Origin of the sequence: Pseudomonas sp. TAE6080 (assembly GCF_018732265.1) — a bacterium.
Taxonomy (GTDB): Bacteria; Pseudomonadota; Gammaproteobacteria; order Pseudomonadales; family Pseudomonadaceae; genus Aquipseudomonas; species Aquipseudomonas brenneri.
In genome coordinates, this window is sequence record NZ_JAHIDY010000042.1 from 1 (window position 1) to 52858 (window position 52858).

Annotated in this window: 48 protein-coding genes; 22 read left to right on the forward strand and 26 right to left on the reverse strand. The window is 60.6% G+C overall.

All coding sequences use genetic code 11. From position 1 onward, the window contains the following. Nucleotides 1–161: 161 nt before the first annotated feature. The 8 genes from KL786_RS24200 to KL786_RS24235 form a co-directional block, all read right to left on the reverse strand. Complete coding sequence (locus KL786_RS24200) at nucleotides 162–2606, reverse strand: TonB-dependent siderophore receptor (protein WP_215519216.1); 2445 nt, start codon at nucleotides 2604–2606, stop codon at nucleotides 162–164. 101 nt (nucleotides 2607–2707) lie between these two features. Continuing rightward, nucleotides 2708–3667, reverse strand: coding sequence for a FecR domain-containing protein (locus KL786_RS24205; RefSeq protein ID WP_215519217.1), 960 nt, complete (start codon nucleotides 3665–3667; stop codon nucleotides 2708–2710). After that, nucleotides 3664–4170, reverse strand: a complete 507-nt coding sequence (locus tag KL786_RS24210) for a sigma-70 family RNA polymerase sigma factor (RefSeq protein ID WP_032860969.1) — start codon at nucleotides 4168–4170, stop codon at nucleotides 3664–3666. The genes KL786_RS24205 and KL786_RS24210 overlap by 4 nt, the downstream gene beginning before the upstream one ends. Before the next feature lie 244 nt (nucleotides 4171–4414). Next, a complete protein-coding gene (locus KL786_RS24215; RefSeq protein ID WP_215519218.1) occupies nucleotides 4415–4774 on the reverse strand; it encodes a hypothetical protein in 360 nt (119 codons plus the stop codon). Between the two features lie 183 nt (nucleotides 4775–4957). Next, nucleotides 4958–5308 carry a DUF6124 family protein gene (locus tag KL786_RS24220; RefSeq protein ID WP_215519219.1) on the reverse strand — a complete coding sequence of 117 codons (351 nt, stop codon included), beginning with the start codon at nucleotides 5306–5308 and terminating at the stop codon, nucleotides 4958–4960. Nucleotides 5309–5609: 301 nt separating this feature from the next. Next, nucleotides 5610–6389, reverse strand: coding sequence for a methanethiol S-methyltransferase (mddA, locus tag KL786_RS24225; protein ID WP_215519220.1), 780 nt, complete (start codon nucleotides 6387–6389; stop codon nucleotides 5610–5612). A gap of 209 nt (nucleotides 6390–6598) precedes the next feature. Continuing rightward, on the reverse strand, nucleotides 6599–7843 hold the full coding sequence (locus tag KL786_RS24230; RefSeq protein ID WP_215519221.1) for a saccharopine dehydrogenase family protein: 1245 nt from the start codon (nucleotides 7841–7843) through the stop codon (nucleotides 6599–6601). 28 nt (nucleotides 7844–7871) lie between these two features. After that, nucleotides 7872–8969, reverse strand: coding sequence for a carboxynorspermidine decarboxylase (locus KL786_RS24235; protein ID WP_215519222.1), 1098 nt, complete (start codon nucleotides 8967–8969; stop codon nucleotides 7872–7874). A 301-nt stretch (nucleotides 8970–9270) separates the two neighbouring features. On the opposite strand from KL786_RS24235, the gene KL786_RS24240 reads away from it, so the two are divergent. Both KL786_RS24240 and metE read left to right on the forward strand, forming a co-directional pair. Then, nucleotides 9271–10044, forward strand: a complete 774-nt coding sequence (locus tag KL786_RS24240; RefSeq protein WP_215519223.1) for a M12 family metallopeptidase — start codon at nucleotides 9271–9273, stop codon at nucleotides 10042–10044. Between the two features lie 118 nt (nucleotides 10045–10162). Continuing rightward, nucleotides 10163–12451, forward strand: a complete 2289-nt coding sequence (gene metE / locus KL786_RS24245) for a 5-methyltetrahydropteroyltriglutamate--homocysteine S-methyltransferase (protein ID WP_215519224.1) — start codon at nucleotides 10163–10165, stop codon at nucleotides 12449–12451. A gap of 30 nt (nucleotides 12452–12481) precedes the next feature. On the opposite strand, the gene KL786_RS24250 is transcribed toward metE, so the two are convergent. Continuing rightward, nucleotides 12482–13639 carry an acetyltransferase domain-containing protein gene (locus tag KL786_RS24250; protein ID WP_215519225.1) on the reverse strand — a complete coding sequence of 386 codons (1158 nt, stop codon included), beginning with the start codon at nucleotides 13637–13639 and terminating at the stop codon, nucleotides 12482–12484. Between the two features lie 136 nt (nucleotides 13640–13775). On the opposite strand from KL786_RS24250, the gene KL786_RS24255 reads away from it, so the two are divergent. After that, nucleotides 13776–14321, forward strand: a complete 546-nt coding sequence (locus KL786_RS24255) for a DUF924 family protein (protein WP_215519226.1) — start codon at nucleotides 13776–13778, stop codon at nucleotides 14319–14321. On the opposite strand, the gene KL786_RS24260 is transcribed toward KL786_RS24255, so the two are convergent. Next, the gene (locus KL786_RS24260) at nucleotides 14296–15630 is read right to left on the reverse strand and encodes a hypothetical protein (RefSeq protein ID WP_215519227.1); all 1335 of its coding nucleotides are present in this window, start codon (nucleotides 15628–15630) and stop codon (nucleotides 14296–14298) included. The two genes, KL786_RS24255 and KL786_RS24260, sit on opposite strands and share 26 nt — an antisense overlap. A 227-nt stretch (nucleotides 15631–15857) precedes the next feature. Here KL786_RS24260 and yfcF point away from each other — a divergent pair, with 227 nt between their 5' ends. Next, a complete protein-coding gene (yfcF, locus tag KL786_RS24265; RefSeq protein ID WP_252193847.1) occupies nucleotides 15858–16475 on the forward strand; it encodes a glutathione transferase in 618 nt (205 codons plus the stop codon). On the opposite strand, the gene KL786_RS24270 is transcribed toward yfcF, so the two are convergent. From KL786_RS24270 to KL786_RS24280, 3 genes are read right to left on the reverse strand one after another with little or no spacing between them, the layout of a single operon-like run. Continuing rightward, nucleotides 16450–16725 carry a hypothetical protein gene (locus tag KL786_RS24270; RefSeq protein WP_215519229.1) on the reverse strand — a complete coding sequence of 92 codons (276 nt, stop codon included), beginning with the start codon at nucleotides 16723–16725 and terminating at the stop codon, nucleotides 16450–16452. The two genes, yfcF and KL786_RS24270, sit on opposite strands and share 26 nt — an antisense overlap. 48 nt (nucleotides 16726–16773) lie before the next feature. Next, nucleotides 16774–17523 (reverse strand): creatininase family protein, encoded by a 750-nt coding sequence (locus KL786_RS24275; RefSeq protein WP_215519230.1) that lies wholly within the window; start codon nucleotides 17521–17523, stop codon nucleotides 16774–16776. A gap of 44 nt (nucleotides 17524–17567) precedes the next feature. Continuing rightward, a complete protein-coding gene (locus KL786_RS24280) occupies nucleotides 17568–18266 on the reverse strand; it encodes a murein L,D-transpeptidase catalytic domain family protein (protein ID WP_215519231.1) in 699 nt (232 codons plus the stop codon). Nucleotides 18267–18303: 37 nt separating this feature from the next. On the opposite strand from KL786_RS24280, the gene KL786_RS24285 reads away from it, so the two are divergent. Beyond that, nucleotides 18304–19875, forward strand: coding sequence for a L,D-transpeptidase family protein (locus tag KL786_RS24285; protein ID WP_215519232.1), 1572 nt, complete (start codon nucleotides 18304–18306; stop codon nucleotides 19873–19875). Nucleotides 19876–20008: 133 nt separating this feature from the next. Further along, entirely contained in the window at nucleotides 20009–20392 is a 384-nt protein-coding gene (locus KL786_RS24290; protein WP_215519233.1) for a type 1 fimbrial protein, read from the forward strand. Between the two features lie 46 nt (nucleotides 20393–20438). Here the strand turns inward: KL786_RS24290 and KL786_RS24295 are convergent, their stop codons facing one another. The 4 genes from KL786_RS24295 to KL786_RS24310 form a co-directional block, all read right to left on the reverse strand. Beyond that, on the reverse strand, nucleotides 20439–21557 hold the full coding sequence (locus tag KL786_RS24295) for an acyl-CoA dehydrogenase family protein (protein ID WP_215519234.1): 1119 nt from the start codon (nucleotides 21555–21557) through the stop codon (nucleotides 20439–20441). 21 nt (nucleotides 21558–21578) lie between these two features. Next, nucleotides 21579–22367, reverse strand: a complete 789-nt coding sequence (locus KL786_RS24300) for a GNAT family N-acetyltransferase (RefSeq protein ID WP_252193842.1) — start codon at nucleotides 22365–22367, stop codon at nucleotides 21579–21581. Between the two features lie 197 nt (nucleotides 22368–22564). After that, on the reverse strand, nucleotides 22565–23731 hold the full coding sequence (locus KL786_RS24305; protein WP_215519235.1) for a PAS domain-containing sensor histidine kinase: 1167 nt from the start codon (nucleotides 23729–23731) through the stop codon (nucleotides 22565–22567). Then, complete coding sequence (locus tag KL786_RS24310) at nucleotides 23721–24536, reverse strand: alpha/beta fold hydrolase (protein WP_215519236.1); 816 nt, start codon at nucleotides 24534–24536, stop codon at nucleotides 23721–23723. The genes KL786_RS24305 and KL786_RS24310 overlap by 11 nt, the downstream gene beginning before the upstream one ends. A gap of 132 nt (nucleotides 24537–24668) precedes the next feature. Here KL786_RS24310 and KL786_RS24315 point away from each other — a divergent pair, with 132 nt between their 5' ends. Next, nucleotides 24669–25880, forward strand: a complete 1212-nt coding sequence (locus KL786_RS24315) for a TPM domain-containing protein (RefSeq protein ID WP_215519237.1) — start codon at nucleotides 24669–24671, stop codon at nucleotides 25878–25880. A gap of 14 nt (nucleotides 25881–25894) precedes the next feature. Here the strand turns inward: KL786_RS24315 and KL786_RS24320 are convergent, their stop codons facing one another. Continuing rightward, on the reverse strand, nucleotides 25895–26386 hold the full coding sequence (locus KL786_RS24320; RefSeq protein ID WP_215519238.1) for a GNAT family N-acetyltransferase: 492 nt from the start codon (nucleotides 26384–26386) through the stop codon (nucleotides 25895–25897). Between the two features lie 113 nt (nucleotides 26387–26499). After that, nucleotides 26500–27102 (reverse strand): LuxR C-terminal-related transcriptional regulator, encoded by a 603-nt coding sequence (locus KL786_RS24325; RefSeq protein ID WP_215519239.1) that lies wholly within the window; start codon nucleotides 27100–27102, stop codon nucleotides 26500–26502. Between the two features lie 113 nt (nucleotides 27103–27215). On the opposite strand from KL786_RS24325, the gene KL786_RS24330 reads away from it, so the two are divergent. Beyond that, nucleotides 27216–28829 carry an ATP-binding response regulator gene (locus KL786_RS24330; protein WP_215519240.1) on the forward strand — a complete coding sequence of 538 codons (1614 nt, stop codon included), beginning with the start codon at nucleotides 27216–27218 and terminating at the stop codon, nucleotides 28827–28829. On the opposite strand, the gene KL786_RS24335 is transcribed toward KL786_RS24330, so the two are convergent. Beyond that, nucleotides 28822–29154: a hypothetical protein gene (locus tag KL786_RS24335; RefSeq protein ID WP_032860946.1), complete on the reverse strand. Its 333-nt coding sequence runs from the start codon at nucleotides 29152–29154 to the stop codon at nucleotides 28822–28824. The two genes, KL786_RS24330 and KL786_RS24335, sit on opposite strands and share 8 nt — an antisense overlap. Nucleotides 29155–29346: 192 nt before the next feature. Between KL786_RS24335 and KL786_RS24340 the strand changes: the two genes are divergently transcribed. Further along, a complete protein-coding gene (locus tag KL786_RS24340; protein ID WP_215519241.1) occupies nucleotides 29347–29817 on the forward strand; it encodes a GNAT family N-acetyltransferase in 471 nt (156 codons plus the stop codon). Here the strand turns inward: KL786_RS24340 and KL786_RS24345 are convergent. The 3 genes from KL786_RS24345 to KL786_RS24355 all read right to left on the reverse strand — a co-directional run bounded on the left by KL786_RS24345 (nucleotide 29798) and on the right by KL786_RS24355 (nucleotide 31695). Continuing rightward, nucleotides 29798–30292, reverse strand: coding sequence for an HIT family protein (locus KL786_RS24345; protein WP_215519242.1), 495 nt, complete (start codon nucleotides 30290–30292; stop codon nucleotides 29798–29800). The two genes, KL786_RS24340 and KL786_RS24345, sit on opposite strands and share 20 nt — an antisense overlap. A gap of 327 nt (nucleotides 30293–30619) precedes the next feature. Beyond that, complete coding sequence (locus KL786_RS24350) at nucleotides 30620–31090, reverse strand: copper chaperone PCu(A)C (protein ID WP_215519243.1); 471 nt, start codon at nucleotides 31088–31090, stop codon at nucleotides 30620–30622. Next, nucleotides 31090–31695, reverse strand: a complete 606-nt coding sequence (locus KL786_RS24355; RefSeq protein WP_032860942.1) for an SCO family protein — start codon at nucleotides 31693–31695, stop codon at nucleotides 31090–31092. Before KL786_RS24355 ends, KL786_RS24350 begins: the two co-directional genes overlap by 1 nt. Before the next feature lie 328 nt (nucleotides 31696–32023). Between KL786_RS24355 and KL786_RS24360 the strand changes: the two genes are divergently transcribed. From KL786_RS24360 to hemN, 3 genes are all read left to right on the forward strand, one after another. Then, entirely contained in the window at nucleotides 32024–32467 is a 444-nt protein-coding gene (locus KL786_RS24360) for a CopD family copper resistance protein (protein WP_215519244.1), read from the forward strand. A gap of 82 nt (nucleotides 32468–32549) precedes the next feature. Then, nucleotides 32550–33875, forward strand: a complete 1326-nt coding sequence (locus KL786_RS24365) for an oxygen-independent coproporphyrinogen III oxidase (RefSeq protein WP_215519245.1) — start codon at nucleotides 32550–32552, stop codon at nucleotides 33873–33875. Then, nucleotides 33862–35247, forward strand: a complete 1386-nt coding sequence (gene hemN / locus KL786_RS24370; RefSeq protein WP_252193843.1) for an oxygen-independent coproporphyrinogen III oxidase — start codon at nucleotides 33862–33864, stop codon at nucleotides 35245–35247. The genes KL786_RS24365 and hemN overlap by 14 nt, the downstream gene beginning before the upstream one ends. A gap of 142 nt (nucleotides 35248–35389) precedes the next feature. Here hemN and KL786_RS24375 read toward each other — a convergent pair whose 3' ends face one another. From KL786_RS24375 to KL786_RS24385, 3 genes are read right to left on the reverse strand one after another with little or no spacing between them, the layout of a single operon-like run. Further along, nucleotides 35390–36229, reverse strand: coding sequence for a metal-dependent hydrolase (locus KL786_RS24375; RefSeq protein ID WP_215519247.1), 840 nt, complete (start codon nucleotides 36227–36229; stop codon nucleotides 35390–35392). Continuing rightward, nucleotides 36229–37125 (reverse strand): SDR family NAD(P)-dependent oxidoreductase, encoded by an 897-nt coding sequence (locus tag KL786_RS24380; protein WP_215519248.1) that lies wholly within the window; start codon nucleotides 37123–37125, stop codon nucleotides 36229–36231. The genes KL786_RS24375 and KL786_RS24380 overlap by 1 nt, the downstream gene beginning before the upstream one ends. Then, the gene (locus KL786_RS24385) at nucleotides 37122–38678 is read right to left on the reverse strand and encodes a flavin-containing monooxygenase (protein WP_215519249.1); all 1557 of its coding nucleotides are present in this window, start codon (nucleotides 38676–38678) and stop codon (nucleotides 37122–37124) included. Before KL786_RS24385 ends, KL786_RS24380 begins: the two co-directional genes overlap by 4 nt. 301 nt (nucleotides 38679–38979) lie before the next feature. On the opposite strand from KL786_RS24385, the gene KL786_RS24390 reads away from it, so the two are divergent. The 10 genes from KL786_RS24390 (at nucleotide 38980) to KL786_RS24435 (ending at nucleotide 52613) form a co-directional block, all read left to right on the forward strand. Then, the gene (locus KL786_RS24390; protein WP_252193844.1) at nucleotides 38980–39978 is read left to right on the forward strand and encodes an alpha/beta fold hydrolase; all 999 of its coding nucleotides are present in this window, start codon (nucleotides 38980–38982) and stop codon (nucleotides 39976–39978) included. A 326-nt stretch (nucleotides 39979–40304) separates the two neighbouring features. Continuing rightward, nucleotides 40305–41582: an alkane 1-monooxygenase gene (locus KL786_RS24395; RefSeq protein ID WP_215519251.1), complete on the forward strand. Its 1278-nt coding sequence runs from the start codon at nucleotides 40305–40307 to the stop codon at nucleotides 41580–41582. Between the two features lie 146 nt (nucleotides 41583–41728). Continuing rightward, nucleotides 41729–42223 carry an alkane oxidation protein activator PraA gene (gene praA, locus KL786_RS24400; protein WP_215519252.1) on the forward strand — a complete coding sequence of 165 codons (495 nt, stop codon included), beginning with the start codon at nucleotides 41729–41731 and terminating at the stop codon, nucleotides 42221–42223. Between the two features lie 129 nt (nucleotides 42224–42352). Then, on the forward strand, nucleotides 42353–42868 hold the full coding sequence (gene praB, locus KL786_RS24405; protein WP_215519253.1) for an alkane oxidation protein activator PraB: 516 nt from the start codon (nucleotides 42353–42355) through the stop codon (nucleotides 42866–42868). A gap of 125 nt (nucleotides 42869–42993) precedes the next feature. Next, a complete protein-coding gene (locus KL786_RS24410; protein WP_215519254.1) occupies nucleotides 42994–44436 on the forward strand; it encodes an outer membrane protein transport protein in 1443 nt (480 codons plus the stop codon). Between the two features lie 291 nt (nucleotides 44437–44727). Beyond that, on the forward strand, nucleotides 44728–47253 hold the full coding sequence (locus KL786_RS24415; protein ID WP_215519255.1) for an acyl-CoA dehydrogenase: 2526 nt from the start codon (nucleotides 44728–44730) through the stop codon (nucleotides 47251–47253). Nucleotides 47254–47335: 82 nt separating this feature from the next. Beyond that, nucleotides 47336–48679 (forward strand): 3-oxoacyl-ACP reductase, encoded by a 1344-nt coding sequence (locus KL786_RS24420; protein ID WP_215519256.1) that lies wholly within the window; start codon nucleotides 47336–47338, stop codon nucleotides 48677–48679. Nucleotides 48680–48681: 2 nt separating this feature from the next. Then, nucleotides 48682–49584 carry a MaoC/PaaZ C-terminal domain-containing protein gene (locus KL786_RS24425; RefSeq protein ID WP_215519257.1) on the forward strand — a complete coding sequence of 301 codons (903 nt, stop codon included), beginning with the start codon at nucleotides 48682–48684 and terminating at the stop codon, nucleotides 49582–49584. Next, nucleotides 49581–50879 carry an acetyl-CoA C-acetyltransferase gene (locus KL786_RS24430; RefSeq protein ID WP_215519258.1) on the forward strand — a complete coding sequence of 433 codons (1299 nt, stop codon included), beginning with the start codon at nucleotides 49581–49583 and terminating at the stop codon, nucleotides 50877–50879. The genes KL786_RS24425 and KL786_RS24430 overlap by 4 nt, the downstream gene beginning before the upstream one ends. Before the next feature lie 30 nt (nucleotides 50880–50909). Next, on the forward strand, nucleotides 50910–52613 hold the full coding sequence (locus KL786_RS24435; RefSeq protein ID WP_215519259.1) for an AMP-binding protein: 1704 nt from the start codon (nucleotides 50910–50912) through the stop codon (nucleotides 52611–52613). Nucleotides 52614–52858: the final 245 nt, after the last annotated feature.

Sequence of the window (52858 nt, forward strand, 5' to 3'; positions counted from 1 at the left end):
CATGTGAACACCCCAAGAAATTGGATTGGTGTCCAACTTCTTGGGGGCAGTCCACTTGATTTTTGTCGCGGCCAAAATCCCGGACCTGCCACCAATCCCTGTGGGAGCTGTCGAGCTTCAGCGAGGCTGCGATGGCGGCGGCACAGGCGCTAGAGATCGTGTCAGAACTGCGGGGTGTATTTGACGCTGAACATCACATTGCGCGGGTCACCGTAGAAGTTGTTGCCATTCAACTGGTTGTACCCGGATGCGTAGTAGGTCTTGTCGAACAGGTTGTTGGCATTGACTGCCAACCCCACTTCCGGGGTCATCTGGTAAGCCAGCCGGGCATTCCAGACGGTGTAGCCGGCCACGTCATAGGTGTATTCATACCCGAGGGTATGGCTCTGGGTGGTGAAGCCCAATCCGGCGCTGACCTTGCTCCAGTCGCCGCTGAACTGGTAGTCGCTCCACACCCGCAACATATGCTTGGGCGTCCACTGGCTGAACACTCGGCCTTTGTTGTCGCGATCCTCAAGGTACTTGGTGGTGTTGTAGGTATAGCCGGCAAACAGTTGCAGGCCGCTCAGCACTTCACCGCTGATCTCGGCTTCAAGGCCCTGGCTGCGGACCTTGCCAGAACCCGTTGCGCAGTAAGTGCCGCCGCAGATTTCGCCCAGGGAATAATCGGTGATCGCACGGTTTTCCTGGTCGTAGCGGAACAACGCCAGCGACGTATTGACCCGCCCGTCCAGCAATTCGCCCTTGAGGCCGATTTCGTAGTTGCTGCCAATCACCGGCTTGACCACCGAGCCACTGAGGTCGCGTTGGGTCTGCGGCTCGAACACATCGGTATAGCTGGCGTACACCGCCCACTCGCGGCTCAGGTCGTAGACGATCCCGGCGTAGGGTGTGACTTCGCCGGTTTCGTTGGTGGTGCTGGGCTTGTTGACGGTGGTGGCCTGGGTCATTGCCATGACGGTCGAGTACTTGTAGCTGTAGTCATACCAACTGGCACGGGCGCCGAGCACCAGGGTCAACGGATCGATCGGCTTGACGCGCCAGCTGCCATACAGGCCTTTCTGGCGGATGTCGTACTTGCTCGGCGTCGCCCGGCCGCCGGGCGTATTCATCAGGCTTTCGTAGGTGACTTCGGGGCGATGGTTATTGATGTCGAAGATGTTGTCGGCGCTGTCGTTGAACGTCCGCGCAATGATGTCGTTGGTGGTGTACTTGGAGTAGTTGCCGCCCAGGGTAATTTCCTGCGCCATGGACAGCGCCTCGAAACGCCCGGTGAGGTGGGTGTCCAGGCCGATCTTGGTGCCGTCGAAATCGGTGTACCAGTCGGCGTATGACACGCCGCTGCCGTCGGCTTCAATGCCTTCGTTGTTGGTTTGCACGCGCTGGTGGGTCGAGGTGTTTTCTTCTTTCATACGCACCGCGCCGACCTTGAACTTCCAGTCGTCGTTGAAGCGGTGCTCCAGGTCGGCATACAGGGTGGTGACGTCGATCTGCGAGTGGTTCCAGCGTGAGCCGGTGAAGGTCGAACGTGACAGGTCGATCGACTTGCCGCTGGCATAGCGTGGCAGGCCGCGCAGCATGGGCCGCGACTCGGCGTTGGTGCGGCTGACGGCCAGGCCCAGGGTGGTGTCTTCCTGCAGGTCGAAGTCCAGGGCGCCGTACAACGAGTGGGTCTTGCTCCATTCGTAGTCGATGAATGAATCGCTCTGGTCTTCATCCGCCACCATCCGCCCACGGACCGTGCCGCTCTGGTTCAGCGGGCCGCCGGCGTCCAGTTGCAGGCCGTAGTGGTCCCAACTGCCGGCCTTGGCGGTGAGGGCGACGGTGGGTGCCGCTTGCCCGCGCTTGCGCACCAGGTTGATCGCGCCACCCGGGCTGCCGGTGCCCTGCAGCAGGCCGGAGGCGCCGCGCAGCACTTCCAGGCGGTCGAAGAAAATCAGGTCCTGGGTCGCCCAGTTGCCCAGGGCATAGGTATTGCGCGGGATCGGCACGCCGTCGTATTGCCAGTCGTCGATCTGGAAGCCGCGGGAGGTGATGATCATGCCTTTGCCCACCCCTTGCACACCCACCAGGCCAGTGGTCTGGTTGACGGCGTCCTTGAGGTCGACCAGGCCCTGGTCATCCATTTGTTTGCGGGTCATCACCGTGATCGACTGGGGGATTTCCTTGAGGGTGTGGGTGCCCTTGCCGATAGTCACGGCCCGTGCGGCGTAGGAGCCGGAATCTTCAGTGATAGTGGGGTCGATGCTGTGGGCGGCAATGGACGTCACGCCCAGTTGCAGCGCGGCGCCGTTGTCGGCGGCAGGCTCGACGCTGAAATTACCTTGCCCGGTCACCCGCAACTGCAAGCCGCTGCCCGCCAGCGCACGGTCCATGGCCTGTTCGGCCGGCATCTGGCCAATCACTGCCTGGGCCTGTTTACCCTGCACCAACACCGGGTCCAGGGACACAATCCGCCCGCTCTGGCTGGCAATGGCGTTCAGCGTTTGGGCCAGCGGGCCGGCCGGCAGATTGAAAGACAGGCTTTGGGCCTGCACCAGGGCAGGGCTCGCCAGGGTTGCCAGGGCAACGGCGACAGAAAGGGCATGGGGCCAAGGGTTGAGCACAGCATTCTCCTGAAGGTGTGGACGTGTCAGGAGATAGGTGGGCCGAGAAATGAAAACCGGACACAAATAAGAGTGATTTGCATAAAAAACGTTGGTTCGGGTTATCGGGGGCGAATCAGGGTCAGCCATGGGCTGTAGTGATCGACCCGGATCGGCAGGGTTTCGGCCAGTGCATCGAGGGCGCGATGGGGGGCGTTGAGCGGGAATACACCTTGCACGCGCAATTGGCGAACCTGTGGATCGACCCGCACAAAACCCCGGTTATAGGGGCGCAGGGCGTTGACCACCTGTTCGAGGGAGTCGTCCAGTACGCTGAGGTGGCCGTCGAGCCAGTCGGCACGGTAGCGTTGGTCGCCCGCCACCGGCTCGATCCGCTCGGCGTAAAGCAATACCGACTGGCCTTGCTGTACGGTGCGCTGGGTGCCATTGGGCAGTGTTGCCAGCACCGAGTGTTCCAGCACCACCACGCGCGTGGCATCTGCTTGCTGAGTGACCAGGAACCGCGTGCCCAACGCCTGGATGCTGCCCTGGGCGGTGCGCACCCGCAACGGCCTTTGCGGATCGGCTGCCACCTGAATCACCAGCTCACCCTGGCGCAGGATGATCAGGCGCTGGTGCTCATTGAATTGCAGGTCCACCGCGCTGTCGGCATTGAGGTTCAACACACTGCCATCGAGCAGGGTGAACGTCTGGCGCTGGCCGCGCCCGGTGTGCAGATCGGCCAGCAGGTTGTCACCCAGCGGGCTGCGTGCCGCCAGCCACAGGCCGCCACCGAGCAGCCCCAGGCCCGCGATGGCGCGCAGCACTTCACGGCGTGAGCCCTGGGGTTGCAATAACACCTGGCGTGCTTCGCCGGGCAGGCGTTTATCGAGGCTGCGCAAGGTGTTCCACGATCCGCCCAGGCGTTCCTGCAAACGGGTCCAGGCCTGGGCATGGGCGGGGTCCATGCCCAGCCAGGCATTGAAACGCTCCTGTAGCAACGCATCCGGTTTACCGGCGCGCAGGCGCACCATCCAGTCGATGGCCTGTTCGCTGACCGGGTCCAGGCGGGTTTTGCTCATGGGGCCATCTCGGCCAGGTAGCACTGGCGCAGGGCCTGCTTCATGTAGCGGCTGACGGTGCGCTCGGACAATTGCAGCTTGCGCGCAATCGCCACGTAGCTCATGCCGTCGAGCTGGCTGTAAAGGAACGTGGCCTTGACGATCAGCGGCAAGCCATCGAGGGCACGGTCGATCGCCACCAGGGCCTGGATCAGTTGCAACTGGTCTTCGGGGGAGGGCGCCAAGGCTTCGGGCGCTGCGGCCAGGCGCTCCAGGTAAGCGGTTTCCAGGCGGCTGCGGCGGTAACGGTCAAAGATCAGCCGGCGGGCGATAGTCGAGAGATAGGCCCGTGGCTGCTCAATGCTGTCGGGGTCGACCCGGGCGGCGAGCATCTGGCAAAAGGTATCGGCGGCGGTATCTTCGGCGTCGGCGTGGTTACGCACGCGATGCTGGATATGTTGCAGCAGCCACCGGTGATGGTCGTTGAAAAAGAAGCCCAGCTTGCGGATTGGAGGTGATTGCACGGGTCGACTTTCTCAGGGTGGTATTGTGAATCGTTCTCAATACTACCGTTTGTGCAATGGGTGCTGCAATAACCGGTCACACTGAACAGACAAATCCTGTAGCAGTTGTCGAGTCCTGATGAGGCTGCGTTTGAGTACTAAGCGCTCGGCGTGGTGCACCAGGTATGCCACCGCGCATGCTTTTGCGACAGCTTCGCCGCCGAGCGCCGCTTCGCAGGGCTCGGCAGCTGCTACGGGTAAATGCTCAGGGCTGTTGAACGGGGGGAATCGTGATTTCTCCATCGGGGAGGTCGGGGGCATGTACAACCACATCAGTCGATAATGTGTTTTCAGTATCGGGACGGCCTTCGCGGTCAAATTTATACAGATCGACAACATAGGTACCTGGGTCTAATGGGCCTATGGGAAATGCGAATTCGTGATTCCTATTGATTACCCCTGAACCAACAAGCTTTCCTCGAACTCCATTTTCGTTCAAATAAGCTCCAAGTACAGGGATTGATACATCAGAGTAGATGACTCTCCATGCCCCCTGAAGAAGTGTGATAACCCCTCTTTGAGCAAGTGGCTTGGATAGATACATTTGCAGTACTAAGCCTGTCATGGTGAGAACTCCTGTTGGGAATATACAAGTTGGTCGCTGACTCACACACCCGAAAGGTTAGGGAAGTAGTCACGCAGAGGAACCTGTTAGCTCTGACAGTTTTTTAGATTGTTTAGCGATAGATAACAATTGAGGGCAACACAGTGCGCATCCCCTGCGCACCGTGTCGTGATGCTCGGTGCTTCAGGTCGTTACCCGGCAGGACGTAGTCAATGCCTCATCGACAAGCAACTGCACGCCTTCAACCATCCGGCAGATACCCAGGGCGACGTTGCGTTGTGAACCGTCGATATCGAATGCCAGGTGACTGGCCATGACGCCAATTGACGCCAGATCCTGTGAGGCATTGATCAACAGGGTTTCGGTCTCCAGGTCCGTGCGCACGACAAATAGCCCATCGGTTGGCGGTGCGCTGGGTTTGTGCGTCTGGGTTTGCGGGTTCAGGTAGTGATTGATCGCGCGGTAGGCTGCAGCTTGAAGCTGGCTTGAGTCGTAGTCTTGAAGAGGCGGGGGGTTGGGGCTGTGTTTGATCATGGTGAAGCTCCTGGTAGGTGGAGCTGCCACTGTTCGCGGTCAAACGAATAGGGTGGCAGCTGTACGCGGGTTGACCGACCGGAACCAGTGATCCGGCATACCCGAAGGTATCCCGCGCACAACTGCCGCGACACGATACCTCAAGCATAAAAAAAACGCCTGAAATAGGTCTTGGGCGCTTTGGCGCACTGGTTCACGCGGACGGTCAAATCCGGCCGCTGATTTGGCAGCGGCGTCGGGAAGGTTAGTCAGCGCCCGTCCGAGGGACAACCTGAAACAGGTGTGGGAAACGTCTGACCCTTCAGCGTTTTTTGCCACCAATGCCAGGACCAAACTTCGGTAGCACCATGCCGACCCTCTTCTGATAACACCGGTACTGTTCGCCAAAAAGCGCAACCAGGTCCCGTTCCTCAAAGTGAGCGCCAATAAACAGGTAGGCCGACATCCCCAGCGCAAAGAACAGCCGGCCGGCGCTCATGTCCGGTGTCGCCCAGAACACAATCAAAAACCCCAGGTACAACGGATGGCGCACCAGCTTGTAGGGCCCTGGCGTTTTAAAGGCATGGGCGCGGGGGGCAGCGTTTCGGTAGCGGTCGATGGCCTGCTTGAGGCCAAACAGCTCGAAATGGCTGATCAGTAGCGTGGCCACCAGGACCAGCACCCAGCCCAGCCAGAATATTGCGCTCACTATCACTCGCAGCAGGCTGGTTTCCACTGTCCATACCGGCGCAGGCATCGGTTGCCAGAGCCAGAACATCAGCATCAACACCAGGCTGCTGAGCAGCACGTAGGTCGAGCGCTCAACGGCTGTGGGAATGTAGCGGGTAAGCCAGGACTTGAAACCTTGACGCGCCATCACCGTGTGCTGCAGCGCAAACAGGAGCAGCAGCGACAGGTTGATCAACGCGGCCCACCAGCCGTTGATGACAATGCCATCATCTATGTTTTTGGGCACGACCACGCGGCCAATAAAGCCAATCAGGTAGAGGAAGGTGAGGAGAAAGATCAAATAACAGCAGGCGCTGTAGATCAATCCAGCCAGGCGCACTGTCAGGCCGCTTGCGGTTGTATCGATGTTCATGGACGACTCCTTTCGTACATGGTGTATCCGTGACCGGCGGCCACGTGGGAGAGCGTGTGCGGACTTCCTTTCTCGCTTAAACGGACAAGGCTAGGTACAGAACGGTATCTGGTCAAAGAAAAGCATAGAAAAGCTGGGGATCGACAACCCCTACAGGGTTTTTGATCACTCCCACAGGACGTGGGAGTGATCTTGGGAACAAGACGCTATCAGGCGATAGCATCCCAGGCGCGGTCGCCTTTCTCGTCCTTGATACGGGTCGGCAGGCCCATCACGTCCAGCGCCTTGAGGAACGGCTCGGCTGGCAGTTCTTCGACGTTGGCCATGCGTTGCACGTCCCACTCGCCACGGGCAACCAGCAGCGCTGCGGCTACAGGTGGCACGCCGGCGGTGTAGGAGATGCCCTGGCTGTCGGTCTCGGCATAGGCTTCTTCATGGCAGGCCACGTTATAGATGAACAGCTCGCGCGGCTGGCCATCCTTGGTGCCCTTGACCAGGTCGCCGATGCAGGTCTTGCCGGTGTAGCCCGGTGCCAGCGAAGACGGGTCAGGCAGCACGGCCTTGACCAGTTTCAATGGCACCACTTCCAGGCCTTCGGCGGTGGTGACCGGCTTCTCGGAGAGCAGGCCGAGGTTTTTCAGCACGGTGAACACATTGATGTAGTGCTCGCCGAAGCTCATCCAGAAGCGCACGTTGGGCACGTCGAGGTTTTTCGACAACGAGTGCACTTCATCGTGACCGGTCAGGTACAGGTTCTGCGAACCGACCACCGGCAGGTCGTCGGTACGTTTGACTTCGAACATGGTGTTGCTGGTCCACTGGCTGTCCTGCCAGCTCCACACCTGTCCGGTGAACTCGCGGAAGTTGATTTCCGGGTCGAAATTGGTGGCGAAATATTTGCCGTGGCTGCCGGCATTGACGTCGAGAATGTCGATTGAATCAATGCGGTCAAAATGCTGTTGTTGTGCCAGCGCCGCATAGGCGTTGACCACACCTGGGTCAAAACCCACACCGAGGATCGCAGTGATGTTCTTCTGCTTGCATTCCTCCAGGTGGTTCCACTCGTAGTTGCCGTACCACGGCGGAGTCTCGCAGACCTTGCCCGGCTCTTCGTGGATGGCGGTGTCCAGGTAAGCCACGCCGGTATCGATGCAGGCACGCAGTACCGACATGTTGAGGAAGGCGGAGCCGACGTTGATGACGATCTGCGATTCGGTTTCGCGGATCAGTGCCTTGGTCGCTTCCACGTCCAGGGCGTTCAGCGCGAAGGCCTGGATCTGGGCGGGTACCTTGAGGCTACCCTTGGCCTTGACGCTTGCGATGATGGCCTGGCATTTGGAGATGTTGCGCGACGCGATAGCAATCCGACCGAGTTCGTCGTTGTGCTGCGCGCACTTGTGGGCCACCACCTTGGCGACACCTCCTGCACCAATGATAAGAACGTTCTTTTTCAATTGCTTTATCTCTCCTTTATCTGCCAGCTCAGGACAGGCTGGACAGGTAATCTTCGAAGCCAAATTCACGAACCACTTCGACTGTACCGTCGAGTTGTTTCACTACGATGGACGGCATTTTCAGGCCGTTGAACCAGTTTTTCTTGACCATGGTGTAGCCTGCGGTGTCGATGAACGACAGCCGATCGCCGATGGCCAGCGGACGATCGAATTGGTATTCACCGAAGATGTCCCCGGCCAGGCAGGATTTGCCGCACACCATGTAGGTGTGTTCGCCATCGCTCGGCGCCAGTTTGGCGTTGAGGCGATAGATCAGCAGGTCCAGCAGGTGGGCTTCGATGGAGCTGTCTACCACGGCGAGGTTCTTGCCGTTGTAGAGGGTGTCGAGCACGGTGACTTCCAGGGAAGCACTGTTGGTGATCGCCGCTTCCCCAGGCTCCAGGTAAACCTGTACGCCGTAGGTCTGCGCGAATGCCTTGAGCCGTGCGCAGAATGCGTCGATGGCATAGCCTTCGCCGGTGAAGTGGATACCGCCGCCCAGGCTGACCCACTGCACTTTATGCAGCAGGTGGCCGAAGCGTTCTTCGATGGTGCACAGCATCTTGTCGAACAGCTCGAAATCACCGTTCTCACAGTTGTTGTGGAACATGAAGCCTGTGATCTGGTCGATCACGCCTTCGATCTTCACCGGGTCCCACTCGCCCAGGCGGCTGAACGGGCGCGCCGGGTCGGCCAGCAGGTAGTCGGAGCTGCTCACTTGCGGGTTGACGCGCAGGCCGCGGGTCTTGCCTTCGGATTTCTGGGCAAAGCGCTGCAACTGACCGATGGAGTTGAAGATGATCTTGTCGCAGTTATCGAGCATTTCGTCGATTTCGTCGTCGGCCCAGGCCACGCTGTAGGCATGGGTCTCGCCGGCGAACTTCTGGCGACCGAGCTTGAGCTCGTACAGCGACGAGGACGTGGTGCCGTCCATGTACTGCTGCATCAGGTCAAACACCGACCAGGTGCCAAAGCACTTGAGTGCCAGCAACGCCTTGGCGCCGGACTGCTCGCGCACGTAGGCGATCTTCTGCATGTTGACCAGAAGCTTCTGTTTGTCGATGAGGTAATACGGCGTTTTGATCATTTTTCAGAGCCTGTGGCGGAGCCTGCCAAAAAAGGACAGGCATTGTGCCCGCACTTCGTCAGGATCGAAAGGTTAGTCAGCGGAATTTGCAGGTTGGGGCCATTCATACGCCATCGCCGTTACCCTTTTGTAGGCGCCGACTTTGCGGCGATGGTGGCGCAATTGCTGGCGGCGGTGAGTCAGCTTCTGGTGCTGATCCTGGGTGTTGTGCGCGCTCGTAAACTGCTGTCATAGCACCTGTGGAACCTATGGCGCTGAAGTACGACGTACTGGGGAATACATCATTGCTGGGGATACTACTGTGACAGTTAACCTGAACGCTTACTCAAGTGCCTACCCACTGAGCTATTCACCCAACGATAGCGCCGAGCAAACGCACAACCGGGAGGCCTCTGCACTGTCCAGGCAAAAGCGCGGGGTAGCATCAACTTCGGCGTTGTGGCCACAATATTCGGTCATAACAATTTCCCTGATGGGTATGACCAACGAGCAAGAAACGTTCACAAAAGCCAACATTAATAAATGGGCGCCTCACGTCAATCTGACATTTGAGTTCACAGACGATGCCGATGGGGATATCAGGATTGCTGCAAACAATGACATTTCAGGTGGTCATTCGTACCTGGGTACCCACACGCTCGATGCACCAGCCGAAGAACCTACAATGGTCATCGGTTTCAAGGATGGTCTCAATGCTTTTAACGCCGGTACCATCCAGCATGAATTTGGCCATGCTCTGGGGTTGCAGCATGAACATCAGCACGAGAACAATGATTTAGATATTGATTGGTTGGAAGTTAATAAAGCCTACCTTGATAAAGGTGGCGCGAAAGAAGTGAAGTCGAACTTTGAGCCATTGGTTAACGATGTAGTTACCTCTGATTATGATCGCCAATCCATCATGCATTATGGTTTTGCTTCATCCTGGCTCAATGATGGAAACGCCATCGCGGATAACAACGAGCTATCAGAGGGTGACATCAACTTTATTCGCTCGCTCTACCCGCCCGTGGTCAGGAAAAAACCGGCCACCCCCAGTTGGTGGGATTTCCGTCAGGCTCACAAGCCTGCTTGAAAAGCCTTGCGCGCCAATCATGAATGAATTTCGCGATCATCAACAGTAAAATGAGTTTGTCTCACTATGCTCTGCTGCCGACAATAGCTCCCATACCAACACATTGGAGTTTTTTGTCATGGCAGTCGCTCATTCCCTTGGATTTCCGCGCATTGGACGCGATCGTGAACTGAAAAAAGCGCAGGAAGCGTTTTGGAAGGGCGAGCTGGACGAAGCCGGCCTGCGCGCCGTAGGCCGTGAGCTGCGCAAGACCCACTGGGACTTGCAGAAACAGGCCGGTATCGAGCTGCTGCCCGCTGGGGATTTTGCCTGGTACGACCAGGTACTGACCCACTCGCTGATGTTCGGCGTGATCCCCGAGCGTTTCCGCCCGGCTGATGGCAAAGCCACGTTGCAAACCTTGTTCGGCATGGCCCGTGGCGTCAGCGACAGCTGCTGCGGCGGTGCCCACGCCCAGGAAATGACCAAGTGGTTCGACACCAACTACCACTACCTGGTACCTGAATTCAGCGTCGACCAGCAGTTCCATCTGGGCTGGGACCAGTTGTTCGAAGAAGTCAAAGAGGCCCGCGACCTGGGGCACACCGTCAAGCCGGTGGTGATCGGGCCGCTGACTTACCTGTGGCTGGGCAAGACCAAGGGCGGCGACTTCGACAAGCTCGAACTGCTCGACCGCCTGCTGCCGCTGTACGGCCAGATCTTCCAGCGCCTGGCGGACCTGGGCGTGGAGTGGGTACAGATCGATGAGCCGATCCTGGTGCTCGACCTGCCTCAAGATTGGAAAAATGCGTTTGAGCGCGCCTACAACCTGATCCAGCGTGATCCGTTGAAAAAACTGGTCGCCACTTACTTTGGCGGCCTGGAGGAGAACCTCGGCCTGGCGGCCAACTTGCCGGTCGATGGCCTGCACATTGACCTGGTGCGTGCACCTGAACAGTACCCGACGATTCTCGATCGCCTGCCGGCCTATAAAGTGCTGTCCCTGGGCGTGGTCAACGGGCGTAACGTGTGGCGTTGCGACCTGGAAAATGCCCTGGCCACGTTGCAGCATGCACATGAACGCCTGGGTGATCGCTTGTGGGTTGCGCCGTCCTGCTCGTTGCTGCATAGCCCGGTGGACCTGGGGCGTGAAGACAAGCTGGATGCCGAGCTGAAAAGCTGGCTGGCCTTCGCCGTGCAGAAGTGCGAAGAAGTGGCCGTGCTGACCCAGGCCATCAACCAGCCAGAAGCCGCGAAGGTGCTGGCGGCCTTGGCCCAAAGCCGTGCCGTGCAGGCCGCCCGTGCTGCCTCGCCGCGTATCCACAAGCCGGCTGTACAAGCGCGCGTTGCCGCCATCACCACCAAGGACAGCCAGCGCCAGTCGCTGTTTGCCCAGCGTATCGCCAAGCAGCGCGTCGGCCTCGACCTGCCGCTGTTCCCGACCACCACCATTGGCTCGTTCCCGCAGACCGCGTCGATTCGCCTGGCACGCCAGTCGTTCAAGGCTGGCAAGTTGAGCGAAGCCGAATATGTCGAGGCGATGCACAGCGAGATCAAACACGCCGTTGAAGTGCAGGAAAACCTCGGCCTGGACGTGCTGGTGCACGGCGAAGCTGAACGTAACGACATGGTTGAGTATTTTGCCGAACAACTGGACGGCTATGTGTTCACCCGCTTTGGCTGGGTGCAGAGCTACGGTTCGCGCTGTGTGAAACCGGCGGTGATCTTCGGCGACCTGAGCCGCCCGAAAGCCATGACCGTGGAGTGGATCCGCTACGCACAAGGCCTGACCGACAAGGTGATGAAAGGCATGCTGACCGGCCCGGTGACCATGCTGATGTGGTCATTCCCCCGTGAAGATGTGAGCCGCGAAGTGCAGGCCCGGCAACTGGCGTTGGCGATTCGCGATGAAGTGGTGGACCTGGAAGCGGCTGGCATCAAGATCGTACAGATTGATGAAGCAGCGTTCCGTGAAGGCTTGCCCCTGCGCCGGGCCCAGTGGCAACACTACCTGGACTGGGCCACCGAAGTATTTCGCCTGTGCGCTTCGGGTGTGCGTGACGAAACCCAGATCCACACCCATATGTGCTACAGCGAATTCAACGATGTGATCGAGTCCATCGCGGCGATGGATGCCGACGTGATTACCATCGAGACCTCACGTTCGGATATGGAGTTGTTGGACGCGTTCGAAGCCTTCGCTTACCCGAATGACATCGGCCCGGGCGTCTACGACATCCACTCGCCACGGGTGCCGGATGCCTCGGAAATGGCCAACCTGTTGCGCAAGGCTGCCCGGCGCATTCCTGCCGAACGGCTGTGGGTCAACCCCGACTGCGGCCTGAAGACTCGCGGCTGGCCGGAGACCGAGGCGGCGTTGATCCATATGGTTGCGGCTGCGCGGCAGTTGCGTACTGAATTGGCGTAACGGCAAACACCGAAGTTGGTGTGGGACCGGTCAGAGGTATTTGAGCCAGGCAATATCCCGTCGCCGGGCCTTCAGCCCGGCAAACCAGCGCACTGGCAGGTACAGCGCCAGTGGCAACAGCAACGCCACCAGCCACACCGGCCCGACGTTGTCGAAGCCAAAGTGCGTCCCCTGGTTCAGGCCAAACAGCGCCACGCCCATCACGTACAACACTTTCAGCACATACAAGTGCAGCAAGTAGAAGAACATCGGCGCCGCGCCGAACACCGCGAGGGTGCCGATCCAGCGTCGCTGCCCGGCGCGTTCGAAGGCCAGCAACAGCAATAGCCCCACACCCAATGTCAGCGCGAGGAACAGCAGCGAAGGTGGGTATTTGGTGATGTTGAAGAAGCTCATCAGCGTCTGCACAGGGCTGTCATACACCTGCCACGGCGCCTCGCCGTAACCATTGATCGCGCGCAGCACTACAAAGCCAAGCAGTGCGCTGATACCTGCCAGCCACAGGTAGCGCTGACGCAGCGCTGCCGGCATCGCCCCGGCAAACCACGGGCCGATGCCATAACCCAGGGCAATCACCCCGATCCACGGCAATACCGGGTAGGTCGTGCGCAGGCGCAGGCTGTCGCCCACCTCGATCCAACTGCGCTCATGCAGGATCGTCCAGGGAATATGCCAGGCCGAACCCGCTGCGAAATGCACGCCATCGAGCAGGTTATGCCCGCCAATGATCACCAGCGCCAGGCCGATCAGCAGTGGGCGGGGCAACCACACCAGCACGGCGAGGGCGATCATGCTTACGCCGATGGCCCAGATCACCTGCATATAGATGACGCTGGGCGGCAGTTGCAGGGTCCAGGCGAAGTTCACCAGGGTAAATTCCAGCACCACCAGAAACAGCCCGCGTTTGAACAGAAACGCCGAAACGTCGCCACGGCCCTGGTATTTTTCGCCGTATAAATACGCCGACAAGCCAGTCAGCAACACAAACACCGGCGCACACAAGTGGGCCAGGGTGCGGCTGATAAACAGCGCCGGCTCCGTCGTGTCGATGTTCATCGGATCGCTGACTTGCCGGTGCAGCAGGAACGTCTCGCGCACGTGATCGAGCAACATGAACAGGATCACCATGCCGCGCAAGGCGTCGATGGACAGCAGGCGTGAACGGGCAGCGGGAACAGCGTCAGTCATGGTGCAAGGTCGCCAGAGGGAAAGGGGAGTGGTGGTTATCTTATAACATTGGCCGACAGCCGTGGATTTCCGAGTCGGAATCAGGCCAGGCAGATGCTAGGGTAGGGCACAGACCTTGACGACCCTGGAGTCACTTATGAGCGTTGCGATTGATATCAAGGCTGTCGTGCAATTCTGGACGACGGCGGGCCCATCGCGCTGGTTCAAGAAAGATGAACAGTTTGACGCCGAGTTTGGCGCACGCTTCCACGAGGCGCACTTCCAGGCGGCCAGGGGCGAGCTGGAGCACTGGATGAGCGAGCCCGAAGGTGCGCTGGCGCTATTGATTCTGCTTGATCAGTACCCGCGCAATGCCTTCCGGGGCACCGCCCATATGTTTGCCACCGACCCCCTCGCCAGGGCTTACGCCGGGCGTATGGTCGACGCGGGGATGGACCAACGGATCGACCCGGCATTACGGGCGTTTTGCTATTTGCCTTTTGAGCATTCCGAAAGTCCCGAGGACCAGCAACGCTCCCTGGCGTTGAACCAGCAACTGGATGCCAACACGTATCACTGGGCCAGGGAACATGCCGAGATCATCGAGCGCTTCGGCCGTTTTCCCCATCGCAATGCGGCGCTGGGCCGGGTGACGAACGATGAGGAGCAAGCGTTTCTCATGGGCGGGGGGTTCTCGGGCTAGGTTCCACCTTGGATTGCCGACAGAGTTCAAGGGCATCCAGGAACTCGGCTTTGTTGCTCAGTTTGCGTTTCGCTATTTCATCCTGATATTTGATGACTTGGGCTGAGGTCAGTCTCAAGCAACCGCCGAACAGTTCGTTGGCCTGTTGGATCACCGTGACTTTGTCTTGCGCGGTCACGGTGATCGCGGGATCAAACCAGGTGGAGACAAAGTTCAGCGCTGCGGCTCTTCGCCGTGGGGTGCCTGCATCACTTTCCTGGATGTCTGCCAGGTAGTTTTTGGTGTCGTTGCGGTTTTCGGCGCTTTCCAGGCTGGCCTTGATGATACCGATCCTCTCGGGGGTGATCTGCCGGCTGCCGGCTTCGCCATCCAGTTGGCCCTTGAGTGCGGAAAACACCAGTTGCTGGGAGTCATTGACCACCGCGTCTTCAGCCTTGCGCACCTCAAGCACCACATAGGAGTTGTCTCGATACTCACAGGCGCCAGTGCCGATCTTCTCGGCTGGGCACTTAACGATTTCCAGACGTCCGGTTGAGGTATTGAAGGTCAAGTCCTTCCACGGTGGCGAGGTTTTGCGGTCCTCGGTACGGATCAGCACGTAGTCGCCGCTTTCCAGGTAGCCGGTCTTCGGGTTTTTTGAGTTCACGCGTTTTTTCATGCCGATCAGATCAAAGGAGTAGGTGAACGCATTGTCGTCCTGCTCGTCCTTGATAAACGTGTCGGCCAGGGCAGACAGCACACCCGCCGCCGGGTGCGCCGGCGGATAAAAGGTTTTGCCCAGGCTGGCCAGGCTGCCGAGCATTTGTCGCACTTGGGCGCCGCTTTCGTCCAGTTCGATGATGTAGATATCCAGCTTGAATGGGTTGCCGCTGTAGGTCATAGGGCCGTAGACGTTGCTGAGGTTGGCGAGGTTCAGGAATTGATTCTCCCGCACGTCGTTGGAGTAGAAGATGACCTTCGAACTGCGGATGCCTTCCGGGCCGTGCTTACGGTCGCAAGGGCTTTCGCAGATGCTGGCGACGATGGCTACATCCCCGGTGGCCGGGTCTGCGCGAACAAGGCGCAACGGAGTTGCGATCTCCGTGAGGTCCTTGATGAACACCGTCTTGAGCGCGACGGTGATAGGGTCGCCGGCCTTGAAAATGTGGGTCGCATCCTTGGCGTAGATGTTCTTGGTCGTCAAGGTGCCGTCGTTGGTGCCGGGACGGTGGTATCGATAGTCGATAGCCCCCTGGTTGCTTATTGCGCAGCCGCCGAGTGTCAGCAGGGTTGCGGTAGCCAGTAGGTAAGCAGGTTGCAAAGTGCGCATGGGGTTCTCCTTGACTGGCGGTCGCCTCGGCGAAGGATAGTCAAGGTTGGTGGCTTTGCCATTAAAATGCCATTGCCGTAAAGTCCCGTATTCATTGGGCGTCCCTGAACTTTTAACTACTATTCCTCCCAGGAATGCCCCCATAGAAAAGCGGCATTGTATTTATCGCCGCCCATCTCGTAGCGTGGCTGCTCACCCAAGGAGATGCCGCTGTGAGTAACCTGCCGATGCGCTTGTATGTGGATGCACCGTTCACCAGCCCGTATGCGCTGTCGGTCTTTGTGACCCTGCGTGAAAAAGGCTTGCCATTCGAGGTACACACCCTGGACCTGGACGCGCTGGAACAGCAGGCGCCGGCCTTTGCCGGGCTGTCCGTGACCCAGCGGGTACCGACGCTTGCGCAGGATGGGTTTGCCTTGTCCGAGTCTTCGGCGATTACCGAGTACCTGGAGGATGTGTTCCCGCAGGTGCCGGTGTACCCCCGGGAGCCACGCCAGCGCGCACGGGCGCGGCAGATTCAGGCGTGGTTGCGCAGCGACCTGCTGCCGATCCGCCAGGAACGCTCCACGCTGGTGGTGTTTTACGGGGTCAAATACGGCCCGTTATCAACTTCGGCCCAAGCCGCTGCCGACAAACTGATTGCAGCGGCGCAGCATTGGCTGGCTGCAGGTGATGACTCTCTGTTTGGCCAATGGTCGATTGTCGATGTGGACCTGGCCTTGATGCTCAACCGGTTGATCCTCAACGGTGATCCGGTGCCCGCGCCGTTGGTGGCGTATGCCCAGCGCCAGTGGCAGCGGCCATCGGTGCAGGCCTGGGTCAACCAGGTACGTCCGGCGTTGTAGCGCCCAGCGGCCATTGCTGCGCGACCCGGCGGTCGAGGTCTTCCCAGTCTTGCATGCCGAGTACCCGGGTCGTGTTCAAGCCGCGCAGATAACCGCGTAACTGTTGGGCGGTGGCGCAGGCCTGGGTCGTATCGGTAGTTGGGTCCAGCAGGATATTTTCGTACTCGACCAAATAGTCGGCGACGCGCTCGCGAAACTCCGGCAGGACGGCGTTGCGGATGCGATCAAAAGTCTTCTGATGGGGTTTCATGGATAGGTCCTTCTTATAGATTTTATGGTGTGCCTGTGCCGCAACTAGTCAGCTTGGCATGGCTTCACGGCTGAATGCATCCACCGCCGACACCAGCCCCTTGGCGGCCAGGGCCACCAGTTCACCGCCTTTCGCAGGTGTTGCCAGCGCCGGGTCGGAACCCATGCGCCCATCCGGGTGGCGGGCCCGGAAGTCCTGGGCTTCGCGGATCGGGTCGGCGGGTGCGATCCGGGGCGAGTAGTCTGCCGTCTTGATCGAATCCGGGTAAGCCCACTGGGTAATCGCGATCTCGGAAGGCGTGGCATGGGTGCCGTGCCCCGTCGGGAACTGCGCGCGCGCCAGTTCGCCAACACCTTCCAGGTCCCACCAGTTGCACAGCTTCAAGGCGAAGCCGGCGGGGCGGCGGGCGAAGCTGGCCTCGGCGTACAACTCGGAAAAGGCTGCTTCAATGGTGGCGATGTTGCCGCCATGGCCATTGAGAAAGAGGATTTTCTCAAAGCCATGGGCCGCCAGGGAGAGGGTCCAGTCGCCAATCGCGGCGATAAACGTCGACGGGCGCAGGGAAATGGTGCCGGGGAACCCGAGGTGATGTTGGGCCATACCGATATTGAACGTCGGGCCGACCAGGATGTCAGCGTCTTTTTGTGCGTGATGGGCAATGATTTCCGGGCACATCCAATCGGTGCCCAACAGGCCGGTGGGGCCATGTTGTTCGTTGGAGCCGATGGGGATCACCACGGTGCGGCTGCGGTCGAGAAATTGGCCAATCTCGATCCACGTTGACTGGTGCAAAAGCATTTCAGGTCCTCTCTCTGGTCAGGCTTGGCCTGCCAGATACTACCTCAACCGGCGCTGGCGATCTGGCGCGGCTTGCAATTGAGGTAGGCCGAGGACTTCAGCCAGCGTTGGTCGGGGTACCAGGAAAACATGAACTGCCCATCCTTGAGCTTGTCCACCACCTGGCGCGCCACTTGCGGGCGCACGGCGGGGCAGCCCTGGCTGCGGCCGATCCGGCCTTCACGCTTGCTCCACTGGGGGCTTACGTAGTCGGCGGCATGGATCACGATGGCGCGGTCGCGGGCCAGGTCATTGAAGCCCGGCTCCAGGCCGTCCATGCGCAGCGAGTAGCCGTGTGCGCCTTGATAGCTTTCCTGAGTGCGGAACAGGCCAAGGCTGGATTGGTGGCTACCTTCGTTGTTGGAGAATTGGGTGGCGAAGTTTTCCCCGGATTTTTGCCCGTGGGCCACCAGGTCGCGCAGCACCAGCTTTTTTTTGCGCAGATCGAATATCCACAGGCGCCGGGCGGTCGAAGGTTGTGAGTAGTCGATCACTGCCAGGCGTTGCGAACGCTCCTGGCCGTTATTGACCGCGCATTGCATCGCGTTGAGGGCGCTTTGGAGGACTGTGGGATTGAGTTCTGGAGCCGAACGCGCCAGGCTGCTATACAAGGTATGAGGTTTGGCATTCTCTGCGAAGGCACCCGTGCAGAACGCGGCCAGGGTGGCGGCGATCAGGCCGAGTCGGCAGTAAAAATTCTGCATTTATCTAGCATCTCCGCCGTGGATTGGAGCTAAGCCATTGTTCAAAAAACACGCATGTTACTTGAGCCTTTGCTTGCTCGTAGCACCATTGGTCGCAACAGCCGATGAAGTGCCGGTCGAGCCGTCAAACCCAGTACAGCTGGCACTTGCGCAGTTGTCGAGTGTTTGCCCCGGTTTGGCTACCCAATTGGATACCACTTCCGAACTGCGGCTGCAGGCTTTTTACCAGCAACAAGGCAATGTCGGCCTCTGGTCAGAGGAAGGGCGCCGAGAGGCATTGCAGGGCCAGTTGCTCTTGCTGGCCGACGACGGCCTGGACCCGGTGCACTATCGACTGCCTGACGCGGCAGCCAGCGCCAATGTGTTGTGTACCGACTTCGAAACCACCCAGCACTATCTGCAAGCCCTGCATGACTTGCATTATGGTCGTCTGCAACAGTCCCTTTACGAACCGCTGTGGCATTCCCAGCCGCCGAGCGAGGACCCGGCCCTCGCTGTGCTGGCCCTGGCTGATACAGGGCTTGCGGACATGCCGGCAGCCTTCGACCAGGCCAGGCCAGGTGCCGCACTGTACCGCAGCCTGCGCAAGGCCTACGCTGCGCAACGCCTGCAACCCTTGCCGCAGTGGGGTGTGGTTGCCGACGGCCCGTTGCTGCGCCCCGGCCGCGAAGACCCCCGGGTGCCCGCACTGGCCCGGCGCCTGCTCAGTGGCGGCTACCTGGCGAGCCTGCCCACAGGCCCGGCCCATCTCTACGGCAACGACCTGGTGACGGCAGTGAAGAGCTTCCAGGCCAGCCATTCGCTGCAAGCCGATGGGGTGATCGGCCCGGGCACGGTGGCGGAGCTCAATGTCAGCCCGGCGGTGCGTCGCGAGCAACTGCGGGTCAACCTCGAACGTTTTCGCTGGCTGGCCCAGGACCTGGAGCCCGATGGCATCCTGGTCAACGTCGCAGCTGCCCAGTTGAGCGTCTACCAGGGCGGTGTTCCCGTGTGGCAGACCCGCTTGCAGGTGGGCCGCGCCGAACGGCAAACACCGCTGCTCAAATCGCGTATCACGCGGTTGACCCTCAACCCCACCTGGACGATCCCGCCGACCATCATGCGCGAGGACAAGCTGCCGGCCATTCGCCTGAACCCGGAGTACTTGCGCCAGCAGAACCTTAAAGTGCTCGACAGCGAAGGCCGCGCCCTGTCGCCCGAGCAGGTGGACTGGTCGCACCCCGGCAATATCCTCCTGCGCCAGGACGCCGGCCCGCGCAACCCGTTGGGCAGGATCGTCCTGCGTTTTCCCAACCCATTCTCCGTCTACCTGCACGATACGCCCAGCCAGCCGTTGTTCAGCAAGGGACCGCGGGCGTTCAGTTCCGGGTGTGTGCGGGTGGAGCAACCGATGGTGCTGCGCGACTTGCTGGTAAACCCGGCGGAAAAGGCGCGGACCGAGGAATTGCTGGCGACCGGGGTGACCCATGAGTTCCGGCTGGCCACGCCGGTCCCGGTGTTGCTGGGCTATTGGACGGTGCAGGTGGATAGCCAGGGCGCGTTGCTGTACGCACCGGATATTTATAGCCGCGACGGTGTGCTGTTGAAGGCCCTGGGTGCTGTCCTGTAGGGGCTACCGTGAAACTGCGCAATATGAGACCCGGTTGGCATCCTTGAAAGAATAACCATCAGATAATTCTGAAAAGCTCAAGAAACCAACCATGCTTGCCGACGTGATGGGTACATACCCAGGAGCGTTCAATATGAGCAGTCAACGTTTGGCAGTTGGTATCAGCCTGTTTCTTGCGCTCGTCAGTGGCAGTGGCCAGGCGGCCACGACGGTGGCCCAAGGCGTTATCCAGTTCCGCGGCAGTATTGTCGAGGCGACGTGCAATGCGGGCGGCGGGGCGGGGTCGACACTGGCCTTGAGTGGTTGCCCGATGTTTGCACCTGGGGGCAACATCGGAGCCTATGGCGTCAAGCCGGTTCGTACGGTCAGTGCGCCGGATCACTCGGCGGTCAAGGTCACGCTGGTGGCCGAAACGACGGGTGATGGCCGTTACTTCGACCGGCAATACCGCTTGAACGATGCAGCGGGCAAACCCCTGCAGTCGGGGGCTTACCTGGTGACGCTGAGTTACCCATAAGGCCAGTCGAAGGCTTGCCGGATGCGCGGTTCCGGCAGGCTGCGGCCTAGCTCAACTGTTCACACAGGAACGCGGTGCTGGCAAGTCTGGAGGTCGGGTGGAATGCCAACAAACGAGTGGCAACCAGCAGATACGCGACCTCTTCTGAAGACATGAAGGCCATGCCTCCCAGGATTTCGAAGGCGCGAGTGCTAATGCGGTTCACGGCGTCCTGTATGGCAAACCGGGTTGCCTGTGCTCGCGCCAAATCACTGCGCAAGAAGCGATTGTCGTCTATCGACGCTGCCAGGCCGCGCAAGGCCATTGTGGCGCCTTGCAGATCGATGAGCAGCAGGGCTCGATCTTCTTGCGAGCCTTTTTTGCCGGTCAATGCACGTGACGCCAACGCCGATGCCATTCCCAGATAGGACGCGCTGGCCAGCAGTTGAAACCAGGTGGCGAACAAATGGTTGCCGGTTCCTTGTTGAGCCTCATCGAGTTGATCATCGACGGCTGCGCTGAAACACATCATGGCTTCGGGAACCATCAAGTTATTGAAGATGACTTCATGGCTGTCAGCCGCCTGCAAATGCGGTACGGACCAGAACTCTTTCCGCTCGATGCTCGGGTCTGCAGCAAATCCCACGCCTATGCCGATTTGGGGCTGGCCTTGAGGACCCATGCAGTTGACGCCAAAGGTGATGAGGTCGAAGTGATGCGTCATGGTGCAAGGTTTCTTGCTGCCGTTGACGAGGTAGCCGCCGAGGGTTTTTTCAACGGCCATTGTCGACGCTAAAATAGGCGTATTCGTGCGCCCTTCGGCAAAGCCTGAGGCAACTAATAAGTTGTCGCGAGCGATCATGGCCAACAAACCCTGAATATCGGGGAAGAAATGCCTGGCGGCCATCATTCCGGCGACAGTGTGGTGATGCATGGTCATCATAATTGCCAGGGACGGACAATGTGCACCGACCCAAGTGTGCAGTTGCGCCATGTCCAATGCACTGGCACCTGCGCCACCCAGCTCTTTACCAATGGTGAGCGCGGGTTGGCCGAACTTTCGAAATAGGTCGGCTAAGCGTTGAGACTCACCATGCTCAAGATCAAGAAGTGAGGCGGTTTCAAGAAAAGATGCCATTTCCGGCATCCATGTGAAGGCAGTGTTTCTTTCTTCTTGTAATAACATATCGATTAAGTTCTTTAAGGTTCAGGAGGAGTGTGCGGGTGTATCTGCCTTCAGGTAATGACGCGCATAGCGGCTGTCCAACTTCGACAGTGGTAACAACATAAAAAAATCAGCTGCATTGTAATCAGGATCCCAGGCGGGCTCGCCACACACCCAGGCGCCGCTGCGCAAATAACCCTTTAACAGCGGAGGCATCTGTGGAATATGTCCACTTTCACGCTCATGCACGGGAAATGGATTGTGCGGGGTCACGCGATATTCGCTGGGGGCAAAGTTTTGCGCGGTCAAGGCGTGATACAACGCTGCGGCATTCTGGCCGCCATCCGCCAGGCTTACGCTGGCGCAACCCACCAGGAAGTCGCAGTGTTCACGTCGCATATACATGGCCAACCCCGTCCATAACAGCATGATGACGCTGCCGCTGCGGTAATTTGGGTGCACGCAGGCATGTCCCGCTTCGGTCATGCGCGGTCGTAAGTGATTCAGGCGACTCAGGTCAAATTCCTGCTCGCAATAATAACGTCCCATACGTTGGGCGGCCGTTGGGCTCATCACACGATAAGTCCCTACCACGCATGATGTCTGAGTGTCGCGTACTATTAAGTGATCACAATAGTCGTCAAACTCATCAATATTCAAACCGCCGGAGTCGACGGGGCCGGAAAGCTGGAAAGTTTCAGTAAAAACTCTATGGCGTAGACGTTGTACTTCACGTATTTCTTGCGGTGTGCTGGCAAGACTTATGGTCAGCTTTGTATGTTTCAAGTTCGCGTGTGAATGGCTGTCACTGGGGGGTGTCATTGATTGCATGCGACTTCCATTTTAGATTTATTTAACCCTGTCTGATAGCGGTCAAAATACTAACGTGCCACTTTTGGCTGTGGCATAAGGAAAGTCTGAAGTGCTCGCAAGCCTATGCGCTGAGAATAAGGCAGGGCCTAATGTCCATGTGAAAAAGGCGCAGGGGAGACGTTTGGAATGTATTCAGTAGGTGGCGATCCGAGCGGTCAATGAGCCGCCTGCAAGCAAGCCGTGAACGTTGTGCCATTGCCCACCTGGGAGCTCACCACCACATCCCCACCATGGGCCTTGGCGATTTCCCGCACGATAAACAACCCCAGCCCGACACTGCGCACCTCGCTGTCCTGGCCGGTGCCTCGGGTCATTGGCTCGAACAGCACGCTCATCAACGCGTCAGCAATCACCGGCCCATGGTTATGGACCGAGAGGCTGGCCCCGTTGTGGTCCAGTCGCGAGGTAATGGTGATCGGGTGTTGCAGGTCGCCATAGGCCACGCTATTGGCCACCAGGTTGCCGATGATTTTCTGCAGGCGGTCGCCATCCAGGCAGGCATCGCCAGCCCCGACGGTGCGATGCACCAGGGTGGCGCGGGGGAAAGCCACCCGCAGCTCAGCCACCGCGCGCCGGGTCACGTCGTGCAGGTCCAGGGGGCTGGGGCTTACGCCGATGCCAACGCCAACCCGAGCCTGGGTGAAGTCCAGCAGGTCGGCGATCATCCGCTGCGCGCGTTCCGACGATTGACCGATATGACCGATCAATTGGGTTTCCTTGGCGGTGCGCTCGCCACGGGCGAGAAAGTCTGCGGCCATCTTGATCGCGGTCAGCGGGTTTTTCAGGTCATGGCTGACGATGGCGACCATTTGCTCGGCAAACAGCGCCCGGCGCTGTGCCTTGATATAGGCCTGGCTGAGTTCGGCCTGGGCATGCTGGAGTGCGGTTTGTGCGGCGGTTTTTTCCAGCAGCAGGGCTTCGGCCAACTTGCGTGCGTTGAGCAGCTCGCGTTCGTACTTGTCGCGGTCGGTGGTGCCGAACAGGGCCAGTTCATGCCGCACGCCGCTGGCATGTTCGCGCTTGACGGCATTGAGCAGGATGGTCACGGCGTGGCCGTCGCGATGGCGCAGGTCGAGTTTGACCTCGGTGATGCTGCCTTGCACCTGCATCAACGGGGCGAGGTGGGTCTGATGAAAAATCCGCCCGCCCATGGTCAACAAATCCTGGAAGCGCCGCCCGTGCAGCTCGGCGACCGGGATGCCCAGCCAATCGCTGAAACACTGGTTTACCCGCAGGATCGTGCCGTCTTCACGGGTGATGGCCAGCGCGCAGGCAGCGCCGTCGAACAGCGCCAAGGGCTCGGGCAACGGGTCATTGGCCATGGATGACTGTCCATGGCACCAGAAAGCCATCCATCGCGTCCGCACAGGCCTGCGCCGCGCTCATGTGCGGGCAATGGCCCACGTTGTCGATCAGGCAGTAGGTGCTGTGGGGCAACACTCGGTGCAGGTACTCGCCGACGCAGACCGGTGCGATCAGGTCGTCGCTCGATTGCAGGATCAGCGTGGGGGTTGCGAGGCCGTCGATGTCGGCGCGGTTATCCGACAAGAACGTTACCCGCGCAAACTGCTTGGCGATCTCGGGCTCGGTGCGGCAGAAGCTGTCGGTCAGTTCTTTACTGAGGGCCGGTTGCCCCGGTGCGCCCATGATCACCGGCGCCATGGTGCTGGACCAGCCCAGGTAGTTGCTGTCGAGGGTGTCGAGCAACGACTGGATGTCTGCGGGCTGGAATCCGCCCACGTAGTCGCCGGTGTCGATGTAGCACGGCGATGGGCCGATCATCACATGGGCGGCGATGCGCCCGGGGGCGGCGCGGTCGGCCAGGGTGCCGATCATCGCGCTGACCGAGTGGCCTACCAGCACCACCGGGCCATGGGCGAACTCATCGATGATTTCGTTCAGATCGGCGGCGTAACCGCCCAGGCAGGCATATTTTTCCTTGTCATAGGCTGCCGGGGCAGACAGGCCGGCGCCTACCAGGTCATACACCACTACGCGAAAGCGCTCGACGAAATAGGGCAGCAGGTAATTCCACATGGCCTGGTTGCAACCAAAACCATGGGAAAACACCAGGGTCGAGGAACCATTGCCCATTACGTTGACGTTGTTGCGATGTCGAAGGTCCATGGGCGCGCTCGTAGTGGCGTGTTGCTATGAGGTTTTGCCGTCAGTTTAGAGAGTCATCCGTATGGGGTCACTAGGTACCGTGTTGATAGGGTAAAGTCGGTGCCTTCAGGATGAAACGTCAGGTAACAAAGTATGCGGCTGTTTTTACGGCAATCGGCCCTGGGCCTGCTACTCATGGTGTTCACCGCACTGGCCTTGGCGCAAACGGCGCCACCGGCACTGGTCAACGTGGCGTTGAACCAGCGGGTGATCGACCTGACCAATACCCTGGATGCCGCGACCCAGCAGCGCCTGACCAACCAGCTTGCGGACCTCGAACAGCGCAAGGGCGCGCAGATCGCCGTGATGCTACTGCCAAGTACCGGCGACGCTGATATTGATGCGTTCACCACCCAACTGTTCCGCGCCTGGAAACTGGGGCGCAAGGGTATCGACGACGGTATTTTGCTGCTGGTGGTCAAGGACGACCGCAAGGTACGGATTGAAGTCGGCTACGGCCTGGAAGGGGTGGTCACGGACCTGTTGAGCCACCGGATTATCGAGGAGCAGCTGACCCCGGCGTTTCGCCAGGGCAATTACGCTGCGGGTGTGCAGCACGCCGTGGATGCCCTGACCATGCTGGTAGAGGGGGAGGACTTGCCGGCGGTAGACGACACCCGGGAGACGATCGATGAGTCTGCGGTGTTGCTGGCGTTGCTCCTCGGCGCTGTTGGTGGGGTGCTGCTGGCCGCGGGCAAGCTGCATTGGCGACGCGGCCTGATCGCGGCCCTGGTGTTGACTGTGCTGCTGACGGCGCTGGCCGCGATCAATGGCAAGGCCTGGCCGTTGTATATGCTGGCACTGCCGTTTTGCATGTCGATCACTGCGGCTATATTTGGCGCATTGTGGCAGGCCAAGGCGGTGTTCTATTGCGTACTGGGGCTGATTGCCTACAGCGTCGGCCTGGGGCTGGTGGATCACTACCTGACGCAAGTGTCCTTCATCAACTGGCTGGCATGGCCGATGGCCGGGTTGGTGGTACTTGGCCTGTACCTGATCCTGTTCATGGTGATGAAAGCTGCCTGGAAAAACAGCCCGCCAAGGTTCTGCTTGCAGTCAGTGATGGTGCTGGGGGTGTATGGCGCGGCGGGCTACTTGCTGGAGCTGGGGCTTGAGGGCTGGCTGTTCGCCTTGCCCATCAGCTCGTTTGCGGCGTTGTTCATCTATGGCCAGGGTACGGGGGGATCGGGCTCCAGTTCCAGCGATCGCTCAAGCTCAAGCTCCAGTTCGAGCTCAAGCTCCGGTGGCGGGTTTTCCGGTGGCGGCGGTTCCAGCGGCGGTGGTGGGGCCTCGGGGAGCTGGTGAAGCCCGGCTTCTGTTCAGAGCGCCATGACCATCTCATGCCACGCCATCCCGCCGTGGTCTGATGCCGAGGGCTGCACATACTGGTAGCCCATGCGCGTGTACAGCGGCACATGCTGTTGCTTGCACATCAGGTGGATGGTTTGCTTGCCCATCACGCGCATCTGCTGCACAAATGCTGTCATCAATTGCGTGGAATACCCCTTGCCCTGATGCGCCGGGTCGACCACCACCGACATGATCACCACATTTGGTGCGTCTGCCGAGTGCCCTATCAATTCCTTGAAGGCCTCGTCCGACATCACCACGTCGTGGGCGCAACCGCCGTTGATAAAGCCTGCGACCTGACCGTCGACTTCCAGGACCAGGAAACCTTCCGGGTACAGGGCGATACGCGTGGCAATCTTCTCCAGGGTTGCGGCTTCATCACCCTCGTAGGCGCTGACTTCGATCTCGTAACAGCGGTTGGCATCTGCCGGGGTGGCGTTGCGTAGGGTGAGGGTGGGCATGGCGGTTCCTGGGCTGGGCGGTTGAGCGAGGGGCTGCATGATAGCGGGGGAGGTGTACTGACGAAAATCCCCTAGGTAAGACTCGCCCACTGTAGATGCCGGCAAGTCGGCACCTACAAGGACGCGCTGTATTTGACGGCTGCCGCCGCCCGCGATGGTACGTTCAGGCTTCTCAGCAATCCCGATACATGGATGCGCACGGTAAACGGCGAAATATCCAGGGCCTTGGCGATTTCCTTGTTGGTCTTGCCTTGGGCGATCAGCCGCAATACGTCTTGCTGGCGCGCGGTCAGGGTGTTGGTGTCCAGCGGCAACAGCCCCGAGGGTGCGAACTTGACCAGCACCTCGCCCTGGCGAATGGCGAGCAGGGCCTGGCCGATTTCTTCGGGGGCGATGTTTTTGCCGATAAAACCATCGGCGCCCATCGCCATCACCTGTTCGATCAACTGCGGGTCATCGACCATCGATACCACGATCAACGTAGTGCGCCGCAGTTGCTGGCGCAGCTCGCCCAACTGGCTGATGCAGGTCAGGCCCGGGAAGCGCAGGTCGAGGATCAGCGTGTCGACTTCGCCGCCGGTGTTGAGCATTTCCAACACCGTGTCCAGGTCGCCCGCCTGTTCCACGCAGGCCTCGGGCAGCAGGCGTTGCACGGTACGCAGCATGCCCTCGCGAAACATCGGGTGATCGTCGGCGATAATGATCCGGCATGTCATGGGGTGCTCCTCCCTGGGGCCAGGTTGTCCTGTGGCGTGCTACTTTAACACTCTGCTCAGCGCCTGCCTCCCAGGCGTGCAGATATGACGATGACCGTACAAGGACGTTGCCCATGAAGTTCGTGAAAGACGCCGAACTGGACCAAGCTAACCTGCGCATTGTGGTTGCCGCCATAGCCCTGGTTTACATCGGCCTGCTGGGTTTTCTGCCGGGGCAATCGGTGGCGCGCTATGTGCCGGTGATGATCTATATTGGCCTGTTCCTGCTGGTCTCGATTGTGCTGCGCCAGGTAATCGCACGCTGGCCGGGGCATTACCCGGCACGGCGGATTTTCGGGATGATCCACGACTACACTGGCACCTCGTTCGGCCTGGTGGTGGGCGGGGAGGCGGCGCTGCCGCTGTATGCGGTGATGGTCTGGGTCAACCTCGGCAACGGCATGCGCTATGGCTCGCGCTACTTGGCGATTGCTACGGGCCTGGCATTGCTGGCGCTGCTGATCGTGTATCGGCTGACACCGTTGTGGCAGGCACAACCGTTTATGGTGTTGATGCTGATGATCACCAGCACGGTGATCCCGATCTACGCCCACCTGTTGCTGGAGCGCACGCGCAAGGCGTCTGAAGAAGCCATCGCCGCCAATCTGGAAAAGTCGCGCTTCCTGGCCCAGGCCAGCCATGATCTGCGCCAGCCCATTCACTCCATCGGCCTGTTTACCGCGTGTCTGCGCGAAGCACGACTGGGCGATGAAGAGCGGCGCCTGGTCGACAATATCGACCGTTCGCTGCTCAACGTATCGCAGTTGTTCCGCTCCATCCTTGATCTCTACACCTTGGACAACGGCCGGCTGCTGCCCAAATACCAAGCGGTTCACTTGGGCGAGTTGCTCGCCGACCTGGTGCGCCAGAACGCCGAAGCCGCGCGTTGGGCCGGGGTGGAACTGCGTTTGCGGCCATGCGCCCATTGGGTCAGGGTCGACCCGGCACTGCTGGCGACCATGGTGCAGAACGTGCTTTCCAATTGCTTTAAATATGGCGGCCAGCACCCGGTGCTGATCGGTGTTCGCAAGCGCGGCGACGGGGTCGTGATAGACATTCATGACCAGGGGCGGGGGATTGCCGAAGAACATCTGCCCAAGGTCTTTGAAGAGTTCTATCGCGTGCGTCAACAGCGGGACAAAGACGTTGAGGGCGTCGGCCTGGGGTTGTCCATCGTCAAGCGCCTGGGCCAGTTGATGGAGCTGGACGTGGTGTTGCGTTCACGGGTTGGCCGTGGCACCTCCGTCAGCCTGCGGGGCTTGCCCCTGGCGGTAGCATCCCGGCCGATGCTGGCTCGCGACGACGCGCGTCAGGTTGGACTGCTGACCGGGTTGAAAGTGTGCCTGGTGGAAGATGACCACAACGTGCTGCTGGCCACCCAGGCCTTGCTGGAACGCTGGGGCTGTGAAGTGCAGGCCGAATCCTCAGGGCACAACCTGGTCAGTGATTGCGACATCATCGTCGCCGACTATGACCTGGGCAATCAGGCCACCGGTATCGAGTGCATCGACCATCTGCGCCAGCAACGCGGTTGGGCGGTGCCGGCGCTGATCCTCACCGGGCACGACGTAGAGAAGATCCAGGCGGCATTGCATGATCGCCAGATCGCGATCCTCTCCAAGCCCGTGCGCCCCGCTGAGCTGCGGGGTACGCTACGAGCGCTCAGCCAGCAGGCGGCAGTCAGTTAAACGGCATCAGCGGGTTGCCACGGGCACCCTTGGGTTGGCAGTAGGCGGCGGGTTTCATCAAGCCGAAGCTGGCCACGGCAAACATCCCGCCGCTGGCACCGCTGGGCACGGAGCAGTTGTAGTCGCCGGACGCGGTGCTGGCGATGTAATAGGTGGTCATGGAGTCGCTGCGAACATTGGAAACACGCTTGACCGGCTCGCCGAGGTTGGTTTCCGAGAGGGTCTTGAGATGGTCTTCGGTGGGCTTGATATTGCTGCAACCGGCAACGCCGATCATCAGGGCGCCCAGCAGGGCAAGGCGGGTGACAGGGGAGTGCAGTTTCATGGCGCTTCTTCCTTGGGGTTGTTTTGGTTTTTTCAACGCACAACGATCCCTTGCACGGCGGGTTCGACGTGCTGGCGGGGAGCATTGGGGTTGCCGGGGAATATAGCGCCGGGTGCTTGCGGGGTCGATTAGCACAAGTGTGCTAATGGCACCTTGAGGTCACTGCAAACAGGTTTATTCAGGGAGATTCGAATGCTGCACATCAGACGCGCTACTCACGACGACGGCCCCATCGCCTTCGACATCCGCTTGCAGGCGATCCGTAGCCAATGCATCGGCGCCTACACCGCCGAGCAGATGCTGACCTGGACCCGTGGCGCGGCGGAGGACGGCTATAGCGCGCTGATGGACAAGCCGTTCTACCTGGGTTGCGTCGACGGTGAGCCGGTCGCTACCGGCATGCTCGACCCGGACCATCGGGAAGTCGGTGCACTGTTTGTACTGCCCGGTTTTACCGGGCGCGGGTTTGGCGGGCAGATGCTTGAGCACCTGGAGCAGGTGGCGCTGGAGTTGGGGATTGCGCAGGTGGTGCTGGATGCAACCTTGAATGCCGCGCAGTTCTATCGCAGCCGGGGTTACGAAGGCTGCGAGCAGTCCATCTATCATTCGCCCACGGGGCTGGATCTGGCGTGTATCCCGATGGTCAAGCGCCTGTCCCCTTGAACGCTTCACGCAGGCGCTCAATCACTGTCGGTACCGAGAGCCCGGCAGTGGCTGGCGGCGTCGGGTTCTCACCGAATTCGCGCCAGATAAACAGAGTGAGTTCAGCCCCATCCGTCAACGATTGCCCGGAGCTGCCAGCGCCGAAGTTTTGCAGGACCCGGTAGCGTTCATCCTGCCAGAACAGGGTCTCGACCCAGTCATAGACCGGGATCAAATGAAAGTGCAACGGGAAGCCGGGCATATGCCCAAAGCGGCTGATATACAGCCATTTGGGTTGCAGTTGCGCTTGCATCACCCGCTGGGTTTTCGCCAGCAGGCCGCCCAGTTCCGCCAGGGCCGCGTCCGGCAGGTCAGGCAGTGAGCTGATCGGCATCTTGGCCCCCAGCATCAAATAACCGGGCAGGGCCGAGGCCAAGTGATGGTTGAGCAGCCAGTGCTCGGTTTCGTGGAGGATATGGGATGGGGCAATGTGCATGGTTGGGCACCTGGCAGGTCGGACCGGCAGGATACCAAGGGCAAATCCTGGATCCCATCGGTGCTGACGGCAGGGATTAGTTATCAGGTTGGCGGGGGGGGGCCTAAAATCACAAACAAAGCAAGGCGGTCTGACAGCCGACCTGATCGTTGAAGCGTACGCGTTCCCTGTGGGAGCTGGCTTGCCTGCGATGGTCGCTAACGATGACGGAGGAATACCTGACACCCTGCGGCGGTCTTACTGACGCCATCGCAGGCAAGCCAGCTCCCACAGGGGGATGCAGCTCCGCGCTTTGGCTCTGCTTTTGATCTTGGGCGCCCCTGCGGATCAGTGATGCATGTGCTCGCCGTCAGCGCTGCCCAGGCTGCGGGCAGGGGCCTGGACCTGAATGTCCTGCTTCTCGCCCTTGGCATTTTCCACGGTCAGGGTCAGCGGCACCTGGTCACCTTCCTTGATCTGGCCCGTCAGGCCCATGAGCATCACGTGATAACCCTCGGGATCGAGCTTCACCGCCTGGCCGGCCGGCAGGGCCACGGCGTCCACCGGGCCCATGCGCATGACGTCGTCCTTCATGCTCATCTCATGAATCTGCACATCCTTGGCCACCGGCGACTTGACGCTGAGCAGCTTGCTGTCGCTGTCGGCGGTCAGGGTCATGAACGCCCCGCTCGAATGCTGGCCCGGCACGGTGGCGCGGGCCCAGGCGTCGCTGATCTGGACCTGGGCGCTGGCGTGGGCGGCAAGGCCCAGCAGGGAAAGACCGAGGGCGATGCGCTTGAGGGTTTGGACAGCAGTCATTAGCAGACCTCCATGACGGTGAGCAGGTCTTCTGCGCACTCTTTGGCGTTAAGGGATGCCGACAGGCCCAGGCGCAGGTTGCTGCGGGTGTCGAACACAAAACTGGTGGCGGTGTGGGACAGGGTATAGGTGTCGCCGGCGGGGATCTTTTCATAAAAGATCCCGAACTCCTTGGCGGCCACGGCGATTTCTTCCGGGGTGCCGTAGAGTGCTTCGAAGCTGGGGTCGAAGGCCTTGACGTAGGCGTCGAGCACCTGGGGCGTGTCGCGTTCCGGGTCCAGGGTGATGAAGATCACCTGCATGATTTCGCCGTCGCGGCCCATCAGCTTCTTGGCCTGGGCCATGCGCGCCAGGGTGGTAGGGCACACAGCCGGGCACTGGGTGAAACCGAAGAACACCACCGGCATCAGGCCGCGGAACGAGGTCAGGGTCACGGTTTCGCCGGCCGTGTTCTTGAGCTTGAACGTGCGGCCCATGATCTTGTTGCTCAGGTCCTTGCCGTACTTGAAGTTCAGCTTGGGGCCGGTGTCGCAGCCGCTCAACAGGCCCAGGCCCAGCAGGCCCATACCGGTAAGGACCTTGCGACGGGTGAATAACGTACTCATGAAAGGGGCGTCCCGTGAAGCGCCTGACGGCTGCGCATAACAGGTCAGTCAGGCTTTGAAAAGCGGTGAGCAGGAAGAGTGAATAGTCTACCGATCTTGATCACGCTTGATAATCTGCGACGTTCTGCCACAGGGGCGGTGGCCACCTTACCAGCCAAGGGGGTGATTGCGTCTGTGGCACACTGTCGCAGACATCGGCAAAGGCCCGCCGCACAAGGCTTGGGGCAAATGTATCAACGATTATCAGGGCCCTTGACCCGCATCAAGGCAGCGCTTGCTCGCTGTAGGGCACAGTCACGGTACAAGGACCGGCCACCGTGAGGCTCTGATGCTCTATCTCCTGTTCCTGCTGGCCCATCTGTTCGCCGCGCTGATTTTCATCGGCACGGTGTTCTTTGAAGTGTTGATCCTCGCCAGTGTGCACAAGCAACTGCCGGCCCGCGTCATGTTGCTGGTGGAGCAGGGCATTGGTCGCCGGGCCAGGGCCTTGATGCCGTGGGTGCTGCTGGTACTGTTCGGCGCCGGCATCGGCATGGTCTGGCTGCGCTACCTGCCGGTGCTGGCCGCGCCGTCGAGTTCGGCATTCGGCGCGTTGCTGACCCTCAAGCTGATCCTGGCCGCCAGTGTGCTGATGCATTTTTTGCTGACGGTGTGGTTGATGCGCCGTGGGCGGGTCAGCGCGGCCTATCTGCGCTTTGTCCATCTGAGCCTGTTCTGCCATATGGTCGCCATTGTGTTGCTGGCCAAGGGCATGTTCTACATCACCTGGTAATCGTCGGCGCTTGATGCATATCAAGGTGCGCTGTCCGGTCGCACCGCACAATGACCCACCGTAGCCAGACCCGGAGGCCGTCATGCTCACTGTCATTCATCCCGCCCGCGAGTGGCGCCTGCGCCGTGACCAAAGCGTGCTGGACCAGGGTCAGGTAGATATCGGCAGATTTCACTCGGGCATCGGCTCCCTCGACCTGCTGCGCGCCTTGCGCAGCAGCCGCCAGCGGCAACGGCCCCTGGCGCTGAACCTGCAATGGCCGGCTGGCCTGGTGGCCGATGATTACCTGGGCGCGCTGGAGCAGGAGATCCACCTGGTCGGTTGCCATGTGGGCGGTCGGCAACCGGTGGATCAATTCCATCTGGGCGGCGCCACACCGGCGATTGCCGACCTGCAACGCTTGATGGCGCACCTGCGCAGCCGCCTGCACTTTCTTGAGCACGACCAGGGTGACTACAGCCTCGATCTCGACCCACTGCATACCGACTGGGCGACCATGGGCCTGCTGCGCGAGATGGGGTTCAACCACATCAACATCGGCGTGCCGGATGCCAATGCCGAGGCCACGCCATCGGTGGCCGGCTATCAGGACCCGGCGCCGATCCAGTCGCTGATCGATGCGGCGCGCACCTTCGGCTTTCGCTCGGTGAATGTCGACCTGGGCTATGGGCACGCCTGGCAGACCTGCGACAGCTTTGAAGCCAAGCTGGCCAGCCTGATCGCCCTGGAGCCGGACCGCCTGCAAGTGTTCGACTATGCCCAGGCCCCACGGCGCTACCAGCAGCAGCCACGGCGTGCGCTGTCGTCGAATGCGGACAAATGTGGCATGCGTCGCATCGCTTTCCTGCGCCTGGAAACCGCCGGTTATCACTACATTGGCCTGGGCCAGTTCGTACGCCCCGACGATGACCTGGCACTGGCCCAGGAGCGCGGGCACCTGAGTCGCAATTGCCAGGGGTTTACCCGTCACGGCTACTGCGACCATATCGGCTTTGGCCTGGGCGCGATCAGCCAACTCGACACCTTGTATGCGCAAAACACCGACGACCTGGCGCGCTATCGGCAGCAGTTGGACAACGACCTGTTGCCCACCGCCCGCGGCTGGCGCTGTGAGGCGGGCGACCAGATCCGCCAGCATGTCATGGAGCGCCTGGCCTGTGACCTGGAGCTGGATATCCAGGCCCTGGAGCGCCGCTATGGGGTGATTTTTCCCCGCTATTTCTCGGCGATCTGGCCGCTGCTGGAGCATCTGCACCAGGACGGCCTGATCGACTTGTCCGAGCGTTTCCTCTGTGTGCTGCCGGCTGGCCGGCACCGGGTCGAAGCCCTCTGCGCGCTGTTTGACCGGGCCGCCAGTGCTGTCCCTCCTTGCTCCAACGATGAGACCATCGACCATGAAAGCGTTTGAGTTCAACCGGGCCCTGGTGCAGAAATACGACCGCCCGGGGCCGCGCTACACCTCGTACCCGACTGCGCCGCAGTTTCACTCAGCCTTTGCCCTGGACGATTACCAACAGGCGGTCGCGGCCAGCAACCACGCGGTGGCGCCCAAGGCGTTGTCGGTGTATATCCACGTCCCGTTCTGCCAGAGCCTTTGCTACTACTGCGGCTGCCACAAGATCATCACGCGCAAGACCCACCGCGCGGTGGAATACCTGAGCTACCTCAAGCGTGAAATCCAGATGCAGGCGGCGCTGTTCGACCGCACGCGGCCGCTGACCCAGTTGCACCTGGGGGGCGGTACGCCGACCTACCTGGACGATGGGCAACTGGCCGAGTTGATGGACTGCCTGGCCCAAGGGTTCAGCCTGGATACCAGTGATCGCCATGAGTTTTCCATTGAAGTGGACCCGCGCACCATCAGTGTCGAGCGGATCCACAACTTGCGCGGGCTGGGTTTCAATCGCCTGAGTTTTGGCGTGCAGGACTTTGATGCGGATGTGCAGGCGGCAGTCAACCGTGTGCAGAGCGAAGAGCAGATCGTGCAACTGGTCTCGGCGGCGCGTGAGGCGCGGTTCAAGTCGATCAGCGTAGATCTGATCTATGGCCTGCCGTTGCAGACCGTGGCCAGTTTCGACGTGACCCTGGGCAAGCTGATTGCCTTGCGTCCCGACCGCGTGGCGGCCTACAGCTACGCGCACCTGCCGACACAAATCCGTGCCCAGCGCATGATTCGCCCCGAAGACATGCCACCGCCGGAGCGCAAGCTGGAATTGCTGGAGTTGACCATTCGCCGGCTGACCGAGGCCGGTTATGTGTATATCGGCATGGATCACTTTGCCTTGCCCGACGATGAACTGGCCCTGGCCCGGGCCAATGGCACCTTGCAGCGTAATTTCCAGGGCTACTCGACCCATGCCGATTGCGACCTGATCGGGCTCGGTGTCTCGGCCATCGGCAAGGTGGGCGACAGCTACAGCCAGAGCGTCAAGGAGTTGTCCCAGTACTACGCACGTATCGACGCCGGCTTGTTGCCGGTGCAGCGCGGCTACCGCCTGAACGCGGATGACGTGCTGCGTCGCGACGTGATCAACGGCCTGATGTGCCACGGGCGTATTGACTTTGCCGGGGTCGAGGCGGGGCACGCGATCCAGTTTACCGAGTACTTCGCTCAGGCCCTGTCGCGCCTCGATGAGCAAGTGGCGGATGGTTTGCTGCATATCCAGGACGATGCCGTGCAACTGCTGCCCCAGGGGCAATTGATGGTGCGCAGCGTGGCGATGGCGTTTGATGCGTACTTGGGCGGGCAGCAGAAGGGCCAGTTTTCCCGCACGGTCTGACCTGTGCTAATACCAACTGTAGGAGCGAGCTTGCTCGCGAAAAACTTAACGACAACGCGTTTACCCAGGCAACCCGCGTTATCGTTGACGACCTTCGCGAGCAAGCTCGCTCCTACAGCGGTATTCGGCCAAACCTATAGGGTCAGGCCCCGGCAACGGCGTTGGTGCGCTCTATCTCTTCGACCAGCTTATCGATCCCTTCCAACCGCGCGCGATTGTCGTGATCCCATGGATGAAACCCCGGCTTGAAGTAATGCAGCCACGGCCGGGCCATGCGCGGGAATACGCCCCTGGCGCCGTAGAGAAATTTCAACATCCGCCAGAACCCTTTCAGATGCCCACCCGCGCGGCGGTCGGCGAACAGCAGGCGCAGGTGGAAATCAAACACCACCAGCCAGAAAAACACCGTGGTAAACAGCATGGTCCCGGTGCGCAGCAAATAGCGCCTGGGCCCTGGCTTGATCACGCGGTTCCACACATCGAAGGCCACGGCCTTGTGCTCGGTTTCTTCAAGCGCGTGCCAATACCACATCTGCTGGTAGCCCTTGAGCGAATCCCCAAAGCGCGTGGGATCGCTGAGCAGGATTTCCGCGAGCATCGCGGTGTAGTGTTCCAGGGCAATGGTCACCGCCAGGTTGAAGGACGGCGGCAAGTGCTTCTTTTGCAGGTCGAGGATGAATTTCAACCGACGGTCGAGCAGATGTGCCGGCAGCCCGGCGGCTTGCAGCAGGTCGTTATAGGCCACATGTTCACGGCTGTGCATGGCTTCCTGGCCGATAAACCCCTGGATTTCCTTCTTTAATACCGGGTCGTCGATGCGCTGGCGATAGTGGCGCACGCTGTCCATGAAGAACAGTTCACCCTGGGGAAACAGCAGCGATAGGGCATTGAAAAAATGCGTGATAAAGGGACCTTGCTCGTGCCAGTCCTTGATGCGTTCGGCGGGCAGGGCAAAATGCAGGTCGCGGCGAATGGGCAACATTATGGCGACTCCTGTTCAGTGATGGGGGTGGGCGCCGGGGCCTTGCGCTTTTTCGGCGCCATGCGCCGGCTGGCAAAGACCACCAGCGCCTGATAGGCCGCCGGCAGAAAGCGTGCGAGCAAGTCCAGGACGTAGGCATCGCGGCCAATCAGCACGCGGCGCTTGTTCTTGCGTACGCCTTGCAGGATCACCTTGGCGGCTTGGTCGGCGTCAGTGATAAACAGCTTCTCGAAGTCGGCGCGGGCCTGTTGTTCGCTGTGGATCAGGAACCCGGTCATGTTCGCGTCGATCCGGCTGCTGCGGCAGATATCGGTGCGGATCCCGCCAGGATGCACGCAGGTGGCCGAGACCCCGCTGCGTTGCAAATCCAACTCCTGGCGCAAGGATTCGGTGAAGCCGCGCACCGCGAACTTGGTGGCGTTGTAGCCGCTCATGCCGGGTTGGGCGAACAGGCCGAACACGCTGGAGGTGTTGACCACATGCCCGTCGCCGCTGGCCTTGAGGTAGGGCAGAAAGGCCTTGGTGCCGTAGACCACGCCCCAAAAGTTGATGCCGACGATCCACTCAAGATCGGCGTAGTCCACACCTTCCACGGTACTCGACAAGGCCACCCCGGCATTGTTGAAGATCAGGTTGACCTGGCCGTGCTCCGCCGCACAATTGGCTGCCCAGTCCTCCATGGCCTGGCGGTCGGACACATCCACCTCCCGGGAGGTCACGCGGACCGGTGCCAGGGTGCCGCGCTGGATCAGCTCCACGGTTTCTTGCAAACCAGCCTGGTTCTTGTCTGCCAGCGCCAGGTGACACCCCTCGCGCGCCAGGGCCAGGGCCAAGGCGCGACCCATGCCTGATGCGGCCCCGGTGATGGCCGCCACACGGCCATTGAATGACTTCATGACAGGCTTCCTTCTGCGGTGGAGTGGGGCTGCGCGAGGGGATGCAGTGCGGTGCCGCTAACCAACGGCGTGACGTGATAATCGCGCAAGGCGAACTGGCGGGTGACCTGTTTGAAGCGCCAAGTCGAACCGGGCCACAACGTGGTGTTTTTGCCGGTGCGCGGGTCGAGGTACCAACTGCGGCAGCCGCCGGTGTTCCAGATGGTGCGCTGGAGTTTTGCCTGGATGTGCAGGTTGTAGGCGCTTTCCACCGCTGGCTTGACGTCCACCGTGGCAATTTGCTGGCGGCGCATCTGTTGCAGGGCGTCGAGGATGTAGGTGACTTGCGCCTCGATCATCAGAATCATCGAGTTGTGGCCCAGCCCGGTGTTGGGCCCGACGATCAGGAACAGGTTTGGATAACCCGGCACGGTGGTGCCCTTGTACGCATGGGCGCCATCGCGCCAGGTGTCCATCAGGTCCACGCCGTCGCGCCCGATGATGCAGTCGCGGGGCAGGGGATCGGCGGCCTGGAACCCGGTGCCGAAGATCAGGCAGTCAGCCGGGTGCTTGATGCCATCGGCGGTGATGACGCCGTCGGCTTCGATCCGCAGCACATGCTCGGTGACCACCTCGACATTGCTGCGTGACAGCGCCGGGTAGTAGTCATTGGAGATCAGCACGCGCTTGCAGCCGATGGTGTAGTCCGGCCGCAGCACCTTGCGCAGGGAAGGGCGCGCCACTTGTTTGTGCAGATGGCGCAGGGCGATTTTCTGCACCATTTTCATCAGCCGCGGGTGCAGCGCAAACCCTACGACTCGACCTTCCAGGGCCCAGTAGAAGGCCCCGCGCACCAGGCGCTGGGTGAACGGCAGGTGCTTGAAAGCCCAGCGCTCAACACGTGAAATGGGCCGGTCCGGTTTGGGCATGATCCACGGCGGGGTGCGCTGGAACAGGTCCAGGTGCGCCACCTGCGGGGCGATCTGCGGCACGAACTGGATGGCACTGGCGCCGGTGCCAATCACCGCCACGCGCTTGCCCTTCAATGAATACTCGTGGTCCCACTGCTGGGAGTGAAAGCGCTTGCCCTTGAAACTGTCCAGCCCCGCAATATCCGGCAGCGCCGGACGTGACAGACCGCCCATCCCCGACACCAGCACCCGCGCACTGACGTGGCGGCCATTGCTGAACTGCAACTGCCAGCGTTGCAGTTGCTCATCGAACACCGCCCGTGTAAGACCCATGCCAAAGCGCAGGTACGGCGCCAATTCAAAGCGTTGCGCACATTGCTCCAGGTAGGCGCGGATTTCCGCCTGGGGGGCGAACTGGCGGGTCCAGTCCGGGTTGGGCGCAAACGAAAACGAATAGACGTGGGATTGCACATCACAGGCGCAGCCCGGGTAGTGGTTGTCGCGCCAGGTGCCACCCAGGGAATCGGCCTGTTCGGCGATGAAGAAGTCGTCGAGCCCGGCTTGCTTGAGTTTGATCGCCATGCACAGGCCGGCAAAGCCTGAGCCAATGATGGCGATGTCTACGCAATCTGCCGGGCCGCTCGGGCGGGTAGAGGCATTCATAGGGTGTCCCTCGTGGGCTGTGGGCGCCTGACGGGTTTTGACATCGGATGTGCTCCTGTTTTTGTTTTTGGCTTTTAGATAGAACACCATTGCAAAGAAAAATTGTATTTATTATTTTAAAAAAGATTTTAAATAATCTACCTGAAAATATCGCCTACGCTAGAGCCTTGTCCTTTATGTGCGATTTGTCCGACGGACGAACCTTTTGCGCACGTAGTTGAAGTCCAGGGTGTGGACGATGGCTGAGGTCTTGACCAATACCGGTCGGATCGCCAGCAGCAGGGAAGCAGAGGACCGAGCTATGGCTGTCGAATGGGTTGTCGCTGCGGGTGTGTTTATCGGCGCAAGTGCGGCGTTGTGGGGCTTGAGTGCCTGGATGACGCGTCGTATCGAAGCGGCTGTTCCAAGCAACGGGCGCTTTCTGGAGGTGGATGGCGAGCGCTTTCATTATGTAGACGAGGGCAAGGGCCCGTCGCTGGTGATGATCCACGGCTTGATGGGCAGCAGTCGCAACCTGACGTATGCCTTGTCCGCGCAATTGCGCGAGCACTTTCGGGTGATCACCCTGGACCGCCCCGGTTCAGGCTATTCCACCCGGCATCAAGGCACCGGCGCCGACCTGCAAAGCCAGGCCCGGCAAGTGGCGACCTTTATCCAGACCCTGGACCTGGGCCAGCCCCTGGTGCTGGGGCACTCCCTGGGCGGGGCGATTTCCCTGGCCCTGGCCCTGGACCATCCCCACGCGGTGTCCGGGCTGGTGCTGGTGGCGCCATTGACCCATCCCCAACGCATGCTTCCCCTGGTCTTTCTCTCTCTGGCCGTGCGCCCGGCCTGGCTGCGGCGCTGGGTGTCGCGCACGCTGACGGTGCCCATCGGCATGCTCACCAGCGGCGCAGTGGTCAAGGCAGTGTTCGCCCCCGACCCGGCACCGGCCGACTTCGCCACCCGTGGCGGCGGGATGCTGGGGATGCGCCCTGACAACTTCTATGCCGCCTCCACCGAAATCGGCCTGGTCAATGATTACCTGCCGGATATGGTCAAGCGCTACCCCCAACTGCGCCTGCCCATCGGCCTGATCTATGGTTCGCGGGACAAGGTGCTGGACTTTCGCAAACACGGCCAGGCCCTGGCAGACAAGGTGCCGGGGTTGAAGCTGCAGTTGGTCGAGGGCCGCGGCCATATGCTGCCGATCACCGCGACAGAGCGGGTGGCCGCACTGGCCCAACAGGTTGCCAAACGCCGCCAGCCGGTGGAAAGCGCCACTGTCCTGCATCCGCCGTTTGCGTTGGCGAGTAAATAATCATGAACCCCACGGCGTGGTCGAGACGCGGTAACGCTTGCCCTAGACACCTGACCGAATGGATGAAAAAGAGACTGCCCGGTCACGTCGAAAAGGCCTCGAAAAAGTAGTTGACGACCTAACGGTTCCGCGCTATTTATTTAAAAAAATATTTCAATATTTATTTTGAAATGATTTTTGAAATGCCTAAGAGCGAATAAAATAATGAAAAAAACGCCTTTTATCGCATGGTTGATTTCAAGTGGCTTTCACTGCTGCCTGAACCTGTTTTCTGCCCCTGTTGCTTCGCTCCCACTCCCTGGTGCGCAGTGCGCCCGGAGGTTGCCATGAATCAGACCCTGGCTGCCCCGCACGTCTGGACCGATGGCAAGCGCCATCTGTGGTGGCTCGGCATCATGCCGTTGGCAACCCCGCTACTGTCCGGCGCCCTGGCCATCACCACCGGTGTACAAGAACTGTGGTGGGTGGGTGTGCTGGTGATTTTCGGCCTGATCCCGCTGATCGACGGCCTGCTTGGCGAAGACGTCAGCAACCCGCCGGAATCTGCGGTCAGCGGCCTTGAATCGCAGAAGTACTATCGCTGGATTGTCTACACCGGGGTGCTGTTGGTGATTTCCTCCCTGGTGATGACCGGTTGGATGGCCGTCAGCGGCATTGACTGGATGATCAACGGTGGGCTGTTGCAACTCACGGCGTCCATGGACCCATCGAGCTGGATGGCGCAAACCGCCAGCTTCCTGACTGCCCGGGTGCAACTGCACGGCGAGGTCAGTTGGTTCACCTACCTGGGCATGGCCATGTCCACCGGCGCCGCCACCGGGATCGCGATCAACACCGCCCATGAACTGGGGCACAAGCCGCGCCTGCTGGAGATCGTGCTGGCGAAGATCACCCTGGCGCCGACCTTCTACGGGCACTTCTATACCGAACACAACCGTGGCCATCACGTACGCGTCGCCACCCCGGAAGATCCGGCCAGTTCCAGGCTGGGGGAGAGCTTCTGGGCCTTCCTGCCGCGCTCGGTGTGGTTCAGTGCGCGCTCGGCCTGGAACCTGGAGCGCGAACGCCTGCGCAAACTCGGCCTGCCAGCCTGGCACTGGAGGAACGGTGTGCTCAGCGCCTGGATGTACAGCGTGGTGCTGTGGGGCGCAATGATTGCCTGGCTGGGTGTGGCGGTGATTCCATTCCTGTTGATCCAGGGTATCTACGGCTTCTCGTTGCTGGAAGTGGTGAACTATGTCGAGCACTACGGGCTTAAACGCCAGAAGTTGCCCAATGGTCGCTATGAGCGGTGTTCGCCGCGCCATTCGTGGAACAGTAACCGGATTGTCACCAATATCTTCCTGTTCCAGTTGCAGCGTCACTCCGATCATCACGCCAACCCGACCCGCAGTTATCAGTCGCTGCGCCACTTTGATGAATCGCCACAACTGCCGTATGGCTACGCCAGCATGATTGTCTGGGCCTATGTCCCTTACTTGTGGCGCCGACGTATGGATCACCGAGTACTTCGGCATTATTCGGGGGATGTCACCCTGGCCAATATCCAGCCATCCAAACGCCTGAAGATACTGGAGAAGTACGGTAATACCAGCACCTTCTAATGTGATTTAACCGTTGTAGGGCGCACTCGGGATCTGTGTATCGCGCAGGTTTTCATCGCCCACGGTTTGCCGGTTTCGAGTGCTGCTTAGTTGCAAGAAAGTTGTTTGACCCTGACAAAAATAAAATCAAGGGAAGGACGTACACCATGCAAACGCCTGCCAAGTTCACTGCTCATATCCTGCTCGCAGCACTGGGTCTTATTGCCTATCACCAGGCCCAGGCCGCGCGTATCGAACCCGCCGGCAGTGCCTTTACTGCCCAGGGCCCCATCAGCTTTTCCAAGGGCACGCTGATCAGCGCCGACTGCACCATCAAGGTGGCCGGCAAGGTCGCGGCCGATGGCTCGCAAGTCAATGTCGACAAGGTCGAGTTCGACGGTGGCCTCAAGTGCAGCCGCGTCGAAGCCATCAACTTGCCGTGGATCCTCGTGGCCAAGGACACCAAGAGCGGCTCCATGTCGAAGATCAGCGTCGACGTGCACGCCTTTGGCCTGGGCGGCAAGTGCGGCCCATCCACCGCCGAAGGCACCTGGGATAACGCCACCGGCAAGTTGGAGGCGGCCAATGTGCCGATTGGCGAAGACTGCAAGATCAAGACCGTGTCGATCAAGATGCCGCCGACGTTCAAAGTCGTCGAGTAAACACCCGAATTTGTAGCGGTAGATGAATTGAAATTTGGCTGGAAAGGGAAGTTCTGCTGTTTCTCCGTGACCTCTCGATCATGGCCATTACCCCGGCGAAATGACTCGCCATACATGTGAGGAAAAATAATGAAAAGTTTCAAAACCCTCGTTTGTGTAAGTTCGTTTGCTCTGTGCTTTGGTGCGGCTTCGATGGCCAGTGCGGCATCTTTTAGCCCAATTGGAGCGACGTTTACTACAGGGGCTACTGGGAGCATTGTTGTTAAATCACCTTCGTCGTTTCAGCAGCCCGTAACGTGTAAGGCTGTATTCGAAGGCAAGGTGCGTCCTGATGGCAAGGCAGATATCACCAATGTAACCATCTCTCCAGGATCAAGCACGCTGTGCAACCTGCCCAATATCACTGGTTTGCCTTGGGTGCTGGAAGCCACCAGCACAACTGCCGGGAAAGCTCACAACGTGGGTTACACGATCACCTCGTTCCCTGCAACCAACTGCGGCCCTTCATCTATTGATGTGGCGCTGTCATCAACCCCAACACCCTCTCCAAGCATCACTCTCGCTGCGACCAACCAACCGCTTAGCGGCAGTTGCACGGTGGTGACGCTGAACGTGGGCGCTACCGGCGTCACGATCATTCCTTGATGTTGGAACTTCCTAAACAGGGTTGATCACCCCGTGAAAAACAGGTGCCTCGTCAGAGGCATCTGTTGAGGTAAAGCCGTTCGGTCCAACCGGCTGTGACAAATAAAAACAATAAGGAGTGACGCATGAATAATAAGAAGCAGCAGGCTCAGGCGTTGTTAGGCCTGGCTTTGTTGGGCGGGCTGATAGCCTCGGCAGGCACCGTTCAGGCGGGAGGCTTCATGACGCCAACTGCCAACACTGCTGGCTGGGGACGTGCATTTGGTGGTGGGTCGATGTTTAAGAACGATCCGTCAGCCGCCTACAACAACCCGGCTGCCATGGCTTTCATTGACAAGACCATCTCGCAGTTCACCATCAACTACGCAAACATCGACATCAAATACAAAGGATCGGCGTATGACTACGCAGGCAATCCGACGTCCAACACGGTCTATGATCCCAATACCGGCGACATAACATCGACCCCGCGCACCGGTGACGGCGGGCAAGGCGGATTCGAAGCATGGGTACCTACTGGCTTCATGGTGATTCCTATCAACGATCGTTTTGCCTTTGGCCTGAGTCAAGTAGTCCCTATGGGTGCTCGCACAACCTGGGATGAAGACTGGAAAGGCCGCGATTTTGCGGTGGATACCCGCATCGAAACCGTGGGCCTGACCGGCTCGCTGTCGTTCAAGGTCAATGATGAGTTTTCCATCGGTGGGGGTGCCATTCTCCAGCACACCAAAGGCTTTGTAAGCCAGAACGTCGACCTGTATGCCGCCGCCGCGCAGTCGCCGGACTTCGGGATGATTCCGTTCCCGGCTGGCCAGGGCTTCGCCTTGATGCGCGTCAAGGTCGACAACAACTCTCTGGGCTGGTTTGCAGGGATGACCTGGAAACCCACGGCGCAAGACACCCTGGGCTTGAACTACCACGCCAAGATCAAGAACAAGCTGGAAGGCAAGTACAACATGTACGCTGATCCAGGCTCGGAAGGGCTGATGACTACCCCTGTACTCGACGGTAAAACCCTGGTCGAGCTGGCTTACCCTGGCCTCAAGCTGTATCCGGGCGGTGCCAATGCCTCCACGCAACTGGATATCCCTGCCAACGCGTCCCTGGACTGGGTACACGACTTCTCTGACCGCCTGACTCTGGGCGCCAGCGTGACCTGGACCCAGTGGTCATCCTTCGAGGCGCTGACCTTGAAGTCCAATGGCAGCACCATCGTGTCGATCCCGTACAAGTACAAGAACACCTGGATGTATTCGTTCGGTGGCGACTACAAACTCACGGATGATTTTACCGTGCGTGCCGGTGTGGCCTTCGACCAGACCCCAACCCGCAACTCCACCCGTGACCCACGTATCCCGGATGGTGATCGCACCTTCGCCTCCCTGGGCTTTGGCTACAACATCCGCGCCATTCCTGGCCTGAGCATCGACGGCGCGTATTCCCGCCAGTTTGTGGAAACCGTCAAGCTCAAGACCAAGAACGTTGATCGTCTTGGCGCGGCATCGCTCGATGGCAAGTCCGAGGCCAAGGGCGAAGTGGTCAGCCTGTCGGCTACCTACGCTTTCTGATCTGTCGTTGTATCTGCGTAGTCCCAGCGTAAACGCGTAGTCGGCGCATCGTTCTACTGCGTTTACCGGGTGCTGCACCGGTGGGTCGCCCACGCGACCCCTTGTGATTTCCTTCCCCTTTGGCATTTCGGCTGACGCGTTCGGCCGCGAATTTTTTCGCGAAATAATTAAATAAAAATTTCAAAACAAAATTTGAATTTAATCATTCAAGTTTGTAGTGTGGTGATCAGTCGCAGGCCATACCGACCTGCTGATAGGCGTGCCGCGCCCTGAACAAGTAGAGGTATCTCCATGGTTATCTGGTTATTGGCAGGACTCGCTGCGGCAATCGCCCTGGCGTATCGACAAGCGGCAGCCACCCTGTGGCTGGGTGCTGGCCTGGTATGGTTGGCGGGTGGCTATCTGTTCAATGGGGTCGCAGGGTTTGGCCTGAGCGTTGCGGCGCTGCTGGTGGTGTTGCCGGCGCTGCTGCTGAGTATCAAGCCCCTGCGCCGTGCGCTGTTGACCAGCAAGGCCCTGGGCCTGTTTCGCACGATCATGCCGGCCATGTCCGACACTGAGCGCGCGGCTATCGAGTCCGGCACCGTGTGGTGGGACGCCGAGCTGTTCAGTGGCAAACCCAACTGGCAACGCCTGCTGCAAGCCGCCCCGGCCCGCTTGAGCGCCGAAGAGCAGGCGTTCCTCGACAACGAAGTGGAAACCCTCTGCGACATGGCAAACGACTGGGAAACCACCCAGGTCTGGCAGGACCTGTCGCCCGAGGGCTGGCAGTACACCAAGGACGCCGGCTTTCTCGGCATGATTATTCCCAAGCAATACGGCGGCAAGGGCTTTTCCCACTACGCCCATTCGCAGGTGGTGATGAAGCTGTCGACCCGTTGCTCGGCGGCGGCGATTTCGGTGATGGTCCCCAACTCCTTGGGCCCTGCCGAGCTGTTGCTGCATTACGGCACCGATGCCCAGCGCAATTACTACCTGCCGCGCCTGGCCCGTGGTGAAGATATTCCGTGCTTTGCCTTGACCAGCCCCTATGCCGGCTCCGACGCTGGCGCCATTCCTGACCTGGGCATCGTCTGCAAGGGCATGCATGAAGGCCAGGAAGTACTGGGCTTCAGCGTGACCTGGGACAAGCGTTACATCACCCTCGGACCCATCGCCACGGTGCTGGGTCTGGCCTTTCGCGCCGAAGACCCCAACGGCTTGCTGGGCCAGCCCGGCTCGCTGGGTATCACCTGCGCGTTGATCCCCACATCCCATCCCGGGGTGAACAGTGGCCGCCGTCATTGGCCCCTCAATGCGGTGTTCCAGAACGGTCCTACCACGGGCAAGGACGTGTTTATCCCCCTGGAGTGGGTGATCGGTGGCCGTGAGCAAGTGGGCAATGGCTGGCGCATGTTGATGGAATGCCTGGCGGCCGGGCGGGCGATTTCCCTGCCGTCGGCCAACGTTGGCCTGGGCAAGGTGGCGGTGCGCGGCACCACGGCCTATGCGGCGATGCGCAAGCAGTTCGGCCTGCCGATTGGCAAGTTCGAAGGCGTGCAGGCGCCCCTGGCGCGCATGGCCGGGCACCTGTATGCCTGCGACGCGGTGCGCAAGGTGTCGGTGGCGTCTTTGGATGCCGGCGAGAAACCCTCGGTGATTTCGGCGATTGCCAAATACCACGTCACCGAGCGTGCGCGGATCATCGTCAACGATGGCATGGACATCGTCGCCGGCAAGGGCATCTGCATGGGCCCCAACAACTTCCTGGCCCGTGCCTATCAACAAAGCCCCATCGCGATCACGGTGGAAGGCGCGAACATCATGACCCGCTGCCTGATCATCTATGGCCAGGGCCTGATCCGTTGCCATCCTTACGTGTTCCGTGAGATGGAAGCGGCGCGCAACACTGACTCGCGCAAGGCGTTGCTGGAGTTTGACAGCGCGATGTTCGGTCACCTGAGCTTTGTCCTGGCCAATACCGTACGTGCGGCGGTGCATTCGCTGACAGGCGGGCGGCTGATTGCCGTGCCGGCCAAGACCGATCCGGCGCTGGCGTCCTACTATCGCCAGGCCAATCGGCTGTCGGTGGTGTTGGCGTTGATTTCCGATATTTCCATGGGGGTGCTGGGCGGGGCGCTCAAGCGCAAGGAAAGCATCACCGGGCGCCTGGGCGATATCCTGTCCCAGCTCTACATCCTGTCCTGCGTGCTCAAGCGTTTCGAGGACGATGGACGCCCCCAGGCGGACCTGCCGCTGGTCCATTGGTCGGTCCAGGACGCACTGCTGCGGGCCCATGAGGCCCTGGCTGAGGTGCTCGATAATTACCCCTCCAAGCCGGCTGCGGCAGTGATTCGTGGCTTGAGCTTCCCGTTTGGCATTCCCCAGCGCAAACCGTCAGATCGCTTGCTGGCCCAGGTCGCCGAACTGGTGCAGACCCCCGGCGAAAGCCGCGACCGCTTGCTGGCCAATTCCTACATCCCACGTCCGGAAATCGACAAGTTGGCCTACGGCGAATTGGCGTTCCGCCTGTTGCCACAGGTGGAGTTGATCGAAGGACGGCTCAAGGCGGCGGTCAAGCAAGGCACTCTCGACCCGATGCCAATCAGCGCCACGGCCTTTACCGCCTGGCGCATCAAGGCCCGGGCCCTGGATTTGATCACCAGCGAGGAAGACACCTTGCTGGCGCGCTATGTGGAGTACGCCGACCACGGCATCCAGGTGGATGACTTCCCGCAGGACTTTGGCTTGCTGGAGGCGTTGCAAAAGCGCCAGCAAACCTTGGAGCAAGCGGCCAAGCCCAGCACCAGAAAGCGTGAAAACGCCCCGGTGAACTAAAGACCAACGAGCTCGATGTAGGAGCTGGCTTGCCAGCTCCTACAGGAGATTGGGTTTGCAGGTCAGGAAAACGGATCGATTTATGAGCGACAGCTACCTCTCTTTTGTTAATTCTTCCTGGGGCCGTCGCCTGGCCCAGACCATTGGCTTGCCACAACCCTTGCCCCTGCAACGCCACCGCAGCGGCCAGCAAGGCCTGGCCAACCCGGTGATCATCGCCGGGGCAGGGCGCCTGGCGGACGAGGTGCGGCGCATCTTCAAGGCCACCGACACCGTGCCGGCCCAGGCCGCCACGCTCAAGGCACCGTCCACGGTCAAGGTCCAGGGCGCAGTGTTCGATGCCAGCGCCGTGGTCGACCTCAAGCAATTGGACGAACTCTACGAATTCTTCCACGCCAATGCCCGGCGCCTGGGGCAACACGCACGGGTGGTGGTACTGGGCACCGCGCCCGAGCACTGTCAGGATTTGCCCCAGGCCATCGCCCAGCGCGCCCTGGAGGGTTTGGTACGGTCCCTGGCCAAGGAGCTGCGGCGGGCGATCACCGTGCAATTGATCTATGTCGCGCCGGGTGCCGAGCAGGCCCTGGAAAGCAGTCTGCGGTTCTTCTTGTCGCGGCGTTCGGCCTATGTCTCGGGGCAGGTGGTGCGCCTGGAAAAATCGGTGGACGGCGCGCCCAGTATCGACTGGGACAAACCCTTCAGCGGCCGCCGCGCCCTGGTCACCGGCGCCTCCCGCGGTATCGGCCTGGCCATCGCCCAGGTTCTGGCCCGTGATGGGGCGCAAGTGGTGTGCGTGGATGTGCCGCAAGCATTGTCATCCCTGGAGCAGGCGGCCAGCAGTGTCGGCGGCCATGCCTGGGCGCTGGATATCACCGCCGCCGATGCGGTGCAGCAGTTGCAGGCCTATGTGGCCGAGCACGGCGCATTTGATGTGGTGGTGCATAACGCCGGGATCACCCGCGACAAGACCATTGCCAAGATGAGCGAAGCCGCCTGGCGCAGTGTGCTGGCGGTCAACCTCCAGGCGCCGTTGCAACTGAGCGACGCCTTGCTGCAAGGGCAGGGGCTCAATGCGGGTGGGCGGATTGTCTGTGTGTCGTCGATTTCCGGGATCGCCGGCAACCTGGGGCAGAGCAACTACGCCACGTCCAAGGCCGGGGTGATTGGCCTGGTGCAGGGCCTAGCACCCGTGGCGGCGGCGCGGCAGGTCACGGTCAACGCCGTGGCGCCGGGGTTTATCGAGACCCAGATGACCGCGAAAATCCCGCTGATGATTCGCGAGGCGGGGCGGCGCATGAACTCCCTGTCCCAGGGCGGGCAACCCATCGACGTCGCCGAAACCATCGCCTGGCTGGCGCACCCGGCCTCGGGCGGGGTCAGCGGCCAAGTGGTGCGGGTGTGCGGCCAAAGCCTGTTGGGAGCCTGAGCATGGACTACGTGACACAGATCATCGACCCACCCCCGTCGCGCAATCGTCTGCTGCTGGACGGCCTGTTGGCACTGCGCAAGCCCAAGCTTGAGGGCGCGCCAACCTTGCCCAAGGCGCGCCTGGTACGCTCGGCGGTGGAGTTGATCGCCAATGATATTGCCGCCTATGGCCGGGCCTGCGGCTTTCGGCGTGAGCAAGGGGTGCCGTTGTCCTATCCCCATGTGCTGGCGTTCCCCTTGCACTTGATGCTGCTGACGCGCCCGAGCTTTCCCTACCCGGCCAGCGGCATGGTGCATCTGGCCAATCGCATTCGCCAGCATCGACGCCTGCAGGAGGGCCAGGCCCTGCGCCTGGAAGTGTTTGCCGAGCGCTGGGTGGCCCATGCCAAGGGCCAGGCCTTGAGCATCGCCACCCATGCCTATAGCGCCGGCGAGTTGGTGTGGCAAAGCGAGAGCCTGTACCTGCGTCGGGATGTCGCCAACCCGGTGGGCGAGCCTTGGGGCGACAGCCTGGCCTTGCCCGAAGAAGCCTTGCGGCACACTCAGCGCTGGGTGTTGCCGGCGGATCTGGGGCGGCGTTTTGCCAAGGTCTCGGGGGATTTCAATCCGATCCACACCTCGCTGATCGGTGCACGCCTGTTCGGCTTTCGCCGGGCCATCGCCCATGGCATGTGGACCTTGGGCCGCGCCTTGGCCGCCCAACAACCTCCAGGCGGGCTGGACGTGGCCGAGGCCCATTGCGAGTTCAAGTTGCCGATTTTCCTGCCCGGTCAGGTCGCCCTGTGGAATGCCCCGGCAGATGGCCCCCGCCGTGCATTCGAGGTGCGCAACCCGGCCGGGGACAAACCCCATATGCGCGGCCTGTTTATCTGGCATCCACGTTTTGATGAGAGTCGTCCATGAGTGACTACAGCTTCAGCCCCGCCCCGACGCGCCGCGTGGCGATTGTCGGCGGCAACCGCATTCCGTTTGCCCGCTCCAACACGGTGTACGCCCACGACAGCAACCAGGATTTGCTGGTGGCCGCGCTGCAAGGCCTGGTGGACCGCTACAACCTCCACGGCCTGCGCCTGGGCGAGTTCGCTGCGGGCGCTGTGATCAAGCACTCGCGGGATTTCAACCTGGCCCGCGAATCGCTGCTGTCCACCACCCTGTCTGCCGAAACCCCGGCCTACGACCTGCAACAAGCCTGCGGCACCGGCCTGGAAGCGGCGTTGCTGGTGGCCAATAAAATCGCCCTCGGCCAGATTGAAGTGGGGGTTGCCGGGGGCGCCGACACGACCTCTGACGCGCCCATCGGCATCAACGAATCCCTGCGCCGTACGCTGCTGGCGGCGAACCGCGCCAAGGGTACTGGCAACAAATTGCGCAGCCTGTTGCAGGTGCGCCCGTCGATGTTTTTCAAGCCGCTGCTGCCGCGCAATGGCGAGCCGCGTACTGGCTTGTCCATGGGCGAGCACTGCGAAGAAATGGCCAAGCGCTGGCAGATCAAGCGCCTGGCCCAGGACGAACTGACCCTCAGCAGTCACCAGCGCCTCGACGCGGCCTATAAAAACGGCTTTTTCGACGACCTGATCAGCCCCTATCGCGGCCTGGCCCGCGACAACAACCTGCGCGCCGATGCCAGCCTGGAGAAGCTCGCCAGCCTGGCCCCGGCCTATGACCGGCAGAACGGCACCCTCACGGCGGGTAACTCCACGCCGCTGACCGACGGCGCTTCGGTGGTGTTGCTGGCCAGTGAGGAATGGGCCGCCGCACGCGGCCTGCCGGTGTTGGCCTACCTGCGTACCGGCGAGACCGCCGCGGTGAATTTTGTCGATGGCAGCGAAGGCTTGCTGATGGCCCCGGCCTATGCGGTGCCCCGCATGCTGGCGCGGGAAGGCCTGAGCTTTGCCGATTTCGATTTTTTCGAGATCCACGAAGCCTTCGCCGCCCAGGTGTTGTGCACCCTCAAGGCCTGGGAAGACGTCGACTACTGCCGTGAGCGCCTGGGGCTGGAAGCGCCGCTGGGGCCAATCGAGCGAGCCAAGATGAACGTCAACGGCGGCTCGCTTGGTTGCGGTCATCCATTTGCCGCCACCGGGGGCCGTCAACTGGCAGCACTGGCCAAGGCCATCCACCAGCGTGGTGGCGGGCGCGGGCTGATTTCCATCTGTGCCGCCGGTGGCCTGGGCATTACCGCCATCGTTGAAAAGTAGCCGTACAAAAACAACAACAAGGAGACTGCCATGAACGCTGTGAGCCAGGAACAAACCGAACGTATCTGGTTGAACGCCTACCTGCCCGGGGTGCCCACGGACATCGAGGCCGGCATCGAGGACTACCCGTCGTTGCGCGAGGTCTTCCTGGAGCACCTGCATAAGTACCGTGACCGTGTGGCCTACGTCAGCATCGGCACCGAAATGACCTACGCCACCTGGCAGGCCCAGGGCATTGCCTTTGCCGCCTGGTTGCAGGCCCAGGGTGTGCGCAAGGGCGACCGCGTGGCGTTGATGATGCCTAACTGCTTGCAGTACCCGATCTGCCTGCTGGGCACCCTCCTGGCCGGTGCGGTGGTGGTCAACGTCAACCCGTTGTACACCTCTCACGAACTCAAGCACCTGCTCAAGGACAGTGGCGCCGAGACCGTGGTGATCTTCGAAAACTTCGCCCACACCCTGGAAAAAGTCGTGGCCGGCAGCACAGTCAAACGTGTGGTCATTGCCGCTATCGGCGACCTGCTCGGCACCTTCAAGGGCGCCGCGATGAACTTCATCCTGCGTCGCGTGCAGAAGCAGGTGCCGGCCTTCAACCTGCCAGGCGCGGTGCGCTTCAACACGGTGCTCAAGCAGGGGCGTGGCCAGCCCCATACGCCGGTGCCGCTGGCGCGTGAAGAACTGGCGTTCCTGCAATACACCGGAGGCACCACCGGCGATGCCAAGGGCGTGATGCTCAGCCACCGCAATATCATCGCCAATCTGTTGCAGGCCAAGGCGTGGGTCGGCGATCAACTGGACCAGAATCAGCAGGAAACCAACGTCACCCTGTTGCCGCTCTATCACATCTTTTCCCTGACGGTGAATTGCCTGATGTTCATGTGCCTGGGCGGGCGCAACATCCTGATCGCCAACCCTCGGGACGTGAAGCGCGTGCAGATGATCCTGCGCAAGGAGCGTTTCAACGGGATCGCCGGGGTCAATACGCTGTTCAACGGCTTGCTGGAGAACGCGGAGTTCCGTGCGCGGGACTTTTCCGACCTGCGCCTGGTGATCGCTGGCGGCATGGCCACGCACACGGCGGTGGCCAAGCGCTGGAAAGAAGTCACTGGCCTGCCGATCATTGAGGGCTACGGCCTGACGGAATGCTCGCCGGTGGTGAGCATCAGCCCCATCGATATCTCACGCATGCGCGACATGGAATTTACCGGCAGCATCGGCGTGCCATTGCCGTCGACCTGGGTGCGCTTCATCCGCGAGGACGGTGCAGTGGCTGACATCGGCGAGCAGGGCGAATTGCAGGTGCGCGGCCCGCAGGTGATGCAGGGCTACTGGAAACGCCCCAAGGAAACCGCCGAGGTGCTGGACGCCGAGGGTTGGCTGTCGACCGGGGATATCGGGGTGATGAATGCACAGGGCTTCATTCGCCTGGTGGACCGCAAGAAGGACATGATCCTGGTGTCGGGCTTCAACGTGTACCCCAATGAAATCGAAGATGTGGTGGCCTTGCACCCGGGCGTGGCGGAAGTGGCGGCGATTGGTGTGGAAGACGGTGTGACCGGGGAGAAGGTGAAGATTGTGGTGGTGCGCCGTGATCCGAACCTGACCCAGGAGCAACTGCTGGCTCATTGCCGGGAGTACCTGACGGGCTACAAGGTGCCCAAGTTTGTGGAGTTTCGCACCGAGGAACTGCCCAAGACCACCGTGGGCAAAGTCCTGCGCCGGGCGTTGCGCTGACCTAACGCGATCTAATGTAGGAGCTGGCAAGCCAGCTCTTATCAAACATGAAATAAGCTACTGATTTTAAAGGGTTAAAAATCACCTCTAAAAGCTGATGTTTCGTAGGCGCCCCCAGTTTGCTGCGCGACAGCGCTACATCGAAGAGGTAGTGGGGACTCCCACATTTGATCTTCATTCAGACTGAAACCCCGGATCCACCGCCAATCCCCTGTGGGAGCTGTCGAGCTTTAGCGAGGCTGCGA

What these genes read in the sequence shown, in the direction of transcription:
- KL786_RS24290 (WP_215519233.1), top strand. Translation starts at nt 20,009, where the DNA reads ATGAGCAGTCAACGTTTGGCAGTTGGTATCAGCCTGTTTCTTGCGCTC.
- KL786_RS24235 (WP_215519222.1), bottom strand. Translation starts at nt 8,969, where the DNA reads ATGATCAAAACGCCGTATTACCTCATCGACAAACAGAAGCTTCTGGTC.
- KL786_RS24380 (WP_215519248.1), bottom strand. Translation starts at nt 37,125, where the DNA reads ATGAAGTCATTCAATGGCCGTGTGGCGGCCATCACCGGGGCCGCATCA.
- praA (WP_215519252.1), top strand. Translation starts at nt 41,729, where the DNA reads ATGCAAACGCCTGCCAAGTTCACTGCTCATATCCTGCTCGCAGCACTG.
- yfcF (WP_252193847.1), top strand. Translation starts at nt 15,858, where the DNA reads ATGCGCTTGTATGTGGATGCACCGTTCACCAGCCCGTATGCGCTGTCG.
- KL786_RS24220 (WP_215519219.1), bottom strand. Translation starts at nt 5,308, where the DNA reads ATGATCAAACACAGCCCCAACCCCCCGCCTCTTCAAGACTACGACTCA.
- KL786_RS24330 (WP_215519240.1), top strand. Translation starts at nt 27,216, where the DNA reads ATGAAGTTCGTGAAAGACGCCGAACTGGACCAAGCTAACCTGCGCATT.
- KL786_RS24270 (WP_215519229.1), bottom strand. Translation starts at nt 16,725, where the DNA reads ATGAAACCCCATCAGAAGACTTTTGATCGCATCCGCAACGCCGTCCTG.
- KL786_RS24375 (WP_215519247.1), bottom strand. Translation starts at nt 36,229, where the DNA reads ATGTTGCCCATTCGCCGCGACCTGCATTTTGCCCTGCCCGCCGAACGC.
- KL786_RS24365 (WP_215519245.1), top strand. Translation starts at nt 32,550, where the DNA reads ATGCTCACTGTCATTCATCCCGCCCGCGAGTGGCGCCTGCGCCGTGAC.
- hemN (WP_252193843.1), top strand. Translation starts at nt 33,862, where the DNA reads ATGAAAGCGTTTGAGTTCAACCGGGCCCTGGTGCAGAAATACGACCGC.
- KL786_RS24300 (WP_252193842.1), bottom strand. Translation starts at nt 22,367, where the DNA reads ATGCAATCAATGACACCCCCCAGTGACAGCCATTCACACGCGAACTTG.
- KL786_RS24410 (WP_215519254.1), top strand. Translation starts at nt 42,994, where the DNA reads ATGAATAATAAGAAGCAGCAGGCTCAGGCGTTGTTAGGCCTGGCTTTG.
- KL786_RS24295 (WP_215519234.1), bottom strand. Translation starts at nt 21,557, where the DNA reads ATGTTATTACAAGAAGAAAGAAACACTGCCTTCACATGGATGCCGGAA.
- KL786_RS24320 (WP_215519238.1), bottom strand. Translation starts at nt 26,386, where the DNA reads ATGCCCACCCTCACCCTACGCAACGCCACCCCGGCAGATGCCAACCGC.
- KL786_RS24335 (WP_032860946.1), bottom strand. Translation starts at nt 29,154, where the DNA reads ATGAAACTGCACTCCCCTGTCACCCGCCTTGCCCTGCTGGGCGCCCTG.
- mddA (WP_215519220.1), bottom strand. Translation starts at nt 6,389, where the DNA reads ATGAACATCGATACAACCGCAAGCGGCCTGACAGTGCGCCTGGCTGGA.
- KL786_RS24425 (WP_215519257.1), top strand. Translation starts at nt 48,682, where the DNA reads ATGGACTACGTGACACAGATCATCGACCCACCCCCGTCGCGCAATCGT.
- KL786_RS24280 (WP_215519231.1), bottom strand. Translation starts at nt 18,266, where the DNA reads ATGCAGAATTTTTACTGCCGACTCGGCCTGATCGCCGCCACCCTGGCC.
- KL786_RS24360 (WP_215519244.1), top strand. Translation starts at nt 32,024, where the DNA reads ATGCTCTATCTCCTGTTCCTGCTGGCCCATCTGTTCGCCGCGCTGATT.
- KL786_RS24345 (WP_215519242.1), bottom strand. Translation starts at nt 30,292, where the DNA reads ATGCACATTGCCCCATCCCATATCCTCCACGAAACCGAGCACTGGCTG.
- KL786_RS24305 (WP_215519235.1), bottom strand. Translation starts at nt 23,731, where the DNA reads ATGGCCAATGACCCGTTGCCCGAGCCCTTGGCGCTGTTCGACGGCGCT.
- KL786_RS24430 (WP_215519258.1), top strand. Translation starts at nt 49,581, where the DNA reads ATGAGTGACTACAGCTTCAGCCCCGCCCCGACGCGCCGCGTGGCGATT.
- metE (WP_215519224.1), top strand. Translation starts at nt 10,163, where the DNA reads ATGGCAGTCGCTCATTCCCTTGGATTTCCGCGCATTGGACGCGATCGT.
- KL786_RS24355 (WP_032860942.1), bottom strand. Translation starts at nt 31,695, where the DNA reads ATGAGTACGTTATTCACCCGTCGCAAGGTCCTTACCGGTATGGGCCTG.
- KL786_RS24325 (WP_215519239.1), bottom strand. Translation starts at nt 27,102, where the DNA reads ATGACATGCCGGATCATTATCGCCGACGATCACCCGATGTTTCGCGAG.
- praB (WP_215519253.1), top strand. Translation starts at nt 42,353, where the DNA reads ATGAAAAGTTTCAAAACCCTCGTTTGTGTAAGTTCGTTTGCTCTGTGC.
- KL786_RS24415 (WP_215519255.1), top strand. Translation starts at nt 44,728, where the DNA reads ATGGTTATCTGGTTATTGGCAGGACTCGCTGCGGCAATCGCCCTGGCG.
- KL786_RS24420 (WP_215519256.1), top strand. Translation starts at nt 47,336, where the DNA reads ATGAGCGACAGCTACCTCTCTTTTGTTAATTCTTCCTGGGGCCGTCGC.
- KL786_RS24260 (WP_215519227.1), bottom strand. Translation starts at nt 15,630, where the DNA reads ATGCGCACTTTGCAACCTGCTTACCTACTGGCTACCGCAACCCTGCTG.
- KL786_RS24350 (WP_215519243.1), bottom strand. Translation starts at nt 31,090, where the DNA reads ATGACTGCTGTCCAAACCCTCAAGCGCATCGCCCTCGGTCTTTCCCTG.
- KL786_RS24395 (WP_215519251.1), top strand. Translation starts at nt 40,305, where the DNA reads ATGAATCAGACCCTGGCTGCCCCGCACGTCTGGACCGATGGCAAGCGC.
- KL786_RS24340 (WP_215519241.1), top strand. Translation starts at nt 29,347, where the DNA reads ATGCTGCACATCAGACGCGCTACTCACGACGACGGCCCCATCGCCTTC.
- KL786_RS24215 (WP_215519218.1), bottom strand. Translation starts at nt 4,774, where the DNA reads ATGACAGGCTTAGTACTGCAAATGTATCTATCCAAGCCACTTGCTCAA.
- KL786_RS24205 (WP_215519217.1), bottom strand. Translation starts at nt 3,667, where the DNA reads ATGAGCAAAACCCGCCTGGACCCGGTCAGCGAACAGGCCATCGACTGG.
- KL786_RS24250 (WP_215519225.1), bottom strand. Translation starts at nt 13,639, where the DNA reads ATGACTGACGCTGTTCCCGCTGCCCGTTCACGCCTGCTGTCCATCGAC.
- KL786_RS24275 (WP_215519230.1), bottom strand. Translation starts at nt 17,523, where the DNA reads ATGCTTTTGCACCAGTCAACGTGGATCGAGATTGGCCAATTTCTCGAC.
- KL786_RS24255 (WP_215519226.1), top strand. Translation starts at nt 13,776, where the DNA reads ATGAGCGTTGCGATTGATATCAAGGCTGTCGTGCAATTCTGGACGACG.
- KL786_RS24435 (WP_215519259.1), top strand. Translation starts at nt 50,910, where the DNA reads ATGAACGCTGTGAGCCAGGAACAAACCGAACGTATCTGGTTGAACGCC.
- KL786_RS24310 (WP_215519236.1), bottom strand. Translation starts at nt 24,536, where the DNA reads ATGGACCTTCGACATCGCAACAACGTCAACGTAATGGGCAATGGTTCC.
- KL786_RS24315 (WP_215519237.1), top strand. Translation starts at nt 24,669, where the DNA reads ATGCGGCTGTTTTTACGGCAATCGGCCCTGGGCCTGCTACTCATGGTG.
- KL786_RS24385 (WP_215519249.1), bottom strand. Translation starts at nt 38,678, where the DNA reads ATGAATGCCTCTACCCGCCCGAGCGGCCCGGCAGATTGCGTAGACATC.
- KL786_RS24390 (WP_252193844.1), top strand. Translation starts at nt 38,980, where the DNA reads ATGGCTGTCGAATGGGTTGTCGCTGCGGGTGTGTTTATCGGCGCAAGT.